The 55467-nt window shown below is 64.1% G+C and carries 58 protein-coding genes, 2 tRNA genes and 1 pseudogene (1 of these 61 only partly in view); 36 read left to right on the forward strand and 25 right to left on the reverse strand.

Annotation, left to right across the window (positions count from 1 at the left end; genetic code table 11):
• The 3 genes from L21_RS07100 to L21_RS14095 form a co-directional block, all read right to left on the reverse strand.
• Window positions 1–204: hypothetical protein (locus L21_RS07100; RefSeq protein ID WP_143727236.1), on the reverse strand; the 204-nt coding region annotated here is incomplete at its 3' end.
• Entirely contained in the window at window positions 201–620 is a 420-nt protein-coding gene (locus L21_RS07105) for a hypothetical protein (protein WP_256712638.1), read from the reverse strand. The genes L21_RS07105 and L21_RS07100, both read right to left, overlap by 4 nt.
• Window positions 621–923: 303 nt before the next feature.
• On the reverse strand, window positions 924–1076 hold the full coding sequence (locus L21_RS14095) for a hypothetical protein (RefSeq protein ID WP_178377695.1): 153 nt from the start codon (window positions 1074–1076) through the stop codon (window positions 924–926).
• 349 nt (window positions 1077–1425) lie between these two features.
• On the opposite strand from L21_RS14095, the gene L21_RS07110 reads away from it, so the two are divergent.
• A complete protein-coding gene (locus L21_RS07110; RefSeq protein ID WP_074369792.1) occupies window positions 1426–2178 on the forward strand; it encodes a TrmB family transcriptional regulator in 753 nt (250 codons plus the stop codon).
• 39 nt (window positions 2179–2217) lie between these two features.
• On the opposite strand, the gene L21_RS07115 is transcribed toward L21_RS07110, so the two are convergent.
• Together L21_RS07115 and L21_RS07120 are read right to left on the reverse strand one after the other, a co-directional pair.
• Window positions 2218–3522: a serpin family protein gene (locus L21_RS07115; RefSeq protein WP_074369793.1), complete on the reverse strand. Its 1305-nt coding sequence runs from the start codon at window positions 3520–3522 to the stop codon at window positions 2218–2220.
• A 150-nt stretch (window positions 3523–3672) separates the two neighbouring features.
• Entirely contained in the window at window positions 3673–5055 is a 1383-nt protein-coding gene (locus L21_RS07120; protein ID WP_074369794.1) for an Nramp family divalent metal transporter, read from the reverse strand.
• A 496-nt stretch (window positions 5056–5551) separates the two neighbouring features.
• On the opposite strand from L21_RS07120, the gene L21_RS07125 reads away from it, so the two are divergent.
• On the forward strand, window positions 5552–5974 hold the full coding sequence (locus L21_RS07125; RefSeq protein ID WP_074369795.1) for a pyridoxamine 5'-phosphate oxidase family protein: 423 nt from the start codon (window positions 5552–5554) through the stop codon (window positions 5972–5974).
• Between the two features lie 269 nt (window positions 5975–6243).
• On the opposite strand, the gene L21_RS07130 is transcribed toward L21_RS07125, so the two are convergent.
• Window positions 6244–6316, reverse strand: a tRNA-His gene (locus L21_RS07130).
• A gap of 338 nt (window positions 6317–6654) precedes the next feature.
• Between L21_RS07130 and infB the strand changes: the two genes are divergently transcribed.
• Together infB and L21_RS07140 are read left to right on the forward strand one after the other, a co-directional pair.
• Entirely contained in the window at window positions 6655–8436 is a 1782-nt protein-coding gene (gene infB, locus L21_RS07135) for a translation initiation factor IF-2 (protein WP_074369796.1), read from the forward strand.
• A 116-nt stretch (window positions 8437–8552) separates the two neighbouring features.
• Window positions 8553–8951: a 30S ribosomal protein S6e gene (locus tag L21_RS07140; protein WP_074369797.1), complete on the forward strand. Its 399-nt coding sequence runs from the start codon at window positions 8553–8555 to the stop codon at window positions 8949–8951.
• 62 nt (window positions 8952–9013) lie between these two features.
• On the opposite strand, the gene L21_RS07145 is transcribed toward L21_RS07140, so the two are convergent.
• The 3 genes from L21_RS07145 to L21_RS07155 form a co-directional block, all read right to left on the reverse strand.
• Window positions 9014–10012, reverse strand: coding sequence for a radical SAM protein (locus tag L21_RS07145; RefSeq protein ID WP_074369798.1), 999 nt, complete (start codon window positions 10010–10012; stop codon window positions 9014–9016).
• 109 nt (window positions 10013–10121) lie between these two features.
• On the reverse strand, window positions 10122–10589 hold the full coding sequence (locus tag L21_RS07150) for a DUF2240 family protein (RefSeq protein ID WP_074369799.1): 468 nt from the start codon (window positions 10587–10589) through the stop codon (window positions 10122–10124).
• Window positions 10586–11008, reverse strand: coding sequence for a hypothetical protein (locus L21_RS07155; protein ID WP_074369800.1), 423 nt, complete (start codon window positions 11006–11008; stop codon window positions 10586–10588). The genes L21_RS07150 and L21_RS07155 overlap by 4 nt, the downstream gene beginning before the upstream one ends.
• Before the next feature lie 89 nt (window positions 11009–11097).
• On the opposite strand from L21_RS07155, the gene L21_RS07160 reads away from it, so the two are divergent.
• A complete protein-coding gene (locus L21_RS07160) occupies window positions 11098–12537 on the forward strand; it encodes a bifunctional metallophosphatase/5'-nucleotidase (protein ID WP_074369801.1) in 1440 nt (479 codons plus the stop codon).
• Window positions 12534–12869 (forward strand): DsrE family protein, encoded by a 336-nt coding sequence (locus L21_RS07165; RefSeq protein WP_074369802.1) that lies wholly within the window; start codon window positions 12534–12536, stop codon window positions 12867–12869. The genes L21_RS07160 and L21_RS07165 overlap by 4 nt, the downstream gene beginning before the upstream one ends.
• Before the next feature lie 10 nt (window positions 12870–12879).
• Here the strand turns inward: L21_RS07165 and L21_RS07170 are convergent, their stop codons facing one another.
• Both L21_RS07170 and hypB read right to left on the reverse strand, forming a co-directional pair.
• On the reverse strand, window positions 12880–13257 hold the full coding sequence (locus tag L21_RS07170; RefSeq protein ID WP_074369803.1) for a 30S ribosomal protein S8e: 378 nt from the start codon (window positions 13255–13257) through the stop codon (window positions 12880–12882).
• A 105-nt stretch (window positions 13258–13362) separates the two neighbouring features.
• The gene (hypB, locus tag L21_RS07175; protein WP_074369848.1) at window positions 13363–14010 is read right to left on the reverse strand and encodes a hydrogenase nickel incorporation protein HypB; all 648 of its coding nucleotides are present in this window, start codon (window positions 14008–14010) and stop codon (window positions 13363–13365) included.
• 53 nt (window positions 14011–14063) lie between these two features.
• Here hypB and L21_RS07180 point away from each other — a divergent pair, with 53 nt between their 5' ends.
• From L21_RS07180 to L21_RS07200, 4 genes are all read left to right on the forward strand, one after another.
• The gene (locus L21_RS07180) at window positions 14064–14336 is read left to right on the forward strand and encodes a signal recognition particle subunit SRP19/SEC65 family protein (protein ID WP_074369804.1); all 273 of its coding nucleotides are present in this window, start codon (window positions 14064–14066) and stop codon (window positions 14334–14336) included.
• Window positions 14337–14341: 5 nt separating this feature from the next.
• Window positions 14342–14986: a histidinol phosphate phosphatase domain-containing protein gene (locus L21_RS07185; RefSeq protein ID WP_074369849.1), complete on the forward strand. Its 645-nt coding sequence runs from the start codon at window positions 14342–14344 to the stop codon at window positions 14984–14986.
• Between the two features lie 338 nt (window positions 14987–15324).
• Entirely contained in the window at window positions 15325–16338 is a 1014-nt protein-coding gene (locus tag L21_RS07195; RefSeq protein WP_074369806.1) for a transcription initiation factor IIB, read from the forward strand.
• A gap of 22 nt (window positions 16339–16360) precedes the next feature.
• A tRNA-Ala gene (locus tag L21_RS07200) sits at window positions 16361–16432 on the forward strand.
• Between the two features lie 537 nt (window positions 16433–16969).
• On the opposite strand, the gene L21_RS07210 is transcribed toward L21_RS07200, so the two are convergent.
• Entirely contained in the window at window positions 16970–18148 is a 1179-nt protein-coding gene (locus L21_RS07210) for a WD40 repeat domain-containing protein (RefSeq protein WP_178377696.1), read from the reverse strand.
• Between the two features lie 230 nt (window positions 18149–18378).
• Between L21_RS07210 and L21_RS07215 the strand changes: the two are divergent.
• Window positions 18379–18744 (forward strand): annotated as a pseudogene (locus L21_RS07215) (C-GCAxxG-C-C family protein); the annotation flags it as partial.
• Here L21_RS07215 and L21_RS07220 read toward each other — a convergent pair.
• Complete coding sequence (locus L21_RS07220; RefSeq protein ID WP_074369809.1) at window positions 18716–19822, reverse strand: acyltransferase family protein; 1107 nt, start codon at window positions 19820–19822, stop codon at window positions 18716–18718. The pseudogene L21_RS07215 and the gene L21_RS07220 sit on opposite strands and share 29 nt — an antisense overlap.
• A 68-nt stretch (window positions 19823–19890) precedes the next feature.
• On the opposite strand from L21_RS07220, the gene L21_RS07225 reads away from it, so the two are divergent.
• Window positions 19891–20676: a YhfC family intramembrane metalloprotease gene (locus L21_RS07225; RefSeq protein WP_074369810.1), complete on the forward strand. Its 786-nt coding sequence runs from the start codon at window positions 19891–19893 to the stop codon at window positions 20674–20676.
• 340 nt (window positions 20677–21016) lie between these two features.
• Here the strand turns inward: L21_RS07225 and thiL are convergent, their stop codons facing one another.
• Genes thiL through L21_RS07240 form a run of 3 tightly spaced genes read right to left on the reverse strand, consistent with a single transcriptional unit; the run spans window position 21017 to window position 24682 of the window.
• Window positions 21017–21883, reverse strand: a complete 867-nt coding sequence (gene thiL / locus L21_RS07230) for a thiamine-phosphate kinase (RefSeq protein ID WP_074369811.1) — start codon at window positions 21881–21883, stop codon at window positions 21017–21019.
• Complete coding sequence (locus L21_RS07235; RefSeq protein ID WP_074369812.1) at window positions 21876–23828, reverse strand: DUF460 domain-containing protein; 1953 nt, start codon at window positions 23826–23828, stop codon at window positions 21876–21878. The genes thiL and L21_RS07235 overlap by 8 nt, the downstream gene beginning before the upstream one ends.
• A complete protein-coding gene (locus L21_RS07240) occupies window positions 23825–24682 on the reverse strand; it encodes a serine/threonine-protein kinase RIO2 (protein WP_074369813.1) in 858 nt (285 codons plus the stop codon). Before L21_RS07240 ends, L21_RS07235 begins: the two co-directional genes overlap by 4 nt.
• Before the next feature lie 49 nt (window positions 24683–24731).
• On the opposite strand from L21_RS07240, the gene L21_RS07245 reads away from it, so the two are divergent.
• Entirely contained in the window at window positions 24732–25622 is an 891-nt protein-coding gene (locus L21_RS07245; protein ID WP_074369814.1) for a TIGR00269 family protein, read from the forward strand.
• A gap of 419 nt (window positions 25623–26041) precedes the next feature.
• Here L21_RS07245 and L21_RS07250 read toward each other — a convergent pair whose 3' ends face one another.
• The 3 genes from L21_RS07250 to L21_RS07260 all read right to left on the reverse strand — a co-directional run bounded on the left by L21_RS07250 (window position 26042) and on the right by L21_RS07260 (window position 29249).
• Window positions 26042–26764 carry a glucose-6-phosphate isomerase family protein gene (locus tag L21_RS07250; RefSeq protein ID WP_074369815.1) on the reverse strand — a complete coding sequence of 241 codons (723 nt, stop codon included), beginning with the start codon at window positions 26762–26764 and terminating at the stop codon, window positions 26042–26044.
• On the reverse strand, window positions 26761–28044 hold the full coding sequence (locus tag L21_RS07255) for a COG1361 S-layer family protein (protein ID WP_074369816.1): 1284 nt from the start codon (window positions 28042–28044) through the stop codon (window positions 26761–26763). The genes L21_RS07250 and L21_RS07255 overlap by 4 nt, the downstream gene beginning before the upstream one ends.
• A gap of 107 nt (window positions 28045–28151) precedes the next feature.
• The gene (locus L21_RS07260) at window positions 28152–29249 is read right to left on the reverse strand and encodes an RNA-guided endonuclease InsQ/TnpB family protein (RefSeq protein ID WP_218600635.1); all 1098 of its coding nucleotides are present in this window, start codon (window positions 29247–29249) and stop codon (window positions 28152–28154) included.
• Between the two features lie 93 nt (window positions 29250–29342).
• Between L21_RS07260 and L21_RS07265 the strand changes: the two genes are divergently transcribed.
• Window positions 29343–30134: a TrmB family transcriptional regulator gene (locus tag L21_RS07265; RefSeq protein WP_074369818.1), complete on the forward strand. Its 792-nt coding sequence runs from the start codon at window positions 29343–29345 to the stop codon at window positions 30132–30134.
• Here L21_RS07265 and L21_RS07270 read toward each other — a convergent pair.
• Window positions 30128–30874 (reverse strand): DUF128 domain-containing protein, encoded by a 747-nt coding sequence (locus L21_RS07270; protein WP_074369850.1) that lies wholly within the window; start codon window positions 30872–30874, stop codon window positions 30128–30130. The genes L21_RS07265 and L21_RS07270 overlap by 7 nt on opposite strands.
• A 201-nt stretch (window positions 30875–31075) precedes the next feature.
• Between L21_RS07270 and L21_RS07275 the strand changes: the two genes are divergently transcribed.
• Complete coding sequence (locus L21_RS07275; protein ID WP_074369819.1) at window positions 31076–32041, forward strand: hypothetical protein; 966 nt, start codon at window positions 31076–31078, stop codon at window positions 32039–32041.
• 9 nt (window positions 32042–32050) lie between these two features.
• Window positions 32051–33370 carry an FAD-dependent oxidoreductase gene (locus L21_RS07280; RefSeq protein ID WP_074369851.1) on the forward strand — a complete coding sequence of 440 codons (1320 nt, stop codon included), beginning with the start codon at window positions 32051–32053 and terminating at the stop codon, window positions 33368–33370.
• Window positions 33371–33384: 14 nt separating this feature from the next.
• On the opposite strand, the gene L21_RS07285 is transcribed toward L21_RS07280, so the two are convergent.
• Window positions 33385–35007, reverse strand: a complete 1623-nt coding sequence (locus L21_RS07285) for a putative manganese-dependent inorganic diphosphatase (RefSeq protein WP_074369820.1) — start codon at window positions 35005–35007, stop codon at window positions 33385–33387.
• Window positions 35008–35137: 130 nt separating this feature from the next.
• On the opposite strand from L21_RS07285, the gene L21_RS07290 reads away from it, so the two are divergent.
• The 12 genes from L21_RS07290 to L21_RS07345 all read left to right on the forward strand — a co-directional run bounded on the left by L21_RS07290 (window position 35138) and on the right by L21_RS07345 (window position 46482).
• On the forward strand, window positions 35138–36268 hold the full coding sequence (locus L21_RS07290) for a COG1361 S-layer family protein (protein WP_074369821.1): 1131 nt from the start codon (window positions 35138–35140) through the stop codon (window positions 36266–36268).
• Entirely contained in the window at window positions 36265–36939 is a 675-nt protein-coding gene (locus tag L21_RS07295; protein ID WP_074369822.1) for an ABC transporter ATP-binding protein, read from the forward strand. Before L21_RS07290 ends, L21_RS07295 begins: the two co-directional genes overlap by 4 nt.
• Window positions 36939–38138: an ABC transporter permease gene (locus tag L21_RS07300; RefSeq protein WP_074369823.1), complete on the forward strand. Its 1200-nt coding sequence runs from the start codon at window positions 36939–36941 to the stop codon at window positions 38136–38138. Before L21_RS07295 ends, L21_RS07300 begins: the two co-directional genes overlap by 1 nt.
• 12 nt (window positions 38139–38150) lie before the next feature.
• On the forward strand, window positions 38151–39344 hold the full coding sequence (locus L21_RS07305) for an ABC transporter permease (protein WP_074369824.1): 1194 nt from the start codon (window positions 38151–38153) through the stop codon (window positions 39342–39344).
• An 81-nt stretch (window positions 39345–39425) separates the two neighbouring features.
• Window positions 39426–39680, forward strand: a complete 255-nt coding sequence (locus tag L21_RS07310) for a DUF3303 domain-containing protein (protein WP_074369852.1) — start codon at window positions 39426–39428, stop codon at window positions 39678–39680.
• Between the two features lie 255 nt (window positions 39681–39935).
• Entirely contained in the window at window positions 39936–41105 is a 1170-nt protein-coding gene (locus L21_RS07315) for a hypothetical protein (RefSeq protein WP_256712659.1), read from the forward strand.
• Window positions 41106–41163: 58 nt separating this feature from the next.
• Entirely contained in the window at window positions 41164–41820 is a 657-nt protein-coding gene (locus tag L21_RS07320) for a MarC family protein (RefSeq protein WP_074369826.1), read from the forward strand.
• Window positions 41817–42782: a phosphatase PAP2 family protein gene (locus tag L21_RS07325; RefSeq protein WP_074369827.1), complete on the forward strand. Its 966-nt coding sequence runs from the start codon at window positions 41817–41819 to the stop codon at window positions 42780–42782. Before L21_RS07320 ends, L21_RS07325 begins: the two co-directional genes overlap by 4 nt.
• 37 nt (window positions 42783–42819) lie before the next feature.
• Window positions 42820–43431, forward strand: coding sequence for a hypothetical protein (locus tag L21_RS07330; RefSeq protein ID WP_074369828.1), 612 nt, complete (start codon window positions 42820–42822; stop codon window positions 43429–43431).
• Between the two features lie 47 nt (window positions 43432–43478).
• A complete protein-coding gene (locus L21_RS07335) occupies window positions 43479–43937 on the forward strand; it encodes an NfeD family protein (protein WP_074369829.1) in 459 nt (152 codons plus the stop codon).
• A gap of 1 nt (window position 43938) precedes the next feature.
• Window positions 43939–45030: an SPFH domain-containing protein gene (locus L21_RS07340; protein ID WP_074369830.1), complete on the forward strand. Its 1092-nt coding sequence runs from the start codon at window positions 43939–43941 to the stop codon at window positions 45028–45030.
• Window positions 45031–45222: 192 nt separating this feature from the next.
• Window positions 45223–46482 carry an ABC transporter substrate-binding protein gene (locus L21_RS07345; RefSeq protein WP_074369831.1) on the forward strand — a complete coding sequence of 420 codons (1260 nt, stop codon included), beginning with the start codon at window positions 45223–45225 and terminating at the stop codon, window positions 46480–46482.
• Between the two features lie 380 nt (window positions 46483–46862).
• On the opposite strand, the gene L21_RS07350 is transcribed toward L21_RS07345, so the two are convergent.
• Window positions 46863–48194 (reverse strand): site-2 protease family protein, encoded by a 1332-nt coding sequence (locus L21_RS07350; protein WP_074369832.1) that lies wholly within the window; start codon window positions 48192–48194, stop codon window positions 46863–46865.
• A 37-nt stretch (window positions 48195–48231) separates the two neighbouring features.
• The gene (rnhB, locus tag L21_RS07355; protein WP_074369833.1) at window positions 48232–48861 is read right to left on the reverse strand and encodes a ribonuclease HII; all 630 of its coding nucleotides are present in this window, start codon (window positions 48859–48861) and stop codon (window positions 48232–48234) included.
• A gap of 53 nt (window positions 48862–48914) precedes the next feature.
• Here rnhB and L21_RS07360 point away from each other — a divergent pair, with 53 nt between their 5' ends.
• The gene (locus tag L21_RS07360) at window positions 48915–49580 is read left to right on the forward strand and encodes a potassium channel family protein (protein ID WP_074369834.1); all 666 of its coding nucleotides are present in this window, start codon (window positions 48915–48917) and stop codon (window positions 49578–49580) included.
• On the opposite strand, the gene L21_RS07365 is transcribed toward L21_RS07360, so the two are convergent.
• The gene (locus L21_RS07365) at window positions 49572–50768 is read right to left on the reverse strand and encodes an NAD(P)/FAD-dependent oxidoreductase (RefSeq protein ID WP_074369835.1); all 1197 of its coding nucleotides are present in this window, start codon (window positions 50766–50768) and stop codon (window positions 49572–49574) included. The genes L21_RS07360 and L21_RS07365 overlap by 9 nt on opposite strands.
• Window positions 50758–50934, reverse strand: coding sequence for a 4Fe-4S binding protein (locus L21_RS07370; RefSeq protein ID WP_048104707.1), 177 nt, complete (start codon window positions 50932–50934; stop codon window positions 50758–50760). Before L21_RS07370 ends, L21_RS07365 begins: the two co-directional genes overlap by 11 nt.
• A gap of 190 nt (window positions 50935–51124) precedes the next feature.
• Here L21_RS07370 and cbiT point away from each other — a divergent pair, with 190 nt between their 5' ends.
• The 7 genes in view from cbiT to L21_RS07405 are tightly spaced (each overlapping or abutting the next) and all read left to right on the forward strand, a layout consistent with a single transcriptional unit that may run on beyond the window.
• Window positions 51125–51655 (forward strand): precorrin-6Y C5,15-methyltransferase (decarboxylating) subunit CbiT, encoded by a 531-nt coding sequence (cbiT, locus tag L21_RS07375; RefSeq protein WP_074369836.1) that lies wholly within the window; start codon window positions 51125–51127, stop codon window positions 51653–51655.
• Window positions 51646–52263, forward strand: a complete 618-nt coding sequence (locus L21_RS07380) for a cobalt-factor II C(20)-methyltransferase (protein WP_074369837.1) — start codon at window positions 51646–51648, stop codon at window positions 52261–52263. Before cbiT ends, L21_RS07380 begins: the two co-directional genes overlap by 10 nt.
• Window positions 52256–52972 (forward strand): cobalt-precorrin-4/precorrin-4 C(11)-methyltransferase, encoded by a 717-nt coding sequence (locus L21_RS07385; RefSeq protein WP_074369838.1) that lies wholly within the window; start codon window positions 52256–52258, stop codon window positions 52970–52972. The genes L21_RS07380 and L21_RS07385 overlap by 8 nt, the downstream gene beginning before the upstream one ends.
• Window positions 52969–53841, forward strand: a complete 873-nt coding sequence (gene cbiG, locus L21_RS07390; RefSeq protein WP_074369839.1) for a cobalt-precorrin 5A hydrolase — start codon at window positions 52969–52971, stop codon at window positions 53839–53841. The genes L21_RS07385 and cbiG overlap by 4 nt, the downstream gene beginning before the upstream one ends.
• Window positions 53810–54604 carry a precorrin-3B C(17)-methyltransferase gene (gene cobJ / locus L21_RS07395; protein ID WP_074369840.1) on the forward strand — a complete coding sequence of 265 codons (795 nt, stop codon included), beginning with the start codon at window positions 53810–53812 and terminating at the stop codon, window positions 54602–54604. Before cbiG ends, cobJ begins: the two co-directional genes overlap by 32 nt.
• Complete coding sequence (locus L21_RS07400; protein ID WP_083608859.1) at window positions 54552–55232, forward strand: precorrin-8X methylmutase; 681 nt, start codon at window positions 54552–54554, stop codon at window positions 55230–55232. Before cobJ ends, L21_RS07400 begins: the two co-directional genes overlap by 53 nt.
• Window positions 55213–55467 carry the start of a cobalt-precorrin-5B (C(1))-methyltransferase gene (locus tag L21_RS07405; protein WP_074369853.1) on the forward strand. It continues 759 nt past the right edge of the window, so the window shows 255 of its 1014 coding nt (coding positions 1–255); its start codon is at window positions 55213–55215; its stop codon lies beyond the right edge, outside the window. The genes L21_RS07400 and L21_RS07405 overlap by 20 nt, the downstream gene beginning before the upstream one ends.

Consider the following 55467-nt stretch of genomic DNA (forward strand, 5'->3'; position numbering starts at 1 on the left):
CGCGTCGGAGCCGTAGGTGTCCTTGTAGTGGTTCAGGAGCGCGCCGCGGGGCGTGCTCTTGTCGATGTAAGTGTCGTCGCCGGTCTCCATCGAGACCATCGAGAGCCCGAATAACGCCAGGATGAAGATGGCGGCGGCAACCCCGGCGACGGTCCAGGTGTGGTTGTTGATGGCGGCGGCGAGCCACTCATAGGGGTTCTTCATGCGTGTTCCTCCGCCACCTTTTCCCCATACTCGCCGATGATCGCCATGGTCACTTCGTGAGCGATCTCGCCATTGCTCCTGTCGCCGTGTTCGATCCCATAGTCTTCTGCCATGCCCCGGAGTCTTGCGGGGTCGAGGATCCGGTAGCCGCGGCCGCCCTCCCCGGATTTAACCGTTATCGTGAGAACGGACGAGAGCAGGGGTGTTGCCGGCTCTTCATCCATGGCGAGACGGTGCAGCAGGGCTACAGCCCGCCGGCAGTCCGGCGGGGGGACGAATCCCGCTTCGATCCAGACCTGGCCGGTCTCCTCAATGTGCGATTCTTTGCAGGATGTTTTGCGATAAATCGGTCTTCTGCACGGAGATACTCTGGAACCCCGGCAGGATCCGGTATTGCAGGTGGTTGCGCAGTTCACGTCTCTCCTCGTAATAAATAGATCTTCTGCTGGAAGTAATGTTTTGAGAGAGAGGATATCAACCTGCTGCAACTCGGGCGAGGACCGGAACCGGACCCCGGTTCCCGGCAGGGTTCCCTGCAGCCGGTCGGCGCCGGAGAACCCGGGAGTTCGAGATTTTCCCGCATATACAGGGTTGTCGTGCAGGAATTATTCACCTGCGGCGAGGTCCGCCATGTCATCATCGAGGAGGCAACCTTTTCCGGGAACGGGCCGCTCTCGGCTCTCACCCGGAGGCAGAGATCTTTTACTCGCGGCAAAGCGCTACGGGTATCCCCGGACGATCACGAACCGGCATCTCGCAGAAAAGTCGGGCACCAGCAAGGCCGCCGCGATGAGCGCCCGTGCCGGGGCGAGGGCCGGCCGCTGCCGGGAGGTGTATCGGGAGGCGGGCGGTCCGGGCGACGGTTCCGTCACGCCCGATCCCCGGCCGTCCGCTACCGCTGGATACGCTCCAGGGCATGCCGATGATGGCTCTCCCGGCTTTCGGAGGGTGGATACATCCGAGCATCTGTTCAGGTGGTATCGCTCTTCTATGCTGCTCCCGTTCGCTCTTGCCGGAACAGCCTTCTTCGAAGTGGGTATGTCCGATCAGGCTCTCCGGCACGTTTTGCAGGGAACCGGCTCACTGACGGTGTGGATCCGGCCTCTGACAGGAGACTGCTCCGGTGAAGGGCAGTCTTGCGAGGAGAGTCGAACCCTCTCTCGCCGATATATCAGTGTCTCGTCGCAAGTCATAAGTTTGTTGCAACCAAATGGAGGTGCAATGACTGCTGAGATCGTTCCCGGGCTCCGGGCTCTCGGGATGAACGAATATGCGGCAAGCGTCTACTCCACGCTTGTCGGGCTGCAGAAAGCGACCGCACGGGACATCCACGAGGTGAGCGGGGTACCCCGGGGACGGATCTACGAGATCTTAAATGATCTGACCCGGCGGGGGTTCATCGCGGTCGAGGAGGGATCCCCCACCTCTTACTACGTGCTCGACATCGACGTGGTCTTCGACCGGCTCAAAGAAGACTACATCCGCACCCTCGACGAGACCCGCGAGACGTTAAAGAGCCTCTCGGTCAAACCGCGTCTTCCTCCCGATTCGTTCTTCATTCTCAGGAGCGGCTGGGCAATCGAGAACCATATCTCCTCGCTCTTTCGCCGGGTAAAGAAGAGCATGGTGATCCTCTGCTACGATCCCGGTTTCCTCCGGAAGCACTATGCGGCCATCAAGCCGCTCGAGCGCAAGATCGACCTCTACGTGGTCGTACGGACGAAGGAAGATTATGCCGACATCAGGCTTCCGATCTACGAGGCCAGAGGAACCGTGCTCGATCTTCTTGAGTCTTCGCCTATGAACGAGTCCGTGATTGGTCTGAGGAAGGATGAGTGTACGATACTGGTCGACGGCCGGGACTTCCTCGTCATCGCCGCTGCAGGCTCCGGGCGGCACGCGGTGATCGGGTCGGATATGCCGATCATCGGGTATCTGCAGAAGACGATCGTCGAGCGGCTCACCAGATCGTGAGACGGCGGCGACCGGCCGCCGTCTCTCCCCGACCGCTCCTTACGCGCTCTCCGGGTTCGCAACCCTTCCTGCAAAGAGGACCGTGCCGGAATCCTCCTCGACGATGAGGAAGACGAACGGGTGGTCCGCCCGGAAGACGGGCGTGGTGTCCCCGCCGGGCGCACTCTTTATGTTCATGACGACTCCGGTCGCCGCCGCGGCCTCGGTGCCCTCCTCGTTCACGTCGACAAACGCCTTGTGGAAGACCTCGCTGATGAAGAGCCTGTCTGTCCCGTCCATCCCCGCGAAGTCGGCATCGCCGGAGAACGCCGTCGGCATCCCCATCGCTGCGAGCACCGGGCTGAGGCTGTACTCCGTCTCAAGCGTGAACTTCGGGAAGATGACCCTGACGCGCCGGTCGGTCATTGAGTCCCGGATCTCGGTGAGCGTCCCGGGGTCGAGAGCCTCCTCCGCCGCCGTCAGGTTGTCCTCCCGCGGGAGGAGGACGAGCATCGAGAGTTCGGTTCCGTCGGCGTGCGCATACGGCATCCTGAGCACCTGGAGGGTCCCGGTCTCGGCGTACCCGTAGATCGCATCCTCGTCCGTGCGGTGCATCATCGGAACCCGGACCGTCTCCCCCGGAGCGACCCGGAACTCCTCCTCCGTCGTCTCGGCGGGGTCGAACTGCTTGACCCAGGTGCCCTTGAAGTAGACTGCGTTCGTGATCACGAGCCGGGTCATGGCGTCGATCGAACCCGCCGGGAGGAGATCGCGGATCTTATCTTCGGTCTTCTCCTCCACCCAGCGGTTGATCGTCTGCCGCGACGCTTCAGCGTCGTTGGCGAAGTCGAGGTTCGTGACGTTTGCCGAGTACCACCGTGCGGCCGTATCGACGTAATCCGGGCGGAACGAGTAGGTCTCTTCCGCCCAGAGGGCGTTTGCGGTGCGGAGAGTGTAGTTCTCGTCCCCGTTGTTCAGGACGGCATCGAGCCCGGCAAACCCGGCTCTCCGAAGGGTCTCGTTCTGTGGGAGGTGGAGCACCGACCCGATCTCGTCGCCGGTCGCGCCCCGGGCGCCCTCGTAGGCGATCGCGAGGGCCGAGGAGATGCTGTAGGGCGAGAAGAAGATGTTTTTACCCGCAGATCCCGGGTCGCCTGCAATCTGCCGGTAGAGGTCGAACGCGAACCGGTTGTTCCCCGCCGAGACGTTGCCGACGCCTTCGCTGTCCTGGGCAGGCGTCTCCTGCCCGGCGGGGGGATCCGCCTGCCCGGACGTCGTTTGCGGCATATCGGTGCATCCCGCGGCGATGCAGCCGATCGTGATGAGGCCTGCGAGGAGCAGCAGGCCGATGATCTTTCTGTTCATGGAATGCGATATGGTGCACCGGATAGTTATACCTGGCGTTAACGACGATTCTTTTCGAATCCTTCCCCTCTCAGTGCAGCACCTGTTCGATGCGTCTCCTCTCGAGTGCCGCCCGGTTCCTGGAATCGGGGTCCGGAAGCCTGCCGCCGTTCAGGAGAGGAATTCGGTCGCGATGTAGTAGACCGCAAAGGCCGCAAAGAAAACGCCCACGGATAACGTCAGGACGGTGACGAGGAGTGACGGCCGGAACTCGATTGGGAGCATCCGCCTGTTCAGGTAGACCGTCATGAAGGCGACCACCGGGATCTGGATCGCCTCGATGATCCCCGCTATGGCAAGAGCAGTCACCGGTTCGAGCCGCACAAGGATGAAGACGAGCGGCAGGACGCCCATCAGCCCGATCAGGTAGACGTAACGGTAGAACCGCATCGAGACCCACCGCCTGGCCGCCCGCGCCTGCCGGGCGATGAAGATCGACCCCTGTCCGAGCATCCTGGTCCAGCCGTCGAGGTTGGCGATGAGGGTGCTCCAGAAAGCGAAGAACGCGGCAAGGATCATCAGCCAGACTCCCGGCGCTCCCCAGATGCCCCCGAGGAGCACCGAGAGGACCGCGGTCACCTCCGGCCCCTGAGGGAGAAGCCCCTCCGGCCGGAGGAGTTCGGTGCCCAGGATGAGGAGCGCGACGAGCAGGAGGAGGACGATGCCTGCGGCGACGGTCGTTGATATGGTCATGAGCCGGAGCCAGCCCCGCATGTGATCCTTCTCGCCCCGGGAGAGATGCGCAATATCCGGCAGATCTTCCTCCTCGATGACCTTCTCTTCCCCGCCCCGCCGGTGCACCGAGTAGTAGGCGGAGCCGTACCCCCGGGCCGTGAGCCAATAGGAATACCAGACGAGGCCCGCAGCCCCGGACATCACGAACCCGAGCCAGGGGAGGATCTCGGAGAAGACGACGTCGGGCGGGAGGGCCGGTGCGAGGCCGGCGGCGAGCGGCACGAGCCCGGGGAAGACGATGCCTGCGCTGGTCACCAGGGCGACGATGATGAGGAGGGCCATCACGATGGATGCCCGCTCCACGCCCTGGTACCTGCCAAAGAAGACGAGGGCAAGCGAGATCAGGAGGATGATGGCCGCCCATGCCGTGAACCCCCCGGGAAGGACGAGGATGATGGCGGAACTCGCGGAACCCGCCATCCCGGTGATGGTCGCGACCGCGACGATGACCTGGGGGAGGACGATTGCCCAGACGCCCCAGTTCGCCGGTCCGGGGAGATCCCGGATCCCCTGGAGGAGCGAGCCTCCCGTCACGACCGCGTATCGCCCGATCTCGATGGAGAGCACTGTCTTGAAGAATATCGCAAGGATCAGCATCCAGAGGACGGAGTATCCGTAGAGCGAGGCGATCCGTGGCGTGAAAAGGAGTTCACCGGTCGCGATGGCGGAGATCATCCATATGATCGAGGGCCCCATCCATGCGAGGACCTCCCGCCCGCGAGGGGCCGGGGGGACGACGGTCAGGTCTTCGTCTGCCATGGGTGTTCACGCCCTGCACGGTTCGGATATACATAAGTCTTGCCGCCGACGGTCTTCCGGCGGTATTCGGGCTCCATCCGGGGTTAAACGGCTCTTCAAGCGCCGGATGAAAAAACGGGGTCTCTGCCCCAGGCAGCGGTCGCGGGCTGCCTGCCGGGGGTGCTATCGGAGAGTCGCCTGATAAAGAAGATTGCAAATTTCGGAATGCGTGCAGCATCTCTCCGTTTCACCAGCGGAACCGGGAAACGTTCGAGGATGTTCTGTCCGGAGAGATCTGAATGGCCTCCTGACTGCGATTACCGGGTGAAGCAGGCGTGGGTCCGGTGAAATTCATAAATGCGGTCCGGGCCACAGTGCTTCGACCCCGGGGATGATCTCCTCAGAACGTTAGCGAGGTGCTGCACCGGAATATCTATAGGCATGCCCGGGGAATCGTCCCGGGCCTGCACATAGTCCTGACATCGTCAGGACGCAGTCGTTTCCGATGTGATAATCCATGGTAGTAATGCCCGATGCCCTCATTGCGCTCCTGAAAGACTGGCATTCCGTCCCCGTCGCGACCACCGGAGCCGATGGGATGCCCAATGTTGCAGCCAAATCGGTCATGGTCAGGGATCCCGAGACTATCGTCTGGGGCGAACTCTATTTCATGCAAACCTACGAGAACCTCACGCGGCATCCTGTTGCGTCGCTCTGCGTCTGGGAATGGACCCCACCGTTTATCGCGTACAAGGTGAAGGGTCGGGTCGTGATCCACAGGCATGATGAAGTGACAGCGGCGCTTGACAGGAGCGTCTGGGCCGGGCACACTGAGGAGTTCGCGGCTCGCATAGAAGGGATGGCCGCGGTCGTCCTCACGGTCGAAGAGATTTACGACCAGACTCCCCGGCTCGAGGCAGCAGGAAAGCGAATTGCGTAGGTCTTATGGATGAGCAGTCCCGCGCTCTCGGACGAGGATGGGTCAATCTTCAATCTTCGGGTTCTGGTTTCCTGCCGATATACCCGGATGTGTGCGGTAGCATCTTTGGTAAGCTGTTTCTCGGCGATCCTGCTGGATCGGTGCGCCGACGCACCTCCTGTCCGGCGAGGTGCAGCGACCGCGATCCCCGGGTTGGTGGCGCGGACGCCTCTCCCGTGCAGACGAGGTTATGTAACGAGATAGATAGAGAATCGGAACAGAAATAGGAAGGCCAGGGCCGAGATTCGAACCCGGGTCGAGGGATCCACAGTCCCTTAGGATAACCGACTACCCCACCCTGGCAAGGTACTCACAATAATTGGCAGTCGGATTTGATTAAGGTATCTCTCCGGTGTGCCGCAGGCGCACATCCGCCCGGGGCTCGTGTGCGGTGTCGCGACGGCACCCGGGAATCCGGCCGCCGTACCGCCCCATCCGGCCGCCTCCGCCTGCGGGAATAAGCAGCGGGGCGAATTATTAATAGAGGCCATGTTCAATAACGTACCAGCGTTCCGGGCGCCGAGCGACGCCCTGGGGATAGGGGAATCGCCCTGACTCTGGCGTGATTCGGAAAAAAGCGGTCAATATCTCAGGATTTTTCGGATCTATTCGTCCATACCGATATACCGAAAGTGATTATCATGGCAAAGCAATCAACGATCAGGACCCCCATCGTCTGCGTGATGGGCCACGTCGACCACGGCAAGACATCGCTCCTGGACCGGATCCGGGGCTCTTCCGTGGTCTCGACCGAGGAAGGCGCAATTACGCAGCATATCGGTGCCACGCTTGTTCCCATCGACGCAATCACCCGCATGGGCGGGGCCCTGAGCAAGGTCAGCGTCAACGTCCCGGGCCTCCTCTTCATCGACACCCCCGGCCACCACGCCTTCACCACGCTGCGTGCGCGCGGCGGTGCACTTGCCGACATGGCGATCGTCGTGGTGGACATCAACGAGGGTTTCCGCCCCCAGACGATCGAGGCGCTCCAGATCCTGCGCAACTACAAGACGCCGTTCGTCATCGCGGCAAACAAGATCGACCGCATCCCCGGCTGGCGCGTCCAGGAGAACCAGCCGTTCTTAAAGACATTCGCACAGCAGAACGAACGCGTCCAGGGTATGCTCGAGACGAAGGTCTACGAACTCGTCGGCAAGCTCTCCGACCTCGGGTTCAACTCCGAGCGGTTCGACCGGGTCTCGGACTTCGCGCGGAACATCTGCATCGTCCCGACGAGCGCCCTCACCGGGGAAGGTCTTCCCGACATCCTGATGGTGCTGATCGGGCTTGCCCAGCGTTACATGACCGAGAGCCTCAAGGTCAGCGCCGAGGGTCCCGGCGCCGGAACCGTGCTCGAGGTGAAGGAGGAGCGGGGGCTCGGGATGACGCTAGACGTGATCCTCTACGACGGCAATCTCAAGGTCGGGGATGAGATCGTGGTCGCCGGAAACGACCAGATCATCGAGACGAAAGTGCGCTCCCTCTTAAAGCCCCGTCCGATGAGCGAGATCCTGATCGAGGAGCGGTTCGAGCGGGTCAAGTCCGTCACCGCCGCTGCGGGTATCAAGGTCGCCGCCCCGAAACTCGACGGGGTCATCGCGGGCTCCCCCCTCCAGGCCGTCCGCGGCGGCAACCGGGACGAGATGATCGAGCGCGTCCGCCACGAGGTCCAGGACATCGAGGTGAACCTCTCCGATGTCGGCGTCATCATCCGGGCGGACACCATCGGTGCCCTCGAAGCGCTCTCGAAGGAACTCGAGGGCCACCAGATCCAGGTGATGCGGGCGACCGTGGGGCCGGTCACCCGCCACGACGTCATCGAGGCGGGGACGATCAAGGACCCCCTCTACAGCGCGATCATCGCCTTCAACACCCCTGTCCTGCCGGACGCCATCGACGCCCTCGTGGATACGGCGATGTCCCATGTCAGCATATTCGAGGGTGGGGTCATCTACCAGCTCATTGACGACTACGTCGAGTGGCGCGACGAGAAGAAGCAGGAACTCGAACGGCAGAAGTTCGAGAAATTGATCATGCCCGCCAAGATCCGGATCCTCCCGAACTGCGTCTTCCGGCAGAGCAACCCGGCGGTGGTCGGTGTTCGGATCCTCGGGGGGAAACTCCAGAGCGGGGTCGACCTCGCCCTCCCGAGCGGCAAGAAGGTCGGCCGCATCAAGCAGATCCAGGCGAAGAACGAGTCGGTCCAGGAAGCGGAGGCGGGCAAGGAGGTGGCGATCTCGATCGAGGGGCCGACGGTCGGCCGCCAGATCAACGTCGACGACGACCTCTACGTGGATATCCCGGAGCGGCACGTGAAGGTGATCGAGCGGGAGATGATCGATCACTTAAGCCCGAGCCTGCGCGAGACCCTGGAGGAGTTCACCACCCTCAAGCGCCGGGAGGACCCGTTCTGGGGGAAGTGACTCGTTCGCGGAACAGGGCCTCCTCTCCCGGCCGCCGCTCCCCTCCAACCCTGCAGAGGTAGTCTTTTAATACCATATTCTCAAATTGTATAGGTACTTTCGAAGGAGTCGTCAACATGGCAGATTTCAAAATCATTCTATCAGACCCGGAGACCGGGCGTTCATATAAGATCGATGCAACCGGCCCCACCGCCGGAGCGTTCATCGGCAAGCGCATCGGCGACGAGATCGACGGAGACGTCCTCGGCTTTGCGGGCTACACGATCCGGATCACCGGCGCCACGGACAAGACCGGCATTCCCTCACGCCGCGACCTTCCCGGCCCGTCCCGGAGAAGGCTCCTCCTCTCCAGGGGTGTCGGGTTCCACCCGGTCATGGACGGAGAACGCCGCAGGAAGTCGGTGCGCGGCAACGAGATCAGTGCCGATGTCGTTCAGATCAACGCCGCCGTGAAAGAGAGCGGTGCGAAACCCCTGGCAGAATACTTCAGCCAGCCCGAGGCGGCGGCTGAATAAATCAGCCCCCAATCTTTTCTACAGCGTTATTTCCCCGGGTCGATCCGCCGTATTTTGCTATTCTACCGGCCGCGCCAGGGCTCCCTGAGCGTCGCCGGGCAGCGGTCGCGGAGAGGGCACGCCCCGCAGTCGCGGGGGTGGGTCGGGCACCCGCACGCCGCGGCGTACGCGGCGGTGAGTCCTGCCGCGCTCTCGCCCCCATATACAGCGGTGAGCCGTGCCGCCCTTGCAGCAACCTCGTCCGGCACCGTTTCGGGGTAGTAGCCGCTCCAGGCGACGTTCTCGAGCCCGGCCTCGCGGCAGACCGCACAGAGATGCTCCATCTGCTCTCTCGGCGGTCCCGGGTGGTAGTAGAGGACGTTGTTCGGCCGAAACCCGATGAGCCGGTAGGGCACGGTCGGATCGAGCGCGGCGATGAACGCCGCAATCCTGCCCACCTCCCTATCGGTCATGCCGGGGATCACCACCGTCCGAAAGACCCTGATCCGGTCCCTTCCCTCGTGGACGAGGTACTCCGCGTTCCTGAGCACCGGGCCCACCGGCGCTCCCGTGAGGGCGCGGTGGACCGGATCCGACCACGCCTTGATCTCGAGGGTGATCGTCCGGCAGAGGGCGACGATCCGCTCCATCGTTGCCTCCGTCGCAAAGCCGCCGGTCGATATCCCGATCCCGAGATCGAGGCCCTGGCGCTTCACCTCGCCCGCCACCTCTTCGATGTAGGGGAGGTGGATGATCGGGTCGCCGCCCGTAAACCCGAGCGTCCGAATACGGGGCCCCCTGTATGCGGTAATCCGCTCCCGGGCGCCGGCAACCAGTGCCGCCGCAGGCACGTATCCGGCGTAGTGCCAGCCGGGATCGGGATACTGCGAGATCCGGTAGGCGTTGCAGTGGAGGCAGCGGTAACAGCACCCGAGCAGGGTGACGATGTAACTCGCGAGCGAGCCCGAACAGATCGTCGCCGCCACCTCCGCCCGGCCGACGCGGCACACCCCCCGCTCTCCCCGGAGCCGGTCGGCACCGCACCTCCACTCGCAGAGCCGGCAGGAGTCGAGATCTTCCATGCCATCCCTGGTGTATGCATGCACGATAGCCTTCACGAATCTGACACAGTGGGGGTGGACGTGCGCCAGGTTTGAATCTTTTCTGAAGGAAGGAGAAAAAAAGGATGTTCTAACGCTTTTTCGCGACCGATCTCTCCAGGGCGGGGAGTTTGTCGTCGAACGCCACCCCGTACATCTTCGCGAGGATGACCACCGCCGCCTCCACCCGGATGTTGCCGTCGAAGTTGTCGGCGACGATCCGGTGGAGCTCCGCGACGACCTCCTGGGGCGGCTTCCCCGTCGCTGCGACGATCCGTCCGATCAACTCCTCGTAGGGGCTCTCCGCCGTTGCGAGGACGTCGGAGGTGGGCTTGAACCCGAGCGGTATCGAGACGTCTGCGAGATTGAAGAGCGGCCGGATGGCTCCTCCGTCCACCTCGATGAGCCCCTCCGCCTTCGCCCGCTCCAGGAGCTGGTTTACCTGCTCCTTGTTCATCCACTTCCGGTCGATGGCGATGTAGAAGACGAACTCGCTCTTCTGCAGGCGATCTTTCCGCATGTGCTTGAACGGCGCGGCGACCGCTATCCTGACACTCACTCGCAGGCACCCTTGAGCATCGTTCGCAGGTCCATCGCGTCCAGGTCCCCGAGCCGCCCCTCCTTCGCGACGTAGCACTCCGTCACCGCGCCTTTATCGACGATCCGGAGGAAGAAGATGTTCTCCGAGACCGGGAGCCTCTTTTCGGGGGTAAGCAGCGTCCTCTGCAGATCGACCCGGAAGTCCGCCACCTCCGTGACATTCTCGGCGAGCGGCGCGAGATCGTTCAGGTCGACGAACTGTACCCGCCCGTCCGCGACCTGGACGAGCATCCGCTCCTTGACGAGCCCGTCGGCACCCCGTGTGGTGGTATGGGAGTCGTGCAGCCGGGCTATACAGGCAAGGACGTCCCGGAACGGCCGGCTGAGTTCAAAGTCGAGGTCGACGGATTGAGGGAAACGATGGTATATCCTGCGCATCACTAGAATTGAGGTCTGCGGAACGTAAAAAGAATGTGATCCCGCGGGAGGCGCAAATGTTTTCTGCACATCGCTCCCTCCCTGCACCCATGACCGACCTCCTCACGCTCCTGCAGATGAACGACTCGCACGGGTACCTGGAACCGCACCAGGAACTCTTCTACGCCGGCGGGCCGCCGGTGTACCGGACGGCAGGCGGGTATGCCCGGATTGCCGCGCTCCTCGAGGATACCCGCGACGAGCGGCCGGGCCGGGTGCTCGCGTTCGACTGCGGCGACACCATCCATGGGACCTACCCCGCCGTCCAATCAGAGGGCGAAGCGCTCGTCCCGGTCCTGAACGCTCTCGCCTTCGATGCCATGACCGCCCACTGGGAGTTTGCCTACGGCCCGGAGCAGTTCCGGAACGTGGCCGGGAAACTCGACTACCCCGTCCTCGCCGACAACTGCTACGACGACGCGACCGGCGACCTGGTCTTCCCCCCGTACACCGTCTGCGAGACCGACGACCTTGCGGTAGGCGTCATCGGCATCGCCGCCACGATCGTCGACAAGGTAATGCCGGACTCATTCTCGAAGGGGATCCACTTCTCGCTCGGCAACGCCGAAATCCCCGGCCATATCGCCCGTCTCCGCGAAGAGGAGGGGGTGGATCTCGTCGTGGTGATATCGCACCTCGGGTTTCCGCAGGAGGTGAGACTCGCCCGCGAGACGGACGGGATCGACGTCCTCCTCTCGGGGCACACCCACAACCGCCTCTTCGAACCGGCGGTCGTGAACGATACCGTCATCATCCAGTCGGGCTGCCACGGCTCTTTCCTCGGGCGGCTCGATCTCGTCGTCGAGAACCGGCGGGTGAAGGGGTTCGACCACGAACTGATCGTCGTCGGCGAGGATATCCGGCCTCATCCTGAGGTCGAGGAGATGGTCGAGGCGGCCATGGAGCCCCACCGCGAGTACCTCTCCCGGGTCGTCGGGGAGACCCGGACGGGTCTCAACCGGAACACCGTTCTCGAGGCCACGATGGACAACCTTCTCCTGCAGGCGCTCATCGACGCCACGGGCGCGGAGATGGCCTTCTCGAACGGGTGGCGTTACGGCGCCCCGGTGCCGCCCGGCCCGGTCACGATGAACGATCTCTGGGACGTCATCCCGGTGAACCCCCCGGTCTCGACGGTCGAGATCACCGGCCGGGAACTTAAGGAGATGATGGAGGAGAACCTGGAGCGGACCTTTTCGCGCGACCCCTACCAGCAGATGGGCGGCTACGTGAAGCGGTGTATGGGGGTCAACCTCTACTGCAAGATAGAGAATCCGGCAGGGCTCCGGATCCAGGAGTTCTTTGCGGCCGGCAGAAGGCTCGACCCGGATGCCGTCTACCGCGCGGCGTTCGTCACCGGCCAGGGCGTACCGCCGAAGTACGGAAAGAACCGGGAGAACCTGAACGTCCACGCCATCGAGGCGCTCGAACGCTACCTCTCGAAGGGTCCCGTGAGCGCCGAACTCCGCGGGAGCGTGACGGCGATATGACGCCGCCGAAGGTCGTCGTCCACCTGGACGAGCGCGAGAAGGTGCCTCTCGTCTTAAAGAACGTGAAGAACCTCATCGACGAACTCGAAGGCGTCGAGGTCGAGGTGGTCGCCCATGCCGGCGGGGTGGAGGGGCTCCGCACCGGCACCTCTCACGCGGCGCTCGTGGAAGAGCTCGCGGACCGGGGGGTCCGGCTCATCGTCTGCGAGAACACTCTCCGCTCCCGGGGCATCCCGCGCGGCGATTTTCCCGGGTATATCGGGACCGTCCCGTCCGCGATCGTGGAACTGGTTGTCAGGCAGGCCGAAGGCTGGTGTTACCTGAGGCCGTGAAAAAAGAGTATTATGCGAGCAGAACGGCGTTGACGACGCCGTCCTGGCTCGGTCTGCTGACAATCCGCGCGAGCCCCATCTCGGTCTTGATGATGGCGCCCTTTGTGAGGAGTTTCCGCCGGACGTAGTTCGGGTCGGCGCTGTTTGCCTCGACCGTCTCGATCTTCGCCTTTTTGGTCTCGCCGGTTGCGGGGTTTGAGACCGTCGCGTACTCCACCCGGAGTGCCCGGACCTTCTGGTTGCCGCCGAAGGTGCGGATGATTCTCCTGCGTTCTTCACCGATATGCGTCTCTGCCGGAGCTCTTCCGATCTCCGTTCTCTTCTTGCCCTGGGAGGTGTGGTAGCGTCCGCCCGACGGCTTCCGTACTGATCTTCCTTGCCACTGCATGTGACCACCGAAATACTCTGCTGAGGACGCAATACCCATCAGGGGATAGCAATCTCTCGTTAAAGTGCTATAACTATTCGAGACCGGGATATTTAACTCTGCTGATCACGCGAGGATCGCGTCCAGCAGCGCCTCAAGCCCTTCCCCGGTCTTCATGTTCGTCCTGAAGATCTTCATCTCCGGGTTGTAGCGGCGCATATCCGCCTCCATCCGGTCGAGGTCGGCGCCGACGAACCCGGCGAGGTCGACTTTGTTGATGACGCCGATGTTGCTGCTTCTAAACATCATCGGGTGCTTGTTCACCACGTCGTCCCCTTCCGTCGAGCTGATGACGACGATCCTCTTCTCGGCGCCCAGCCGGAAGTCGGTCGGGCAGACCATGTTGCCGACGTTCTCGATGAAGAGGATGTCGATCTCATCGAGCGGGAGGTGCTCGATGGCGTGCTCGACGAGGTGGGCGTCGAGGTGGCACTCCTTCCCGGTGTTCGCGTTGTAGGCCGGGACGTTGAGGGCGACGATCCGCTTGAAGTCGTCGTCGCCGTAGACGTCCCCGGCGATGGCACCGGCGCGGAGGCCCCGCTTCCGGATAAGCGGCACGAGCCGCTCGATCGTGGCGGTCTTCCCCGACCCGATGGCGCCGAGAAGGTCGAACGCCCGGATGCCGTGGTCTTTGAGGTGGGCTGCGTTGGCATCTGCCAGGCGGTTGTTAACATCGTAGATGTCCTTCTCCACGTGGACGTCGATGTGATGCATGGTATGTACTGTGATCATGATCTGTTTATAGATTAACCACCAGATCATACACTATGAGCGCTGAACGCATCCTGTACCCCTGTTACTTCGACGCCACGCTCGAGCGGCGGGAGGGGCGTCGCGTTGCTAAAAATTTCGGCGTGAAGTCCCCCGAACTCCCCGCCATCGAGGCGATCCTGCGGAAGATGAAGGTTCCGCACCGGGTGGAGGAGCACCATCACCCCGCCCGGTGGGCGGAGCACGAAGGCCGGATCGTGGTGGAATGGGAGGGGAGCAAGGAAGACCTGATCCGGAAGGTTGCGAGCGGTCTTGCCGGCCGGAAGTGACCGCGATGTACGATCTGCACACCCATACCCTCCTCTCCGACGGCGAACTTCTCCCGACCGAGCTGGTTCGCCGGGCCGCCGTGCTCGGCTACGAGACGCTCGCGATCACCGACCACGCGGACGCCTCGAACCTCCGGCACCTGGTGGAGGCGGCGGAGAGCATCCGGGAATCGGCGCGGTGCTACGGCGTGAACCTGCTCGTCGGGGTGGAGCTCACCCACGTTCCGCCGTCCCTGATCCCGGCGTTCGCACGCGACGCAAAGCGGTTCGGCGCCGATATCGTCGTGGTCCACGGCGAGACGGTGGTGGAGCCGGTCGCCCCGGGAACCAACCGCGCCGCCTGCACGTGTGAGTACGTGGACGTGCTCGGTCACCCTGGACTTATCGCGGTCGAGGATGCGCGCGCAGCCGCGGAGCACGGGGTGGCGCTCGAGATCACCTCGCGCGGGGGGCATAACCGCACCAACGGCCACGTAGCGCGGGTGGCGCGGGAGGCCGGGTGCCGGCTTGTGATCGATTCCGATACGCACGCTCCGTCCGATCTGATCTCAAAGGAGGCACGGCGGGCGGTCGCGCTCGGCGCGGGGCTGACGGAGGCGGAATCGCGGGAGGCTCTCTCACAGGATATTAATCGGCTTCTTCAGAAGTGAGATGTGGTATTTATAATTTAGCAAAAGGTTTTTATACTCAAGCAGACAATATATATACGTTACTAAATACGCCCGGATATAGTGTCCCCTAGAGGTTGCAGTTTGCGGTTAATCGGTCGTTCTGTAAGTGTTTGCGGCAATCGCTTGTTAATCTTGCGATGTGATGCTGCACAGTTGCCCCGCCTCTACGGTGAGGCAGTGGATCGCCGGTTAAAACCCGTAGGGAAGGTAGTCGACATATTTGGGAATATATCATCGCCTTATGCCGTAGTCCTCTGCTACAACGGCTGCGCCGTGCAGGTTGGCGAGAAGATCTTTGCGAGATAGGTGTATAATCGATGGCTGAAGTAGAAAAATTAAAACAGCTGCAGTTGCAGCGCGAGGCCCTGAAGAAGAGGGGTGAGCAGAAGGTCAAGGAGACGGAGAAGAAGCGCACCGAAGAGAGCGTTCAGTCCGTCTGCCCCGAGTGCGGCAGCCGCCAGCTCGTCCACGACTACGAGCGTGCCGAGCTCGTATGCCAGAGCTGCGGTCTTGTCCTCGACGAGGAGTTCATCGACCGCGGTCCCGAGTGGCGTGCATTCGACCACGACCAGCGCATGAAGCGCTCCCGTGTCGGCGCACCGATGACGTTCACGATCCACGACAAGGGTCTCTCGACGATGATCGACTGGCGGAACCGTGACTCCTACGGCCGCGCGATCTCGAGCAAGAACCGCGCCCAGCTCTACCGTCTCCGGAAGTGGCAGCGGCGTATCCGTGTCTCGAACGCGACCGAGCGGAACCTGGCGTTCGCGCTCTCGGAACTGGACCGGATGGCCTCCGCGCTCGGCCTGCCCCGGAACGTGCGCGAGACCGCCGCGGTCGTCTACCGCGACGCGGTGGACAAGAACCTGATCCGCGGCCGGAGTATCGAGGGGGTTGCCGCGGCCGCGCTGTATGCGGCGTGCCGGCAGTGCAGCGTTCCCCGGACGCTCGACGAGATTGCCGAGGTGTCCCGTGTATCCCGTAAGGAGATCGGCCGCACCTACCGGTTCATCTCGCGCGAGCTCGGGTTAAAGCTCCTGCCGACGTCCCCGATCGACTACGTACCGCGCTTCTGCTCGGGCCTGAACCTGAAGGGCGAGGTCCAGAGCCGTGCGGTCGAGATCCTCCGGCAGGCCGGAGAGCGCGAACTTACGAGCGGCAGAGGCCCGACGGGCGTCGCTGCGGCCGCCATTTACATCTCGTCGATCCTCGGCGGAGAGCGGCGCACCCAGCGCGAAGTCGCCGAGGTTGCGGGCGTGACCGAGGTCACGATCAGGAACAGATATAAGGAACTGGCAGAAAAATTAGATATCGAGATCATACTCTGATCTCATATCATTTCACCCCCTTGGGCTCGTAGATCAGGGGTAGATCGCTACGTTCGCAACGTAGAAGCCGCGGGTTCAAATCCCGCCGAGTCCATTTTTCTGTTTTGTGACTTTACCTTTTCATGAGTATTTCATAGGTTCCTGGGCGCGCGCAGGTCATCGGGGGTTTCAAAAGGGGCGCAGTTCCTCCGGTTGGGACAGGGTGCTGTGAGTTCAGATCCCGGCGGGTCTATCATCTGTTTCTTTCAAAACTTGTTCTTACGAAATTCACCGTGCTCGGGCGACATCACTCGTCGTCCTCCACCTGCTGCCGTGCAATCCGCTCCTCGCCCTTCTTCGAGATCTCGTGCTCTGCCCGCGGGGTCGGGGTCTCGGGTGCCCCGGGCGGGCGTCCCTTCTCACGGCCCTCGTCGCCGAGTTCGGATGGGACCGGGCTGTAGTCGATGTCGCCCCCTTCTCCTCGAACGGGATCTCCTCGGCCGGCCGGTCGTCCCTCCGCCTCTTCGGACTCTCTGCCGGCAGTCTCGCTCCCCGGACGGCCCCGCGGTCATGCCTTCGGGACCGCCCCGCAGGGCTCAGGGTCGAAGACGTAGAAGCCTGACGGTGGTGGGTTTGCTCCCCACCCACCGGGTCACCGCCGCCGGAGACGGCTTACAGCACCGGCGGCAGCACCGGCGAGGAGCCCGACGAGCGCGCCCGCCCCGCCGGCCTGGGTCGGTGCCGTCGTGGCGTTCTCCGTCTCTTCCGCCGCCGCCGTCACCGGCTCGTCGGCCGTCCGGAAGATGAAGGCCCGCTCGCCCGCACCTGCTGCGAGGTAATCGCCGTTCTCCGAGAGGGCGACCGCGCTAACGGCTGCATCGGCATCGAACGACCAGCGCACGTCACCGTTGCTGTTCCAGAGATACACGGTTCCGCCCGCGTTCCCGGCCGCGACGGCCTCGCCCCGCCGGGAGACGTCCACGGCGGGAACGTTGCTTTCCGTCCGGTTCTTCCAGATCAAGGCGTCGTTCGGCCGGTAGCACTCCACGTCGCCGCCCTCCTTGCCGACGACCACGAACCGCCCGTCACCCGAGAGAGCGAGCGCGAGGATCGGCGCTCCGGTGGGAAGCGCCCAGGGGAGGCCCCCCGCCCGGCCGTAAACCTGGAGGGCGCGATCCCGGCCCCCGGCGGCGACGACCGATCCGTCACGGGAGGCGTCAACCGCGGTGACGGCCCCCCGGGCGAGCCCCTCCCAGATCAGGTTTCCCGCCCGGTTCATGAAGAGGATGGCGCCGTTGCTGCTCCCGGCGGCGATGAATTTGCCGTCGCTGGTGAACGCGACGGACGTGACGTGCGGCGGGGTCTCTCCGGAGCGTGTGCCCGTCTGCACGGCCCGGGTCCACTCCTCCTTCCCGAGGTTGGTGAAGAGGACGATGCGATCGCCCGCCACCGCGAGCGACCGGCCGTCACCCGCGAAAGCAAGGTCGCGAACGGATCCCGCGACGCTCTTCGTCCAGTAGCGGCCGCCAACTCCGTCGAAGAGGAGCACGTCGCCCCCCACGGTTCCGGCGGCGACGTAGTCCCCGGAACCGGCGACGGCAACCGCGGTCACCGTACCCGGCGCGCTCACGTTCCATGCGACGGTGCCGTCCCGGTGCAGGCAGACGATCTCCCCCCCGCCCGTCCCCGCGACCATATACCTCCCGTCGGCGGTTATCGCAACGTCGTTGACGACGCCTCCCGTCGATACGCCGTGGTAGGAGGCCTCCGCCCCGGCCGCCGCCGGAACCAGGGCGGCGATCAGGGCGATGATCAATAGAGTTCTCTTCATGGTTAACCCTGCCCGGGAGAGCATCCCCCGAATACGTCTACTTTCTCGGGCGGGTTCTTAAACCATTCCAGCACCGGGCCCTGCCGCGGAAGTTTGAAGACCCACGGTGCGTAATCTCCGAATCATATGGAAAATAGGGCGGACGAGGCGGTCTCCCGCTTCATGCGGGCTACAACTGTGCACAGGCGGTCAGTTCGGTCTTTGCGGACGATGTCGGGGTACCCGAAGAGGTCATCCTCTGTGCGGCCACCGGGTTCGGCGGCGGAGTGGGGCACACCGGCGGCACGTGCGGAGCGGTCTCGGGCACCGTTCTCGCCCTCGGGCTCCTGTTCGGGAGCACCGGTCCCGGCGAGAAAGCGGCGAAAGACCTGACCTACGGCCTCACCCGGGAGTTCGTCACCCGTTTTGTGGAGAAAAACGGCACCGTCTCCTGCACCGAACTCCTCGGGTGCGACCTCTCGACCGGCGAAGGGCTTGCCCGGGCGCGCGAGGAGAACCTCACCCGGACGCTCTGCCCCTGCTACGTCAAAGATGCAGTCGAGATCCTCGAAGAGGTTCTCGCGCCCGTCACTTCCGGGCAACACACCACGCGGTGAGGGACTCCGGAAGGGGCGGGAGCCTGAGTCTCCGCCGCAGGTCGTCGGCGCCGAGGCTCTTTGCCGCAAGAGCCCGCTTCTCGACGAAGTGCCACGAGAGGAACGCGAGAGCAAACGTCACCGCAAACGAGAGCCCGAAGAGCGCCGGAAGAAGGAGCGTGTTTGCCGTAACCTGGATCAGCGCCTGCTGGACCGGGTAGTGGTAGATGTAGATGCCGTAGGAGAAGTCCCCCGCTCTCCCGAAGGTGCTCACGTATGGGATCGGGAGGTGTGCGACGTAGATGGTGAGGTAGGGGATGGCGATCACCCCGGCGACGGTCAGGTAAGGCGTCATAGCCGAGAACCCGAGCAGCAGGAGCAGCGCCCCGGCGATGACCGGCCGGTAGGCGATGCGGTGGCGGTGGAGGTAGAGGAAAGCCCCGACGAGGAAGTAGAGGGTGAACCGGACCTTCGCCATCCGGGGGTCATCGAACCAGTACATCCAGGCCAGGATGTTTACGGCGGCGAGGACGGCGATGGCGCCCAACCGGTGCAGGAGCCCGGCGATCCCGATGGCCGCGATGACCCCGTACATCATGACCTCGACGGGTATCGTCCAGAGCGACCCGTTGACGTAGGACCACGGATTGCCCTGGAAGAGACCTATCACTGATCCGTCTTCAAAGTAGGGAGCAGTAAAGAGTGCTGCCGGAGATAAGAGGGCGGCGAGGTAATCCCCCGGGGAAAGCGACGTCAGCAACGGACCGATGACGAAGAGCGTGACGAAGATCGCGACGACGAGGGCCGGAACCACCCGGAGGAGCCGTTTCCAGGCGAACCGGAGCGGCGATGCGGTCGACTCCCAGCTCATCGCAATCAGGTAGCCGCTGGTGACGAGGAGGGCGGCGAGTCCTGCCTGCGCCACAAGTATGACCGGGTCGTACATCCCTATCCCGACGTAGCCGAGCCTGAGGGCGTAGGCATGCGCGAAGACGATCATCGCCGCCGCCGCGAACCGCATGAAGTCGAAGTTGTTCGAGAACCGGCCCCCCGGAATGCTCCCGCCTTCGGTGACCGCCCCCGGGCGCTCTGTTTTCATGGCTATCGGGATCCTTTCCTCTCTGTACAGTGACAATCGTTATATATTTAGTCAAAATATTCTCTCCGATGGATCCTCTCGTTGTCGCCACGTTCGCCGTCGTTATCCTTCTCGAAATCGCCGTTCCGCTCGCGCTCGGCTACTGGATCGTCAAAAGGTTCGGCCTCTCATGGCGTGTCTTCGGGCTCGGCGCCCTCTTCTTCATCGTCGTGCAGGTCGTCCACGCGCCGCTCGTCATCTTGACGCAGACTCCGCTCTACCTCGCCGTCCTCCCGTTCGGCACGACGGCGGCCCTCGCGGTCCTCGCCGTCTACCTCGGCCTCATGGCCGGCCTCTTCGAGGAGCTTGGCCGCTACCTTGTCTACCGCTACCTCTTCCGGCGGCAGGAGATTCCCCTCACCCGGGAGAACGGCCTCCTCTTCGGGACCGGGTGGGGCGGTGTCGAGAGCATGATCGTCGCGCTCCTGATGCTCTCGAGCATGGCCTCCTACATCCTTCTCACCGGTGACGGGGGAGCGATCCCCCTCCCCGACGATCCCGCCGTCCAGGTGCAGGTCGACGCTCTCCGTGCCCTCACGCCGCTCGATATCCTCCCCGGGCTTGCCGAACGGATGATGACGATCACCCTGCACATCGCCTGGTCGCTCCTCGTGCTCGCCGCCGTCGTTTACGGGAGAAAAGCGCTCCTCGCCCTTGCCGTCCTCTGGCACGCTGGCGTGGACGCCGCCGCCGTCTACCTCGTCCAGTTGCACGGGGTTCTGGTGACCGAGGGGGTCATATTCCTCTTTGCGGTGCTCGCCCTCGCGTATATACTGTGGGAGTGGCGGCGGATGGGGGTAAGGGCGGCGGCCTGACTTCACTCCCCCCTTCGCGTTCTTCGCGGCTTCGCGTGAGACCTCGCTATCGTCTTCCAATCTGCTCACGCGAAGAGCGCGAAGCCGCGAAGTGTGACGGTTCGGAGCGCGATGGTGCGTAAGAACCGGAGGATGAGAAGACCGACTTTCCCGAAGGGAAAGGAGTTCGAGCACCGTCAGGTGCGAAGGGGAGCGGTCACCTATAACGTGCGCTGAATTTCGTGTTTTTCGCGAGTCGCGCCTTCGACGCTCCAACCCTGTTCCGTAGGAGCATCGTCCCTTGAAACCCATGGCTTCTCATGGGCTCAGCCGTTGGCCTGGAGATTGGATTCCGCGGGCACTACCCGCACCACTCGTGCAGGTATCCCCGGCGTTCGAGCGGCTTTCCGTCCGCGAGGACCGTCCGTTCCGCTATGACCTCCCCGATGACGTGCGCAGTAACCCCCGGAACCGGAAGGATACCGGCAGGAGCGGTAAAGAGGAGTTCGAAGTCTCCCCCGCCGTAGAGCGCGAGTTCCCGCCCCTCCGCTTCCGGGACGCTGGCCGGGAGCGGGAGGCGAGCGGTATCGATAGAGAACCCGCAGTCGTTCACCGCGAGAAGATCGTAGAGCGAGAGTGCAAGGCCGTCGGAGATGTCCATCATCGCCGAGACACCGGCACGGCCGAGCGCCTGTCCCTCCCGGACCCGGGGTTGCGGTTCGAGGAGTTCCTTTATGTGCCGGTCATGGCCGTTCAGGGCTGCCTGCGCCTCCCCGAGCGGCCCGGTGACCGCAATGACGTCGCCCGGTCGCGCACCCCGCCTCCGGACGAGATGCTCCGGGGCGACGAGCCCGAGCCCCGTGCTCACGATCGTCAGTTCCCGGTGGGCGTCGAGGTCGCCGCCGACGAGTTCGGCGCCGAACGCGGTGCAGCAGTCCCGGGCGCCCTCCATGATCCCGCGGAGCCGTTCGGGACGGTCGAGGCCGACCGCGAGGAGCACCTGCCCCGGCGCCGCGCCCATGCTCGCGATATCCGAGAGCGTGACCGCCGTCGACATCCAGCCCGCCTGCCAGTCGGTCATCCCGGCCGGAAAATCGGTCGTCTCATGGAGCATATCGGTGCTCGCGACCAGGAGACGGTCGCCGCAGGGGATGACGGCGCAGTCGTCCGCGAGCCGCTCCGGGTCGATGATCGTCCCGATCAGCTGGTGCAGGCCCCGTTCATCCACCGCGGCGCACCTCCTTCTCCCGCTCGCTCCGGTACTCCTTGAAGAGATACTCGACTCGTTCGGCCTCCTGTTCGCGCCGGAACTCCTTCTGCTCCTCCTCCCATTCCGCGATCGCCCCTTCGAGGGCACCGGTCAGCGCCGCCCCGGTCCTGCCGCGGATATCCGGCCGGACGGCCTCTTCCCGGAGGAGGGGAAGATCGGCCTCCCGTGCGATCCGGATCAGGTGCGGGTCGGGAGGTTCTCCGCCGACGACCAGCGCCCGCACCCCCGTTCCCGCGAGATCCTTCACCACACCGCGGCCCCAGCCGTGCGTCCGCGGGACGTAGAGGACGTCTCCTTCGACGATGCCGATCTCCTCCTGGAGGGCCCGGACCGCTTCGCGGGTGAGGGAGTCGAGCACCTTGAGCGGGGTGTAGTCCTCCGAGACCTCGAGTTTCGCGACCTTCTGCATCCGCTCCAGGCGTTTCTTCAGCCGCCGGGACCGCCGCCGCTCGCCCCGGAGCTGTTCGCGCAGGCTCTCGATGGTCGCGTCCTTCGCCGCCAGCTCCGCGTCCCGGCGGATCTTGCGCTCGGTCGCGGAGCGTGCCCGGCGCACATCCTGCCGCAACCGCTCCAGATCGCGGTCGCGCTCCCGGAGTTCCTCCTGCAGTTCCTGGACGTAACTGCGGAGCCTTTTCACCATCCCGTCGAGCGCCATCACCCGCTCGTCCTCGACCGTCCGCTCCGGCTCGGCCTCCGCCGCCGGTGCCTCCTCCTTCTTCGCCGCCGGAACTCCTTTCAGGTCTGCAAGGACGGTGTCGAGCGGCTGGCCACGGAGCACCCGCGCCCGCACCTCGTCGAGGTCGTAGCCCGGCCCCACTCTCTTCGCGATGTTCCTGAACTTATTCTGGAGGCTCCGGTAGGCGTCCAGCGCCGCCGAGAGGGAGTCGCGCTCGTGGTCGTTCGTGTAGGAGAACGGCGCGGTCAGGTCGTACTTCGCCTCCACCGAGAGCGACTGCTTCGGGGTGTACGGGATGGCGTTGAACGCCCGCCGGATCTTCTCGACCGAGTAAGGCATCTCGCGGACGTCGGAGGCGACGATGAGCGGTTTTCCCGCACGGTAGAGCTCCTCGACGATATCGGACATCGTCATCTGCCGCGAGCTCGACAGGAGAACCAGGTTCCCGTCGAGGTCCACGGCGGCAATCCCGGTGGTCGTCCCGGGATCGAGGCCGACGATCAGGTAGCGAGGGCGGCCGGCGAGGGGTTCGAACCGTATCCGGTCGAGCTGTCGCCCCGTCACCCGCACCTGGACGTCGGCACCCCGGGAGGAGTGGACCGGAACCATCTCCCGGGGGGCCTTGACCCGGAAGGCGACCCTTGAGTAGCCGCCGAAGGCCTTCGTCTCCTTCTTCTCGTAGTCGAGGCCGGCGCCCCGGAGCCGCCCCTCGATCTCCCGGGCCTTCTGCAGCACGCCGCCGTGGATCTTCCGGGCGTAACGGTTCTGGCTCCACCCGCCCCGGCCCGGCGAACGGTGCCTGCTCACCGTGATGTCGGTGGTGTTCTCGAACGCGATCACCTCGACGCCCGCCCCGAGCGCGGCCACCCGGGCGGTGGTCCGTGCCTCGGCGTAGGGGTCGAATTTGTTGAAACTGATGTTGTAGCGGGCGGCGACCTTTCCGAGGCTCTCTGTGCGCTCGCCGCCGGTCACCTGGACGAGTTTCGTCGTGGGCGGGAGCGACTGGAGGAATGCGTAGAGTTCGCGCTGGTCGGCGGCGATCTCCTGGAGGCTGTCCACCGCGAGGATATCGGGCTGTTCAGCGGCGAGGAGGCGCTGGAGCCGGAACCCGGTCACTTCCTCGACGCCCTGGACATCGCCGTCCTCCACCCGGGCGAGGGCATAGACCGGTCGCCGGGTACGGGAACGAACCGAACCTTTGATGATGTCGATCCCGAAGACCTTCACCCGACCACCCTTGCCAGTGCTTCGTCGAAGGCGTATTCAAGGCCATATTTCCGTTTGAAGTACTGGAGGATGTTCTCGATGTCGCGGTTGAGGATCTCGCCGGCGTTCGGGTGGGCGGTCTCCACCCACTGCGGCCAGTCGATCAGCCAGCACTGCTCATCGTCGACCATGACGTTGAACTCGCTCAGGTCGCCGTGGACGATCCCGAGGCGGTAGGCCTCCCCGATGTTCTCGAGGATCTCGTCGAGGATCGGCCGGGGCTCTTCGAGGTCGGCCCGCGAGAGGTTGACGCCGGGGACGAACGACATCGCCACGACGTGCCGATTCTGGTCGATCGGGAGCGGAACCGAGACGGCGGGATGGAGAGTTTTCAGGGCGTCGTACTCCATCTTCGCCGAGTTGCTGGAGGCGAAGATCCAGGGGCAATGCCCGGTCTCCGGCATGTAGCCGCGCTTCACGCGGGCGGACTGGAACGACCGCTGCCCGACCCGATGGAACTTCAGCACGACGACTCCGAGACCCATCGCCTCGTAGACCTCCGACTCCTTCCCGACCCCGATCAGCGTCCCGAGCGCCTGGACGGTGCCCCGGCGGGTGAGGGTGTGGAGGGCCAGGGTGTCGTAGCCGTTGAAGACGAGCGCGTAACCCTCGTAGGGGGTCTTCTCGTACCTGACCATATCCATGGCCATCAGCCTGCCCAGGCGGTAGGAGAGCTCGGACTCCGAGAACCTTGTGGACGACTTGAGCACCTCGAGCGGCACCCACCGGTACCGGCGCATGAGACGTTCGAGGGCGAGCAGGATCCGGAGTTCGTAGGTGTGCAGGGATCGCACGTATTCTGCAGGAACGGGCATCTTCTACACCATTTATGTAGCGCGGTGATAAAAGGATGATCGAGAAAGCATGAAGTGCAGCAAGTGCCGCCGCGACGCGATTCTTTTCCAGCGATACTCCGGGCTGCACCTCTGCGAGCAGCACTTCAACCGGGATTTCGAGGCGAAGGCGAAGCGGGCGATCCGGGAGCACCGCTGGATCAGGCCCGGAGATACGGTGGCGGTGGCGCTCTCGGGGGGCAAGGATTCGAGCGCCGTCCTCTTCTTCCTCCACCGGCTCCTCGGCGAGCGCCGTGACGTCCGGCTGATGGCGATCACGGTGGATGAGGGGATATCCGGCTACCGCGACCCGGGCCAGGCCCGGGCGATCGCCGAGAACATGGGTGTCCCCTGGGTGACGGCAACGTTTCGCGACGAATACGGGATCACGCTCGATGAGATCGTGGGCCGGAAGGGGACGGGTCTCTCCTGCTCCTACTGCGGTGTGCTCCGCCGGGCGCTGATGAACCGGATCGCTCGCGAGCATGGGGTCACGAAGTTCGCCTACGGGTTCAACCTGGACGACGAGGCGCAGTCGGTCCTGATGAACGCTCTCCGGGGGGATGCCGACCGGCTCACCCGTCCCATGCGGGAGGCGGAGGGGATGGTGCCCCGGATCAAGCCGTTCATGTACGTCCCGGAGCGGGAGGTGGCGCTGTATGCCTTCCTCCACGTCGAGGGATTCGACCTTGCGGGATGTCCCTACGCGGGCGACGCTCTCCGGGGCGACGTCCGGGGCATCCTCGACGACTACACCTACCGCCACCCGGCGACGAAGTACTCGCTCGTGAACCTCGGCGAAGCCCTCCGGGAACCGGAGAGGGTTACCGGAGAAGGGCTCCGGGTCTGCGAGCGGTGCGGGGAGCCATGCGGGAGGATCTGCCGGACGTGCCAGGTGCTGGATGAGGTCCGGCGTTCCTGAGTGGAAGAGCCTGATGGCGGATGGGTGTATCTCCACTGAGGGATAACCCGAGAGTCATAGAACTTCGGGCGATGAAGGGCGAAACGATCGGATAACGATGGAAAGCCCGTACACTGGACCGTGAGGGCTATCGCCACGCACTGCCCCCGCCCCGAGGGGCGGGGGAGGAGGCCGAAGGCCGGGTGGGGTGGGGGTTGTAAGTCCCAATGGATATGGCATAGACAGGGGAGGGGGGCGAGCCCCCCTCCCCGTCAGCCCCTCCCCCAATGGCGATACCCACTGGAAATCCGTTGATGAGTCTCCTGCAGATTACGAAACCGGATCTTGAGGCCAGATGGTAGACTCTGATCATCAGGAGTTCAAAATGGAAAACAAGTCCGACCGGATGGCATCCGGCCACATCTAGAAGCCTCGCCTCTCTACCGCATCGCGAGACACCCGCCGGTCACGTCGGCGAAGATCTCCATGAACTGCTCGGGGTGGTTTAAGAACGCCACCGATCGCGGCCGCCCGACCAGGTCGTAGAGTCCGACCTCTTTCTCGATCCCGATTTCCGGGACCTCCACCGGGTTGCAGTAGCGCACCGGCGGGGCGTCGGGGTAGCGCGGGTTCTTCACCAGCGCCCCGCCCTCCATCTCGTAATAGGCGGCTCCTTTCAGGTCTGCGTAGGGGCCGTAGTTGCTTGAGAACTCCGACGAGACGAGGTTCGCCATCACGAGATCCTCTCTTCCGGGGTTGATCGTCACGTGACCGTATCCCGGCGGGATCAGGATCTTGTCGCCGGCGGTGCCCTCGATCATCACCACGTCGCCGGCATTTCGGGTCTGGAGGAGGTAGTGCCCCGTCCCCTCGAGCACCTCGTAGATCTCCGGGTAGAGTTCTCCTGCCGGGTTCTCGGTGTGGTAGTGGCCCTTCGTCTTGACGTACTCCCCACAGAGCGTCCGGGCGGGAATGACGGTGATATCGTAGCGAACGCGGTTCTGCCGGAGCCATTCCCGGTCGCTCTCGCTCTTCGCGAGATCCCGGTACATAAAATAGAGGGGCTGATCGGAGGTGCAACCGGGATCTGCGAGAACCTCTCGCATCTCCTCGATTGTCCTTACCTGCGGCTCCGCTTTGGGGCCGTCCCAGTACCCGTTCATCTCTGTTTCTTACGGTACACGAATATATAATACCCTGCTCCGATGATGACGGCCAGAACGGCGATGAGGAAGACCGGATTGGTGAAGAGCGTGCCCTGCCTCTGTTCGAGTGCGACCCGCACTTTCATGGTGTCCGATATCTTGCTGTTGTCCAGGTCATCGCGGTAGCGGATCTCGGAGTCGATCCCGTACTCCTTCGCGGTGCCGGCACCGTCGACATTCACCTCGAACCGTGCCGTCGCGGTCTCGCCCGGGGCGAGGTCGCCGAGGAAGGCGGTGTCGTCGCTGCTGGTGAAGGGGTCGACGGCGCTGATCCGTGCCTGAGCATTGTAGACCGTTGCCGCTCCTGAGTTCTTATACACGACTTCAAGGATGCTCTTCTGGCCCAGGTAGAGCGTCGACGGGGGTGAGACGACCTCGAAGGCGATCTTGCCGCCTACGGGAAGGCCGATCGTCGCCGGCCGGGAGGTCGCCGTCTTGCCCTCGTAGTCCTCGTAGGTGACCGCGACGTCCAGCGGGTAGGACTGGGGCTCTGCGGTGTTGGCAACCGAGACCTTGAACTTCACGTCCACCGTCTCGCCCGGTTCGAACGTCCCGATGTATGCGTTGCCGTCTGTGGGGATGAGCGGGCTCGCGCCGCTTCTCGTGACCATCGCGATTGCCTTCTCTGCCGTGTCGTGGCCGACGTTCTTCAAGGTCATGTAGACGTAGCCTTCCGTGCCGACGTTCAGCGACTCGGAACGGATGTCAAGGACCTCGACCTGGAGATCGGGCGTGACCCGCACGGTGAGCGGCAGGGTCAGGGTCTTCTTCTGGTAATTGTAGCGGAGAACGTCGCCGTAATCTTCAGCATCCGCGAGGTAGGTGTAGGTCACCTCGAGCGGCAGCACGTAGGTACCCGGCTCGGCGGAATCCGCCACCTTCACGTTGAAGACAGCGGTCGCGGCGCCGCCGCCCGCGATGTCGCTCACGAACTGGGGGTCCGTCTTGACGGTGAACGGCGCGTCGCTGCTCTTGAGCGCCACGGTGACCAGTTTTGCGGTGTTCGGCTGGTCGTCGGGAGTGACGATGGTCGAACCGACCATCTTGTGGGTATTCAGGCCGCTGTTGGATATGATGACCCCGAGCTGGGTCTCGGCACCCGGTGCGAACTGGTTGGTGCCGGAAATTGTTGCCGACAGATCGGGGCTTCCATAGAGGTACTTGACGCCCTGCGCCGCCCCCGGCGCAGCCAGGAGTGCCAGCAGGAGCATCAGTACGGGTAAGTATTGCCAACGCATCTCTTCACCTTGTTGTTATAGTAGCAACAACATTTATTGCTAAACAGTATATATACATGATGGAGCCAACTACCCCGCCCTAAAGGACGGGGCTTGTACCTGCACCCTTACGAGTGCGCTACATTCGGCTGGTTGACAGACAGCCTACTCAGGCAGGATATACCTGCTTGAGCAATGTTTCGAGCAGCATTGAGGTCGGCATGGAGTTGAAACCCGCATTTCCGGCACCGGAACGACGAGCCTTCCCGGTTTCCTTTATAGGCATGCCCACACACCGAGCACTTCTGCGAGGTGTACCGCGCATCAACAAGGACAACCTGCTTTCCCAGATCCTCGGCCTTGTACCGGAGGAACTGTTCCAGTTCATAGAACGACCAGTTGTTCAGTTTCCGGTTGAACTCTACACCTCTCCGCTTCTGAACCCGGATCTTCGAGAGGTCTTCGAGAGCGAAGACCGTATACTCGGATTCAACAATCTGCTTCGAGATACAGTGGTTGGTATCAGTCACAAACCGTCTTTCCCGTCCAGCCATCCTGCGGAGTTTCCGCTTAGCCGACCGGGTGCCTTTGGACTGCAACTCCCGACGGAGATGGGCGTACTTCGACCGAACGCGCTTCACCTGCTTGGAGTTGAAAAAAGTGTTGTCGGAGCAGACCGCGACATTCACGATCCCTCGGTCAATCCCGAGCACCTTGACCTCTTGTACCGGCTCCACATCGGGATGTTCCATCGAGATATGGAGGTAGAACACCTTCTTTCGCTTATCAAAGGAGATGGTCGAAGTTGTGACCGTCCAGGAGAGATACTGGCGGTGATACTCAGAGATTGGGAATGTTGCCTTGATCCGTCCCCTCACCGATGCAATGGTGGCGATACCGTGGATCAGATTTACCGTAATGACCCGCTGGTTGTACCGCATAGCGGCGAGCGGTTTCCGTTCTGGCGGAGACGCGCACTTACCAGCTTTCAGGGCTTCGCAGGCACAGTCTCGCGCACCCTGCACCAGAGAGGACGGGAGATCAGGAACAGATTCACGAACAGCCTTGTAGGTCGCCTTGTGGTTCTCCACCTTATTCCACGTATGGTTCTCAAATCCCCACTGTGCAGAGGCAGAGAACGCAGTGGAATAGGCTCTCATCGTATCGAGGAGAGCAGAGGAGCCGCCATCGGGCAACTGAAGGTTGAACGTGATTGTTCTAATCACATTCATATATTGAGTATGATACCAGAAAACTGTATTGGAGGTGACGGGCAATTCCTCCCTGGCCTGAAGGCCGGGGTCTCCTTGCCCATTTAGATGAAGGCTCCTCGGGATGTTCCAACCTCCCTCCTCGAATCTCTCAAATCACTGGGACTTACCAAGTACGAGGCCCTCGTATATATCGGGCTTCTCAGAACGGCGGGCGCGACCGCAACGGAAGTTCACGAGATCTCCGGCGTGCCGCGCGCATCCGTCTACCCGGTTCTCGACCGGCTCGTCCAGAAGGAACTCGTTAGCGTCTCGCACACGACACCCAAACGCTTCGCCGCGGTTCCCCCCGACCAGGGCGTCGAGAACCTGATGCGCCGGATCGAGAGCGACGCAGAGAGCGCCCGGGCGGGCCTCGACGCCTTTTACCGGGAGAAGGAACTGGAAGGCCGGGGCGACCAGGAACTGGTCTGGACGATCTACGGCGAAGAGAATATCAGAACCCGCCTTGCAGGAATGTTTAAGAGTGCGGAACGGAGCGTTGAGTTGCTCGCGACGGGAGACCTTCTCCAGCGGAGCGTTCTCCCGCTGCTCGATCCCGTTCCCGGCTCCGTGCCGGTCGAGATCGTCACCGAGCGCTGGGCAGGCGAGCAGCCTTCCCGATTCCGTCTCCATGTCCTCCCGCTCGCCGCTCTCTGCAAAACCCCTATTCTCGCGGAGAAACTGCTGCCGTACGAGAGATCCGGCGTCTTTCTGGTTGACGATACCCGGGCGCTGCTCTGGATGGGAGGAGCCGACGGCCAGCCCTCCGCCCTCTATTCGGAGTCCGCGGGGCTCGCGCTCTTTGTGCGGCGGCATATCGCCACCGTCATGGAATGGACGAAGGATGCGGTTCAGTAATCGTCCAGGTAGCCCATCTCCCGGATATCAATCAGCCCTTTGAGCGCCCGGGTCACGACCGGCCGCCCGGTCTCTCCGAAGGCCGCCATCGCGTTCGTGCCCCCGACCATCGCCACGCCCACGTACTGCGGGCTCACCGGGACCCCGAGCAGGGGAACGTTCGGGGCGCCGACGTCGAGGATGCCGGAGAACCCTATGCCCGTAAGTTCGTCGAGCACCGCGCCCAGGAGATGTTCGGCCTCCATGTGGCACTCCCTGATGTTGGCGAGGATGTTGCCCTTTCCGTGGTTCATAACGTCGAGGATCGACGTGGCCTCCTGGGAGATGAGAACCTCGAGGGGATCGAGCGTGGTGTCGCGGTAGAGGATCAAGCTCGTGAACCGTTGCGCAACCCTCCCGTCGACCTCGACGATCCCGCCCCCGATTGGACTCTCCGGGATGCCGCGCTGGAGAAGAAGCGCGTCGAGCGTGATACTGCACATCGTGCAGATGGCGTGCCGGCCGTCCGGCACGGTGTAGCCGCCGACCTGTTCCCCCGGCCCGGCGACCAGAAGCCGGTCGCTGATGGTGATGCCCCGTTTGTGCGCCTCTTTCATGATGGAGAGCGCGAACTCGAGGTCGGGGCTCTCGATGAGCGAGAGGTTGTAGATGATCTTCCCCGTGTCGTCCTCCGGGCGGTAGGTCACCTTGAGCGCGTACTCCTCGATGCGGTGGTTGGTGAACTTCAGGGGAGCATGCATCATTAGATTTCTTGCCCTGCAGGAGAAAAAAGTGTTGTCTTCCGGATTCGACGGATTCGGCCGACAGAAGCGCGGTGCGGCACCGGCCTTTCGCCGTCCTGCGCATCCCGTCGTCATGCTTTTTTGCCCGCCCCGTTACCATTCACTGCCTCCCTCTCGAAGGGAAAACTTGTTCTATCTCCCTGTGATAGTGTAAGATGAATGGAGAGTGGGACTCGGGAAAAAGCCCGGAACGTGCTGAAGCGGATCCTTGCCGCGGCCTCCTACGACGTCGAAGAGGTCGGCGACCCGCTGGATCTCTCCGCGATCGGGAGCGAGGATGCCCTGGTGGTGCTCTGCTCGGACGATCCGGAGACGATTGGGAGTTTCGATTCGATGATCTACCGCCTGCGCACCGGTGAGGACGACTGGGTCTGCAGGAAACTGCTCTTCACCCTCGATCCGGAGGTGCAGACGGAGGACTGCATCCGGTGGGGACCCGATGAGTTCGTCTGCTACGCAGGCAGGGCCGCGCTTGCGGAGGTGCTCGGGCAGAACCTGATCCTGGATCTCCCCCTGCCGACCCGGACGGTTCGGCGGGGGCGGATCGAGGCTTCTCCTGCGCCGACGAAGGAAGAGTTGCAGGATGGGCCGGAGTTGCCCCACCTCCCGGTGAAGATCTCCGAGAAGCGTGCCTGCGGCATCGCCGGGCTGCAGGGGACGGCGAAGTGCCGGTTCATCCCCTACTGGAACTACCGCTACGTGAGCACCGGCGAGCGCGAGGTGAAAGACCGGCTGGTCTCCTTCGACGCCGAGGGTGCCGGGGCAATCAACGCCATCAACGGCCTGAAGATGGAGATCAATCCCGACGAGATCGAGCGGGGCCCGGTTCCGTTCGGTTCCGAGATCGTCTCCACCCGGCTCGTGCGGGAGGACGTTGAGGAGCAGCTCGTGCGGGACGTCGTCGACCGGCTCACCCAGCGGATCCGGTTCCGCTACGAGAAGGGTGACGCCATCTTCTACGAGGAGAAGACCCTCAAGCCCGATCGGAGCAACATCACCGTCGATCTCGAGACTGTCTACGTGCCGGTCTGGCAGGTGCGGGGCGGGAGCAAGATCGTCGAGGTCAACGGGTTCACCGGCGAAATACTCTCGATGCCGATGGATGAAGGCGTCGAACTGCTGTAGGTGCACATCATGATCGTCGTCATCGGCGGCGGGCCCGCGGGGAGGCTCGGTGCGATCCACCTCGCGCAGGCGGGAAAGGATGTCCGTCTCGTCGAGCAGCGCAGCATCGGGGGGCAGTGCCTCCACGAACGGTGCATGACGATCTGTGCCTTGAACGACGTTGCACGGCTCATCGAGGCCGCCGGAACCCAGAAAGACCTCGGGATCCTCGACTCGGTGCCGACCGTCTCCTATCCGGCGATCCGGCAACGGATCTGCGAGGTTCAGGAGAAACTCTCCTCGGTTCTCGATGCGGAGACCCGCCGGGCGAGTGTCGAGATCGTCTACGGAGCCGAAGGCCGGCTGGAAGGCAACCGGGTCTTCATCGACGACGAGGATGTCCGTGCCGACGCGGTCCTCGCGGCCACCGGGTCGCGGCCGGCAATCCCCGATATCCCCGGCACCGATCTTACCGGTGTCTATACCTACCGGACGCTCCCCGGCATGCCCGATCTCCCCCGCCGCATGGCCGTCATCGGCGGCGGAGTGGTGGCGGCGGAGTTCGCCCATATCTTCCACGCTTTCGGGGTCGAGGTCGAGATGATCGCCCGGCACGGGCTGCTCCGGGATCTCGACGAGAAGATGCGCGCCGCCGCGCTGCGCGACCTTGCCGGGGTCGGCATCCGCGAAGGGACCCCCGTTGCGAGCATCGAAGGCTGCGGAAGGGTCCGCTCGGTCCTTCTCGCCGGCGGCGAGGAGATCGAGGCCGATGCCGTGCTGCTCGCAACCGGTCTCGTCCCCAACTCGGAGATGCTCCAGGGGCTTGAGAAGCGTCCGGACGGCGCCGTCGTCGTCGACCGGCGGATGCGCACGAGTGTTCCGGGCGTCTACGCCGCCGGCGACGTCATCGGTCCGCCCTACCTCACCCCTGCGGCCCGGAGGGAGGGCGTGGTGGCGGCCGAGAACATCCTCGGCCGCGAGACCGTCATGGACTACGAGGGCATTCCGCAGGCGATGAGCCTCCGCTACGATTACGCCTTCGCCGGGACCGCCGACGGGGGTATCACCCTCTCGGCTCCCGCGCCCGCGGGCCCCGGTTCGTTCTGGGACGTGGCGGGCGGCTGGGCGGGGCTTGCCCAGGTCCGGGTCGATCCCGCAAGCGGCCGGCTGATCGGGGCGGCCGCCGCCGTACCCGGGGCGTCGCTCCTCCTCTCCTACATCGGCTACCTGATGAAGCGGGGCATCACCGTCGACGATTTCGACGAGATCGTCGAGGTCCACCCCTCGACCGACGGCGTCTACGGGCTCGCCCGCTACGCTGCCGGGATGCTCAAGAAGAAGAACGAGTGAGTGAGTTCCGGCGGCTAGAGCTGCCGGAACATCTGCCCGAACTTCGGGATGAAATCTTTTTTGCGGGACATGACGCCTTCGAGCCGGACGGGCTGGTCGCGGAGATCCAGCTTGGCGATGCAGGCCTCGTCCCCGGCGGCGAAGAGGTCGCTTGCGTTCGCGAAGACGTTCGTAAAGAGGGCGAAGAAGCAGTCGACCCCCATTGTTGTCCGGAGGTGCTCGATCTCCTTGCGGATCTCGTCGCCGTGGGTCTCTGCGAACTCAAACGACGACGTCATCACCTGCGAGACCATGATGCTCTTCCCGAAGAGGTTATACCGTTTCATGTCCCGGGTGAGGAGTTCATCCTTCGGGAGCGCATCGAGGTCCATGCCCTTCCGGATCAGTTCCGGCCCATACTCGGCGGGATCGACCCCGGCGATCCCCGCGAGGTAGTCGGCCGCCCGGATATCTGCCGGGGTGGTCGTCGAGAGTTTCATCACCATCGTATCCGAGAGGATTCCCGAGAGAAGGAGCCCGGCGGTCGACGGCGTGGGCTCCACGCAGGCCTCGATGAACTTGTTCGCCACGATCGTCGAGGTCGACCCCACGGGGTCGTTGAGGAACCTCACCGGCTTTAAGGTGGAGATCGCGCCGAGACGGTGGTGGTCGATGATCTCGAGGATGTCCGCCTGCTCGATCCCGTCCACGGCCTGCGAGTACTCGTTGTGGTCGAGGAGGATCACCGACTTCTGAACGTCCTGCATCAGCGTCGTCCGGGAAACGAGCCCGATGTGCTGCCCTGCGTCGCCGACGACACAGGCCGTCCTGAACTTGGAGTTCGAGACGACCCCTTTCGCATACTCGAGCGAGTCTTCCAGCCGTACCGTGGGGATGTCGGTCTCCATGATCATGCTCGCGGGGAGAGAGAGGCTGATCATCTTCCCGACGCTGAAGGCGTCGAGCGTCGTCGCGAGCACCGAGGCGCCCCTTGTCCGCGCGGCATCGATCACCCGCTCGCCCACCGGCGCCCCTTCGGCGATGATGAGTGCGGCGACCCCCGCCGATATCAGCGCGAGCTGGGCGGGTTCGTTGTCCCCGACGATCGCGATGTCGTCGGGCGTCATCCGGGATAGGGTGACGTGCAGGGCGTCGATGACGGTATAGACCCGGCCTTCCCCGAGCGCCTCGCGCGACGGGACGACGATCCGGGCATCCAGGATGCGGGCGAGGGTCTCGAGCGGCATCGGGATGAGCGAGAGCTGTTCCCGGGGATTCTTCCGCACATAGGCCCGGGCGAGGCCGTATTCGCTCACGAGGCCGACCAGGGTCTCGTCTCCGTCCGTGATCGGCATATTCCGCATGTCGTAGGTGTCCATCAGGGCGGCGACGTCGACCGTCGGGACGTCCTGGCGAACGCTCCGGGTATCGAGCGGCATGTCCGATACGGTGGGTTCGACGCTCGCTACGTAGACCGGAGCCTCGGCGTTGAACGTCTCGAGCGCAAACCGTGTCTCCGGGCTCACCTCCCCGCACCGGGCGGGGATGTACTTCCCGGGCTCGGCGCGGTTCAGGAGCTCGGCGTAGCCGATGACGCTGCAGATGCTGTCGGTGTCGGGCTGTTTGTGGCCGATGATATAGATCTTGTTCAGTCCCATGCTCTCCTCGGAACCCCGGTGGGGTGAAGGTTGTTCCAAGAGGTATCGCCCTCTGCCGTCAAAGGTTTTATGCCGGCCCCCGGATGGTGCGGGGATAACGTTGAAGTAGAGGCTCTCTCCATTCTCCCGTGTGGCATCTGGTCGTCCCCTCCCCATCCTGTTCGTCCTGGTATGCCTTCTCGTCTCCCCGGTCGCGGGGGGGCAAGGCAACGTGACGGTGACGTCCGTTGCGGTCGAGCCGGAGATCCTGATGCCGGGCGATACGGGCTTCGTGACGGTTGCCGTGCAGAACACCGGCTCTTCCACCCTCCCGCTCGGCGGCGCCCGCCTCTACGAGGACGGCGTCGTCCCGACCTCCGAACCCTACCCCTCGGTCGGGGCTCTCGGGGCCGGTCTCAACCGGACGTTCACCTTCGCCGTCCGGGCGGACGCCTCGAACGGGACGTATTACCCGCGGTTCTCCCTCGATCTCCGGGAGAACGGAACCCTCACCCACCCGGTTCCGGTCAGGGTCGACGGCACCCCGCTTGGGGTGTCGGTCTTCGAGAGGCCCGAGACCTTCTCCGGGTCCCGGACAGCCGGCATCACGGTTCTGGTGGCGAACCCGAGATCGAACGCCGCCTCCGGTGTCCAGGTGGTCCCGCAGGGGAGCGGTTTTACCGTCACACCGGGCAGCGCATTCATCGGCACTCTCGAACCCGATGCGTCCGGAACCGTTGTGTTCAACCTGACCCCGGCGGCGGAGACGAACGTCACGTTCCAGGTGGTCTGGCGCAACGGGATCAACACCCATACTGCGGATCTCGTGCTGCCGGTCACGTTCGGTGAGGACAAGAAGCAGGCCGATCCCGTCATCACCAACGTCGAAGTCGTCATGGAGGGAGATATCTACCGGGCGACGGGCGATGTTATGAACGCGGGGCTCGAACCCGCCCGATCGGTCGTCATCTCCCCGGGCGCCCCCGCGACGCCCACCGACCCCTACCGGGTCTACGTCGTCGGGACGCTCGATCCCGACGACATCTCGGCGTTCGAGGTGACGTTCCGCGCCGGTGCCGGCGTGGAGGAGATCCCGCTCGTCGTCGAGTACCGGGACGACGACGGCAACCCCTACACCGCTGCACGGCCGATCTCGCTTGAGAACCGCACCGCCGAGGAGGCCGCCGATGCCGGGCTACCCGCTCCGGCCGTTGCCGCCGTGGCCCTGCTCGTCATCGCCGCCGGCCTGGCGGCCCTCTGGTACGTCCGGAGGCGGCGGTGAGCGGCGAGCCCATCCTCCGGTTCGCGGAGGTCAGCAAGATCTATCCCCTTCCTGCAGGCGACGTCGTGGCGCTCGACCGCGTCACCCTCACCGTCGATCCGGGTGAGTTCATCGCCGTGATGGGGCCTTCCGGCTCCGGGAAATCGACGCTCCTGAACCTGATGGGCTGCCTCGACGTCCCGACCAGCGGTGAGATCTACCTCTCCGGCCAGGAGATCTCTCAGATGAGCGACGACGACCTCACCCGGCTCCGGCGCGACCGCATCGGGTTCGTCTTCCAGCAGTTCAACCTGATCCCCCTCCTCTCGGCGGTCGAGAACGTTGAGTTTCCCCTCGTACTCACCGCCGGCCGGGAGGAGAGCCGGCTTCGGGCGATCGAGGTCATGCGGGCGGTGCACCTCAACGACGCCCTCTTCACCCACAGGCCGGCCGAACTCTCGGGCGGCGAGCAGCAGCGGGTCGCGATCGCCCGGGCGCTCGTCAACGACCCCGACCTCCTTCTCTGCGACGAGCCGACCGGCAACCTTGACTCGAAGACCGGGTCGGCGATCATGGAGATTCTCGCGGCAGAGAACCGGGAGGGCAAGACCGTCGTCATGGTCACCCACGATCCAGGGGTCGCCGCATACGCGCGGCGCACGATCCGGATCGTCGACGGGAGGGTGGCTTAGTGTTCTTCTCGTTCGCGACGAGAAACCTCCGGCGGCACTGGATACGCTCAGCCCTCTCGATCATCGGGATCGTCATCGGTGTCGTCGCCATCGCCTCCCTCGGCGTCATGGGCAACAGCATCAACCTCCTCGCCGCGAACATCATCACCGACGTCGGGGACACCGTCGTGGTCACGCCGCACACCGCGATCGGCGGGACCTTCGCCGGAGACCCGCGGACGACCGTGGACGCCGCCATCCCCGCCCGCGAGGTCGAGGAGATCCGGCGGGCGGCAAACCCGCACCGGACGATCCCGGTGCTCCAGGGGGCGGACGAGGTCGAGTTCGGCCGCGGCGAGAGCGGGTATGCCCGGATCATCGGGCTCGAACCGGGGGATATCCCCGTCCTGCTGGATATCGCAGACGGGCAGCATCTCCGGCAGAACCAGGCGGGCGCGCTCGTCGGCATCCACCTCGCCCGGGAGTACGGCATAAGCCCCGGTTCGAGGATCGCGATCGGGGGTGAGGACGTCCGGGTGGCGGGCGTACTTGCGGAGCGGGGAATGGGGTTCGATATTAACCCGGATTACGCGATCGTCGTCTCCGACGGCTGGTACGAGAGCCACTTCGGGGCGAAGGCCTCCTACCCGATGGTCATCGTCCGGGTCGGCGATCCCGATGCGATAGACGCCGTAAAGGATGCTATCGAGAGCCGGATCAACCGGCGCGAGGATCTGGTCGACGTATCCGACTCGCGCGAGATGCTCGGGCAGTACGAGGAGATCTACGATCAGATCACGTTGTTTCTCCTCGGCATCGGTGGAATTGCTCTCGTCGTCGCCGCCGTCAACATCTTAAACGTCATGTACATCTCGGTGACCGAGCGCATCAGAGAGATCGGCGTCATGCGGAGCATCGGGGCGTTGCGCCGGGAGATCCTCCGGATGTTCCTCTACGAGGCAGTGATCCTCGGGGTCATCGGAAGCGTCGTCGGCGGTCTTCTGAGCACCGCCTTCGGTTACCTGATCAGCGTCGCCGCGATCGAGGTCGCCACGGCCGGGACGACCTTCGGCGAGAACTTCACGGTCTTCGACCAGAGCGCGGTCGGGTTCATTGTCTTCGGGATGGCGTTCGGCATCGGGACGAGTATCGTCGCCGGGTTCTACCCCGCGTGGCGAGCCTCGCACCTCGCCCCGGTCGATGCGATGAGGCAGAAATAGGGGTGGCAGGGCATGATCTTCATCGATCTCGCGGTGCGCAACCTCAGGCGGCACAAAGTCCGTTCGATCCTCGCAACGGTCGGCATCGTCATCGGTGTCGTCGCCATCGCCTCTCTCGGCATCATGGGCAGCAGCCTCTCGACGCTTGTCGGGGGTATGGTCTCGGACGTGAGCGACACCGTGCTCGTCACCCCCCACCTCGCGGCATCGAGCGGCGATCCGTTCGATCCCCGAAGCGCCCTTGCGGCGAGCATCTCCACGAAGAACGTGGGGCTGATTGAGAAGGCGGCGGGAGAACACCGTGCCGTCCCCATGTTCGTCGCTTCAGCTCGGTTGCGGGTGCGGGATACGAGCGGTTACGCGACGATATACGCCGTGCCCGCAGCCGATATCCCGTTCCTGATCGAGCGGGAGGCGGGTCTTTACCCGCAGGGGAGGTCTTCGGGGGTGATGGTGGGCTCGCTCCTTGCCGACGAATTCGACCTCCACCCCGGGAGCCGCATCGAGGTCGGGGGTGAGAGCGTCCGTGTTCTGGGGATCGCGTCAGAACGGGGGATGGGCATCGACATCAACCCCGACTACGCCATCATCGTCACGGAGGACTGGTACACGGAGCGGCACGGACCGCAGGACTACAGCCGGGTCATCGTAAAGGTCAGCGATCTCTCCGCAATCGAGGACGTTAAGGCCGCCATCGATCAGCAGATCAACCGCAGGAGCGAGGTCGTGGACATCCTGGACTCACGCGAGATCCTGGAGCTCTACTACGAGACCATCGACGCCATCAACATCTTCCTCCTCGGTATCGGCGGGGTGTCGCTCCTCGTCGCGAGCGTGAGCATCTTGAACGTCATGATCATATCGGTCACGGAGCGGACGGCGGAGATCGGGCTGATGCGGAGCATCGGGGCGCGAAAACGGGAGGTTCTCCGGATGTTTCTCTACGAGAGCCTGATCCTCGGGGTCGTCGGGAGCGTCGTCGGCGGCATCATCAGTGCGGTGGTCGCCTACTACGCCTCTGCCTCCATAGGAGACCTCTTCGCCGATTTCTCCGTCTCGGGAGAGGCGGGGATTCCCCTCTCCGTGGTGATCGGCTACGTCGCTTTTGCGATGGCGTTCGGCATCGGAACAAGTGTCGTCGCCGGATTCTACCCCGCGTGGAAGGCGGCGCAGTTGAACCCCATCGAAGCGCTCCGCTACGAGTGACGGCTCACCGGGGAGGGCGGGGAGCCGCCCCCGGTGCAGGATTTTTATACCAGGGGCGATATGGGGGAGCCGGTGAAGACGATGTTGTTTGTCCTGTGGTACCAGTTCGAACCGGAGCATGCCCATCAAGTCCTGGAACTCTGGAAGCACTTCAAGTTCCCCTCGGATGTGAATGTCCTCCAGCGCTACCTCATCATTGGGAGGCACATGTCGGTTGCCATCTTCGAGGCGCCGGACGAGCGCTCTATCCTGAAGATCACCGCGCCGTTCAGTTCGTACGGGGTTGCCCACGTTGCGCCGGCAATGCCGCTCGAAGAAGCGATCAAGGCGGTCTGATCCAGGGCTGCACGGCACCGAAACCCCCCTCTTTTTCCTTCCCCGGTCGGGCCACCCCCTCCTAGAGTCCGCTGCAAGGCCGGGCGCGGGGAAGCCCCTCGCGGGGGTGGGACCATGCGTAATTTCATAGCCATGGAGACCGGAAACTCTATGAGCACTTGCAGGATGATAGACTTCCCTGTCTGGAAGTGCTCTGACCCTCATCCGGTCCCCAATACGATAACAATACCCGGCTGTGTGAAACGAATGTTACAGATGACTACGTGGCTCGACAAGAACTTCAGCTCGCTCCAGCCGACGCGGGCGATCATCATGAGAGCGCTGCGCCACCTGCGCCCCGCGGATCGAAAAAAGCTCTTCTCAGAAGACATCCCCGAGATGCGAACCGCCGAAGGGCGGTGGTTCGAGGCGATCGTCTACGAGATGATCCTCGACCTCTCGCTGCAGACCGACCTCATCCTCTCCGTCGTGGCCCGGGGGGCCGACGGGCCCGCGAAGGTACGGCGTGCGCAGCTCGGTCAGAACGGGCTCTTCTACTCGAACATCGGGGATATCAAGGTCCGGGGAAACGGCCAGGATCTCGCCGAAGTCGATCTCGTGCTCGTCGACCATACCGGAGCGCTGACGTTCGGCGAGATCATCACGTCTCCTGCCGACTTGAAAGAGTTCGAGGCGGAGATCCGCTACAAAAAACAGCTCTTCGGCTATCTCTACGGTCAACCGACCGTGCCGTTCCTCCTCATCTCCTCGGTCGATATCTCCCGGACGGCCGTCGTCCGCCGCCTCCTCAAGGAGCCCGACAACGTCCTCCTCACCACCCCGACCTGCGAGGACCTGAAGGGCCTTATCCGGCAGCGGGACCTGAAGCGAAGTCCTACCCGGCGGATAAAACACGAAAAACTGATATCCATCAAGGACATCCCGCCCCGCCGGCCGTTCGACTACAAAAAACTGCATGACGAACGGATGCAGAGCATCATCTCCACCGTCACCTCGAAGAAAGGCGCCGGGGAACTCGGCACCCCGGACGAGATCCCGCCGATCGTGAAGAAGATCCTCTTCGGGGGGCTCTACCCCTCCGCTATCCGGATGCTCGATGCCCGATACCCCATCCGCATCAAGGGGAAGACCTACGACCCGGATACGGTCCAGAAACAGTTCTCGAAGGTCGTCCTCGCCGTGAACATTCCGGAGTACCGGCCGATCATCTATCTGCGGACCCGGAACAAGAAGGAGTACCTCAAGATGGTGCCGAGCAAGACGGGCGGGTTCAAGTTCGAGAGCCGGCGGACGCCCCATATGGCGGGGTTCTTCCTCTGGCTCGAATCCGTCCAGCCGTCGCTCGGGGCCGAGCTGACGCGTGAACTCCTCGACGCGTTCCCCGCGATCCATGCTCCCGCAGTTGCAGCGACCGGAGAACCGTAAGATACGTATGAGACCCGGGCGCATACATTCCCATGACGCGGGGGTGTGATCTTCAGAGATGGACCTGATTGCAGAGATTTTCGGGTTTGCGGGGTTCAGCCTGGTTGCGATCGCGTCGATCATCGCTGTGATGAACCCGGCCTCCACGATCGCCGTCTACACGGCGGTCACCAAAGGGATGAGCAGGAGCGAAGCAAGGAAGGTCATCGATACCTCGATGAAGATAGCCTTCATCGTGCTCGCCTTCTTCGCCCTCACCGGGCAGTTGATCTTCTCGATCTTCAACATCACCATCCCGGCGTTCCAGATCGCCGGCGGTATCCTTCTCATCAGCGTGGCGACCGGGATGCTCAGCACGCGGGACGAGGCCTACACGGCCGCTGATCTCGAGAACATCGCCATCGTCCCGCTGGCCTTCCCGCTCTCGTGCGGCCCGGGAACGATCACGACGGTGATCCTGCTCGCCTCGGGCCCGGAGGGTATCGTGGGCCTCGTCGCCGTATTTACGGGGATCGTCGTGGCGCTCGCCATCTCCTATGTTGGAATGCTGTACGGGCCGCGTATCTTCTCCCTCATTGGAGAGGCCGGGCTCCGGGTCGTCCCGAAGTTGATGGCGGTCATCGTCCTTGCCATCGCCATCCAGTTCATCATCAACGGGATTGCAGCGGCCATGCCGCAGTTGCTCGCAGACCTTGACCTCTCCGGGGTGATATGACCGATATCCAGATCGCTCTCATCCAGGCGCTTCAGGTCCATGCGTCGTGGCTCGAAGCGCCGATGCTCTTCTTCTCGTTCCTCGGGGACGCGGAGTTCTACCTGCTCGTCATCGCGATCCTCTACTGGTGCTGGGACACGCGCCTCGGGCTCCGCCTGGCCCTCCTCATGGGAATAACCGGCGGGCTCAACCAGGCCCTCAAGGTTGCGTTCCACCTCCCCCGCCCCTACTGGGTCAGCCCGGAGGTCAGGGCGCTCGGGAGCAACCCCTCGTTCGGGCTGCCGTCGGCGCACGCGCAGGGGTCGGCGGCGCTCTGGGGACTGATCGCCGCCGATGCCCGGAGCAGGTGGATCTGGGCGTTCACGTCCGGGATGATCGTTCTCATCGGCATATCGAGGGTCTTCCTCGGGGTTCACTTCCCGACCGACGTCCTTGCGGGCTGGGCACTCGGCGCTGCCGTCCTCCTCGGGTTCCTTGTTCTCGAGGAACCGGTGGGCCGCCGGATCGCCGCCCTTCCCCTCTCAGGGCAGGTGCTTGCCGCATTCGCAGGCTCGCTTGCCCTGGCCGTAGCCTCGTTTGCCGCTCTCGCGACCCTCGGGGACTGGGAGGTTCCCGCCTCCTGGGCGGCGGGGGCGCTTGAACGGTCCGGGGAGGCGATCCACCCGCTTGACCTCCTGGACGCGGTCACGGCCTCGGGCCTCTTCTTCGGGTTCGCAGCCGGTGCAGCGGCAGACCGTCAGCCCGGGAGCATGTGCGCCACAGGGAAGGGATCCGTCCGGCTGTTCCGCTACGCCTTCGGGATCGCCGTGACCGGGGCGATCTGGTATGGGCTCGGGTTTTTTGCCCCGCAGGATGCTGTTCCCGCCGCCTATCTCTTCCAGTACCTCCGGGCCGCCGTCGCCGGGGCCTGGGTCTCGTTCGGTGCTCCGGCGTTCTTTGCCCGGTACGGCCCGGGCGCGTAACGCAGGAGTATATATCCCCTGCAGGCGAGGATCCAGTATGGATTCGGCGGACGGCGGTCTCACGGTGCTCGAAGGAGCGATCCTCTGCATCGTGGCGGTTCTCCTTGCCGTGCTTGCGGCCCACGCCCTGAACGCTCCCCCCGGCCATCCGGGTGGCCTCGTCTACTCTGCCCTCCAGGAGACCGGGGAATGCCTGATGGTCTCCGGAGATGTCTACGGCTACGCGCTCGCCGAAAGATCCGTCGACGGCGTCGCCCTCGTCTGCGACCGGCCCGACCCGGCACGGATGGGATCGGTCTCCTGCAGCGTCCGCCTCTTCGTCGGCGATATGGGAAGCGTCGATATCGGCTGCGCCGTGGTCGAGGTCGCCACCTCCGGAGGAACCGAGCGCCTCGATAGAACTGCCGGAGCGCCGATATGGCCCGGGAACTGGACGATCGTCAGGGTGGGGCACACGATCCCGTTTCTGCAGGCTGACGACGATACGCTCCTTGAACCCGGGGAGCGGTTCGACCTGGTCGTCTATCCCTCCCGGCCGCTTACGTCCGGCGAGAAGTTCCTGATCCGCATCGTCCCGCCCGGCGGCGTCCCGCTCACGGTGGAGCGGGTCGTGCCGCCCCGGATCACGCCGGTGATGGATCTCGGCTGAAAACACCCTTCAGCAGACTTTTATAGCCGAAAGCCGACTCATTCCCTATGCTTGCAGAGGGGATCGCTCTCGGCTGGATTCTGATCGTGCTCGGGGCGGTACTGCTCCTGGTGGAGGTCTACCAGCCCGGGTATTTCATCGCCGTCCCTGCGACGGTCCTGATCATCCTCGGCGTCCTCCTCCTCCTCGGCGTCGACATCCTCACGTCCCCCTGGGGCCTCGTTGTCGGGGTTCTCGCGGCGATCGTCGCGGCCTCGGTCACCGTATGGCTCTATGGCCGTCTCACGCCCGGCCATGAACCGCCGAGGACGCTCTCCCGGGACTCGCTCGTCGGTCTCGAGGGGACGGTGGTCGCCCCGGTCGATCCGGAGACGCTCGCGGGGAAGGTGCTGCTCGGGAGCATGGAGTGGAGCGCCCGATCTGAATCGGGAGAGATCCCGGTCGGGAGAAAAGTTATCGTCGTTCGCTCCGAAGGGGTGCACGTCGTCGTAAAGGAGGTAGTTTAGAATGCTTTTAACCGGAGAATTCCCATGGACCGGGCTTATCACGGTCTTTCTCATCATCGTCATCATCATCATCTTCGCTCGTGGCGTGGTGATCGTCCAGCCGTACGAACAGGGGCTCCAGATCCGTCTGGGCCGGTACATCGGGAGGATGAACCCCGGTTTCCGGTGGGTGGTCCCGTTGATCACGGTGGTCAAGAAACTCGACCTCCGGACCGAGGTGATGGACGTCCCGCGGCAGGAGGTGATCACGAAGGACAACTCCCCGACGAACGTCGACGCCATCGTCTACGTTCGGGTGATCGATCCCGAGAAGGCCTACTTCGAGGTGATGAACTACCGGTCGGCGACGGTGGCGCTGGCGCAGACGAGTCTCCGGGGGATCATCGGCGACATGGAGCTCGACGAGGTCCTCTACAACCGGGACGTCATCAACGCCCGCCTCCGGGATATCCTGGACCGGGAGACCGATGCCTGGGGCGTGAAGGTCGAGCGGGTGGAGATCAAGGAGGTCGACCCGGTGGGCGCGGTCAAGCAGGCGATGACCGAGCAGACCGCGGCCGAGCGTGAGCGGCGTGCGGCGATCCTCCGTGCGGACGGCGAGAAGCGGGCGGCGATCCTGCGGGCGGAGGGGAACCGGCAGAGCATCATCCTGGAAGCCGAGGGCGAGCGGCAGAGCAAGATCCTGCGGGCCGAGGGTGAACGGTTATCAAGGATCCTGCAGGCGCAGGGCGAGGCGCAGGGACTGCGCATCCTCTCGGTCGGCGCCCGGCCGCTTGATAAGCGGGCGATCACGGTCCTCTCGCTCGACGCTCTAAAGCAGATGGCCGGGGGTCAGGCGACGAAGATCATATTCCCGTTCGAACTCTCGAGCGTCGTCAAGCAGGCCGCGGAGTACCTCGGCGCCACCGCCGAGGCCGCAGAGGTTCCGGAAGGGACGGAACTGCCGTCGGAGGATATTCTCGGGGAGATCCCGGGCCCGGAGGCGCTCCGGGCCGCGGAAGAGGCGGCAAAGAGCATCGAGACCGACATCGACGTAGAGATACAGAAGAAGTCGACCGACCTGATGCGACAGGGTGGGGACGAGGGGCTGTAGGCCCGTCTCTCCCTGTTTCCGGACACGGCCATATCCCGGTACAACCTGCGCCGGCGGGGGCACGCGCCCGGCGTGAGCGGTCTTCGATACCTCGAGTGAAATGTTTCCACTAGTGCTATTTTTTGCTTTAATCTATCGTGCTTCCCCGGTTCAAAACGAAATGGTTATTCTTCATCTCATAAAGTAAATCCTATGCGAAACGTTTCAGCAGCATTCGTACTTCTTCTCCTTGCAGCGGCAGTCCTTGCCTGCGGGTGTATGGGGCCGGATACGCCCCCCGCAGGGCCGGAGGCCGTTCAGGATATCGTCGTCGGCGCCCTCCTGCCGCGTTCCGGCGAGTACGCCGGGGGCGGGGAGGCGAGCCGGGTCGCCCTCGAGGTGGCTGCCGCGGATATCAACGACTACTTTGCCTCGATCGACTCGGACCAGCGTGTCGGGATCATCATCGAGGACACAAAGGCCGATCCCGCCATAGCGCTCGCGAAACTCCAGGCGCTTGAAGAGCAGGACGTCCGGATCGTCATCGGGCCCGGCACCAGCGCCGAGCTTGAGGCGGTCAGGACGTATGCAGACGAGCACGGGATCATCCTGATCAGCACCATGAGCACGGCGCCGTCGCTTGCGATCGCGGGCGACAACGTCTACCGGTTCGTGCCGCCGGATACCTACCAGGCCGACGTCATGGCATACTACCTGAGAAAGCAGGGGGTTACGGCAATCGTACCGGTCTGGCGCGGTGACGTCTGGGGCGACGAACTGGAGAAGCTGACGGCTGCGGCGTTTGCAAGGAGAGGGGGCAACGTCCTCGACGGCGTCCGGTACACACCGGGTCAGGAGTACGGCGCGATAGCGGCGGATCTCGATGCCCGGGTGGCCCGGGCGATCGCGGCGCCCGGGAGAGAGAAGGTCGCCGTCTACCTGGTCAGCCTCGACGAGGCGGACAGGATCATGGAGGCGGCTATAGCGACAGAGAACCTGCCGAAGGTCCGGTGGTACGGGTGCGACGGCAGCGTCCTCCTCGATTCGCTCGCGACAGGCGAGCCCGCCCGCTTTGCGGAGCAGACGAAGTTCACCTGCCCGGCGCTCTGGAACCAGGAGAGTGTCGCGTCGAACACGGCCACCATCCAGAAGATGCGGGAACTCCTCGGGCGGCATCCCGACGGTTACGGCCTCGCGACCTATGATGCGCTCTGGATCGTCGCCATGGCGCGGACAGAGACCGATACTGCGGACGTCGCCATGCTGAAGACCGCACTTGAGAGAACCGCAGAGGAGTCCGGAGGACCCCTCTTCGGGCCGGCGCACCTGAACAGTGCCGGCGACCTGTCGAGCGCGCACTACACCTTCTGGACGGTGAGTGCCGACGGCATCGCCTACCGGTGGGTGCCGGTCGTCCAGTACGGCGTCGCGTCGGCAGGCGCCACCCCGGAACTCGAGTGGGTCGGCGCCTGAGTGCCGATACCACCCCTGATTTTTTTTCTTTGATGCAACGATCCCGTCTTCAGTTTCTGCCGAACAGGATGCTGCCGAGCGATATGGCAACGTAAATGAGCGCAATGCTCATGAGAAAATTGAATCCGCCTATTAATGGCGATGGGTCTGCAACACCGGTAGTATGGATCGCTATGGCATCGGTAGCGTGGGTGACGATGGCCTGCAGGTATCGGTTGTGTCGGCGGTTTGAAGAACCTCATCGGCCGGCATCAAAGTATGTTGAAGCCCGCGGTGCGCCGGGATTGGGGATCATAGCATCGCCTGATGGCGATCTTCGCTCTTGAAATACTTAATGGCCTCTCCTGCGCTGCCCTGACGGGTAGGGGGCAAAAAAAGGGTTACCCCATCGTCATCACGAACCGCAACGCCGCGACGATCATCGGCATCGTGATGAGGAGGATCAGCATCACCGTCACGAACCCGCTGATCGAGGCGATGACCCGCTGCGCGTATTGAGACCAGCCCCGCCGCTCGAAGAACCGTTCCACGCCTTCCTTCATCATGTAGCCGCCGTCGAGCGGGACGATCGGTATGGCGTTGAACATCCCGACCAGCAGGTTGAACCACCCCGTCCAGAAGAGGAGGTGAACCGTGCCCCAGAAGAGAGGGAACGGCTCCTCCCAGGCGATCTGCTCGGGGGTGTCGGTGAGCAGGATCGCGAGCTGCTGGGAGTTGCTCTGGATGAAGGCGTCGATCGGGGCTATCGTCAGGTAGAGGGGCGCGAGAAGCCCGAGATCCGCGATATTCCCGATATGCTCCTTCACCGCGGGAGCATTGTAGTAGTAGACCCCCATGAACCCGGAGTCCCGGTCGCCGTCGAGCGCTTCCGGCCATTCATCCAGGGTAAGGGTGTAGGTGCTCTCAACCCCGTCCTTTGCGGCCGTCAGCGTGACCGTCTCCCCCGGGCGCGTCCCGTCCATGATCGCCGCCACCTCTTCCTGGCCTGCCACGGGAACCCCGTTTATGCTCGTGATGACCGAGTAGCCGGGAAGCCCCGCGTCGGCCGCGGGGTAGTCCTGGTAGACCCCCTGGACGAGCGGAACCGCAAGAGGCGTCGCCATCCCCACGAGGAGGAACATCGCCGCAAAGCACGCGAGCCCGAAGACGATGTTGTTCGTGATCCCGGCGCCGAACATCCGGATCTTCGGCATCCCCTTCGCCGCTTCCACATCCTCCTCTTCGGGCTCGACGAACGCCCCTATCGGGACGACGGCGATGAGGAGACCCATGCTCTTCACTCGCATATCCTCGACCCGGGCGAGGATGGCGTGGCCGAACTCGTGGATGACGATCGTGAGGAGGAGGCCGAGGACGACGGCCGCGGTGATCGGGATCGCCTGGTTGACGCCCGGTATCGCGAGGAGGTTTCTCGGGTCGTAGATCCCGGTCGGCTCCGGGGTGTGCACCAGATACTGGGGAACGGCGACGAGCAGGGCGAGGGTCATGAAGGCCGAGACCACGACGACCAGCAGGACCCCGAGCGTCGCGTAGGCCCGGAGCGGGCGCCGGAACTTCCGGAACCAGTCGAAGAAGCCGACCCGCTCGGTCTTGATGGCAAGGATCGGGCCAAAGAACATGACGTGATCCTTGAACAGTCCTCGTTCACGGATGTAGTAGGCTATCAGGAGGTATGCCGCGACGAGGAGAAGGAGTATCTGGAGCCAGTTCATCACTCACGGTTAGGGCGCGTGAGGCATAAAATCTTGGTCAGGCAAAATCCTGCATCGTTGTCTGACAGAGGTTCGTGACCGTCTTCCAGCTCCGGCGGGCGCAGGGCGGTGGGCTCCCGTGATCCCGGATGTAGCCCCGGAGGAACTCGATGGTCACGGTGTCGGAGGGGTAACCGCTCCCGATCGTTCCGTACTGCTGCTCGAGTTCCCGGATCGCCCGGTCACGGGTGACTTTCGCGACGACGCTCGCAGCGCCGACGATCTTGTGCCGGGCGTCGGCGCGGTGTTCGGCGACGATCCTGCAGGGGAAGTCGAGAAGCCCCGCGACCGTCTGCCCGTAGCGTTCCGCGTTCACGTCGCAGGCGTCCACGTAGGCGTACTCCGGCTGGAGCCCCCTGATCGCCTCGGCGTGAAGTTCGGCGACGCAGGTGTTCATGCTCATCCTGCTCCGGGCATCGTCGATTCCGGAGGCGTCGATGGTGACGATCGCTATCGAAAAATCGCGGAAGAGAATCTCGTAGAGCGCCTCGCGCTGTCTCGGCCGGAGCACCTTCGAGTCGCGGATGGGAAGATCCGCAAGATCCTCGATCTCGCGGCACCCGACGGCGGCGACGACCATCGGGCCGAGAACCGAGCCTTTCCCCGCTTCGTCCACCCCGCAGATCACATAAGGTGGTTTATTCGCAAGGTATTTCAATGCTGGCGGTTGAATCCAGATGGATGTACACCATCATCGTCGGCCTTGGCGGAATCGGCCGGAATCTGACTGCGATCGCCGTGAACGCCGGCGACTCCGTGGTGGTGATCGACCAGGACGAGGAACGTGCGAGCGATATCCTGGAGCACTACGACGTTCTCGCCATCACCGGGAACGCGACCGACAAATCGGTGCTCGAGGACGCGGGGATCGACCGGGCCGATGCCCTGGTCGCCACGACGAGTGACGATGCGGTGAACCTGATGACCTGCTGGCTCGCGAAACGTTACGACGTCGGCAACGTCGTCTCGATCGTCAACCAGAAAGAGCACTCCGATCTCTTCAACGAGGTCGGCGTCCGGATCAGCGAGAATCCCGACGAGCTGGTGGCGACCCGTCTCTATTACTGGACGAAGAGCCCGAACCTCCAGCAGGTCGCCTCGATCCCCGGCGGCACCATCTTCGAGATCGTCGCCGACGAGGGTGCACCGATCGTCGATCACGAGATCCGCGAACTCGAGGTCCGGGATTTTGTCTTCATCGCCATCCGGCGTGCGGGAGGCGACCTGATCATCCCTAGCGGCACCGTCCGTATTCGGCCGGGCGACGTCATCACGGTCTTCACGAAAAAAGAAGCGGAAGCGGAGACCTTAAAGACCCTCAACAAGCAGCTGATACGCTCAGGATAGCGCATCTTTCAGTGCTTTGAGTTCGAGGAGCAGTTTCGGGTTCCGCGTGATCAGTTCCATGATGAGAGCCCGGACCGAGAACTCTTTGAGGCTGATATTGGCGATCGATTCCGCGAGGGTGTTGAGTTTTGCATCGTCGAGGGTGACGAAGTACTCCTTGACCTTGTAGTTCCGCTCGATGCCTGCGCCCATCTTTGATGCCCGCCACTCCGCATCGTAAGGCATCAGCGCCTCCTTCGAGCAGTTGCCCGCTTCGATGCATCTTGAGGCAACCTGGGCGGCGAGCCGTCCGGTATACATGGCGTTCCCTATCCCGCCGCCGGTGATGGGATCGACGACCCTCGCCGCGTCCCCGGCGACCATGAGCCCATCGGCGACCGTGCAGGCGAGCGGCCGGCAGACCGGGACACCGCCCGCGATCGCCTCGATCGTCTTCCCCTCGGGGAAGTTCTTTGCGACAAACCGATCCAGATAGTCCTTTGCCCGGGACCCGTCCCGGCTCTTGCGGCCGGAGATGCCGATCCCGACGTTTGCCGTCCGGTCGCCCTTCGGGAAGACCCAGAGGTAGCCTTCGGGCGCAATATCGTTGCCCAGGTAGAAATCCGTCGAGCCTGCGTCGATATCGATATCGGTCATCAGGTACTGGGCGCAGCTCATCATCTCCCGGAGGGGGACGACGGTATCGAGCCCGGCCCGGCGGGCGAACTGCGCTTCCGTGCCGTCGGCGGCGATGACCACCTCGGCCCGGATATCGGCGGGCGTGCCTGCCGAGAGCACCTTCGCGCCCCTGACCGCCCCGTTCTCCATGATCGGCTCGGTCGCACGGGTCTTGACGATCACGTCCGCCCCGGCCTCGGCCGCCTGCCAGACGAGTTCCCGGTCGAAGACCTTCCTGTCGAGGACGTAGCCAACCTCGTTTCCCGCCTTATCCTGTTCGAGGCTGATGGTGGTGCCGTTCGGCGCAATGAGTCGTGCCCGCTCGATATCGGCGGATATCCAGCGCGGGTCGGGCTTGACGAACTCTTTTAAGAGTTCTTTGCCGATTCCCTCCGCGCACCGGACGGGCGTGCCGATGGCGGAGCGCTTTTCGATGATGCAGACCGAGTTTCCGGCTTCTGCTGCCGTCTTTGCTGCAAGGGCGCCGGCGGGCCCGCCCCCGATGACGAGGATATCGTAGTTATTCTTCATGGACGACCTCCAGTGCTCCGAGCGGGCACGCCCGTGCGCAGATACCGCAGGCGATGCACTCCCGCTCAAGGCTGAGGTACGCGTCGATCAGCTCGAGCGCATCCTCGGGACAGACTGCGACGCAGGTGCCGCAGTATCCACACTTGTCTCGGTTTATCCTGAGCATTGTACTCATATTGTCGTCTGTCCCGCAAAAACCTTTATGCTCCTCGTACAAGTTGCAGTACCTGAATCTCTGCTCCTGATGCCGGATCGGCGCCCCGTCGTCCCGGCCTGCCCCGGGCCCGGGCGGTGCGACGGCCCACTGCTCCATTAAATAGGAGTTAGCACAAATTTATCTGGTTAATGGGGATGCTATGGAACTGAAGGGTGGGCCGACACAGGACGAGGTCATGGCCGTCTCGCTCGCAAAACTCGGCATCCTCCCGGGCGACCGGGTGGCCGATATCGGGTGCGGGACGGGAAAGATCGCCGTCGCTCTATCGGAGACGGCGGAGCGGGTCTACGCGATCGACCGCCGATCGGAGGCGGTCGCGTATGCCCGGGAGGCGGCGACTCGCGCCGGCAGAGGTAACATCGAGTTCTTCGAGGGCGACGCGGTGGACGTGCTTGCCGACATCGGCCGTCTCGACGCCGCCTTCGTCGGGGGGTCCCGCCGCCTGCCGGAGGTTCTCGATCTCCTCGCCGATCAGGTTCGGGGGAGGATTGTCGTGAATGCGGTGATGGTCGGGACGCTTCAATCGGCGATAGCAAGCATGCAGCGCCTCGGGATCTTCGTCGAGGCCGTCCACCTCCAGGTCTCGCGGTCGGCCGGGATCGCCGGCGGAGTGATGTTCAAACCGATCAATCCCGTCTACATCGTCGTCGGAGGTGCCGGATGCTCGTAGGCGTGGGGCTCGGCCCCGGCGACCCGGAACTCCTGACGCTCCGGGCGGTCAGGCTTCTAGGCGAATCCGCAGCGGTCTTTGTCCCCGGAAACCTTGCCTACGACCTGGTAAAACCCTACCGGCCCGATGCCGTCGTCCTCAACTTCCCGATGACAAACGACGAGGACTACATCCGAACGTGCATGGAAGAGAACGCCGACCGGATTGCGCCGCACGCAGAGGACGGTCTTACCGTATTCGGGATCATCGGCGACCCGAACTTCTACTCGACCTTTTCACGGCTCTGCGAGGTGATTGCAACGCGATATCCCGAGATCACGTTCGCAACCGAGCCCGGGATCAGCTCCATCACCGCGTTTGCGTCGGTCGCAAACGTCCCGGTGGCCGGCGGGTTTCTTGTCTCTGACGGGAACGGGCCGGAGTCGCGGATCTTCATGAAAGTCAGGAAGCCGGCGGCGCTTGCGGCCTCCCTCTCGGAAGAGGGCTACTCGGAGTTCGTCCTCGTCGAGCGGATGTTCATGCCGGAGCAGCGGGTCTACCGGGGGGGCGAACTCCCCGAGAAGAGCGACTACTTCTCGATCCTTTTTGCGAGGCGGCCGCATGCATAAGGTCTACATCGTCGGCGCGGGGCCGGGGGCGCCCGATCTCATCACCGTCCGGGGGATGGAACTCCTCCGGCGGGCGGACGTCCTCATCTACGCGGGTTCGCTCGTGAACCCGGCGCTTGTTGCGGAGTCGGGCGCGGGGGTGAAACTCGACAGCTGGGGGATGACGCTTGCCGAGATCGTGGACGCCGTCGAGGAGCACGTCCGGGCCGGAAAACTCGTCGTCCGGCTCCACTCCGGCGACCCGGCGCTTTACGGCGCGATCGTCGAGCAGATGGCGGAACTCGAGCGGCGCGGGATCGAGGCCGAGGTCGTCCCGGGAGTCTCGTCGCTCTTCGCGGCCGCTGCAGCCTTAAAGACCCAGTTCACCCTCCGCGACGTCTCCGAGAGCCTGGTCGTCACCCGCCCGGCGGGGGCGACGCTTGAGACCGACCTGATCCCCGAGTTCTCCCGGCTCGGGCAGACGATGGTGGTCTTCCTCGGCACCGAGCGGATGGAGGAGATCCTCGCCCGGGTGGAGTCTCCGCCCGATACTCCGGCGGCGGTCGTCTACCACGCTTCCTGGCCCGACCAGAAGGTCGTCCGGGGCACGGTGGCCGACATCGCGGCAAAGGCCCGGGCGGCCGGGATCGAGCGGACGGCGCTGATCGTCATCGGGAAGGCCGTCGAGGGGGCAACGTCCGGGTTCGGGAGGTCGGTCCTCTACTCATGACCGGGACTGTCGTGATCGCGCTCGAGCGGTTCCTCCCCGACGCCCGCCGGATCGCGGATGCTCTCGGTGCCGACGTCCTGCTCTACGGGCCGGATGCCTTCCGGGCGGCGTTTGCCGGCTACGGCCGGATCGTCGCCGTGATGTCGGCCGGGATCGCCGTCCGGGGGATCGCGCCCCTCCTCACCGACAAGTGGCGCGACCCGGCGGTGGTGGTGGTCGGGCCGGACCTGCGGTATGCCGTCCCGGTCATCGGCGGGCACCATGGCGGGAACGACCTTGCCCGGGAACTTGCCGCCCTCGGGATCACACCGGTGATCACGACCGCGACCGAGACCCGGGGTCGGGAGTCGGTCGAGGGGATCGCCGCCCGCACAGGCTGCGATGTCGTGAACCGCGACTCTACCCGGGCGGTGAACGCCGCGATGCTTGACGCCGACGTGCCCCTCTACGCCGTCACCGGCCCCGGGCTCGTCGTCGCGGGCCCGGCCGTCTCCCTCCTCGTCCGGAAGGGCGAGTACGTCGTCGGCGTCGGGTGCCGGAAGGGCATCGGCGCGGCCGAGGTGACGGCTGCCGTCCGGCAGGCGCTCGGAGTTGCGGGGATCGCGCCCGTTGAGGTGCTCGTCTACGCGACGACCGCAAAGAAGCGCAGCGAGACGGGGCTCATCGATGCCGTCGCGGAACTCGGCGGCAATCTTGTCTTCTTAGATGACGGGACGTTGAACGGGGAGGAGGCACCGTCGCCCTCGCGTGCCTCCCTCATAGGGCTCGCCGGGGTCGCGGAACCTGCGGCTCTCGCGATCTCGAAGCGAAAAGAACTGGTTCTTGTCAAACAGACGTATGGTGGTGTCACGGTTGCAATCGCGCGATAACGGAGGAAGACTCTACATCGTCGGCACCGGCCCCGGCGACCTGCTGCAGATGACGCCCCGAGCCTTAAAGGCCCTCGGCGAGGCAGACTGCGTCATCGGCAACGGGTTCTACCTTGACCTCGTCGAGCCGATGCTCGCCGGAAAAGAGGTCGTCCGGAGCAGCATGGGCAAGGAGGTCGACCGGGCTTCACGCGCGCTCGACCTCGCACGCGACCGGGTCGTCGCGATGGTGAGCGGCGGGGACGCCGGGGTCTACGGGATGGCGAGCATCGTGCTCGAGGTAGCCGAACGGTCGGGCTCGACGGTCGCAGTCGAGGTCGTCCCCGGGATCACGGCCGCGGTCTCGGCGGCGGCACGGCTCGGTTCGCCGCTCTCGGGCGATTACGTCACGATGAGTCTCTCGGATCTCCTGACCCCCTGGGAGGAGATCGAGCGGAGGCTCGACCTCGCGTTCCGGATGCAGGTGCCGGTCGTCCTCTACAACCCCCGTTCAAGAGGAAGGCCGCACAACCTTGATGCGGCGGTCGCGATCGCCCGGCGCCACCTCCCGGAGGCGACGCCGGTCGGGGTGATCAAAAACGCCTACCGGAAGGGAGAGGAACGGTTGATCACGACGCTCGGGGAGTTTGACGACCACTTCGCCTTCGTGGACATGCATTCGATCGTTTTTATCGGCGGAGAAGAGACAAGGATCTGGAGGGATGAGCATGGTGCGAGAGGAATCATCACGCCCCGGGGATATCACCGGAAGTACGTATACTGACCTTGCGGCGGTCACGCCGGAGGCCTACGCGATAGCGAGCGCGAGCCGGAACCTGGCCCGGGAACGGGTGGGGAACGTCACCCTCGAAGACCGGATACGGCAGAGGTGCTCGGTCGCGGTCGGCGACTTTGCGATGGCCGATCTCATGCGCTTTGCCGGCGATCCGGTCGAGGCCGGGGTTGCCGCGCTTGCCCGCCGGGCACCGATTGTCGTCGATATCCGGATGGTGCAGGCGGGCATCCTGAAGCGCGGGCACGCAAGCGAGATCGTCTGCGCCCTCGACTACGGCGAGGATATCGCCCGCGAGCGCGGGATCACCCGGACGTCGGCGGGTTTCCTCGCCCTGCGCGACCGGCTGGAAGGGGCGATCGTGGTGATCGGGAACGCTCCTTCAGCGCTTCTCGTCGTCTGCGAGATGATCCGGGAAGGAGTCCGGCCGGCGCTGGTCGTCGGGACCCCGGTGGGGTTCGTGAACGCCGCGGAGTCGAAGGAGGAGCTGCGCACCCTTGACGTGCCGTCGGTCTCGAACGCCGGTACCCGGGGCGGGACGCCGGTCGCGGTGGCGGCGATAAACGAGATCATCACGATTCATGCCGAGCGTGGAGGTCATGCGGGACCCGGTTACTGACTTCGAATACCCCGCGGCATGGGTGGCGGCCTGCCGCTCCCCGGACCTTCTCGACGACGTCCGGCGGGGCGTTGCGGTCCTGACCGCGTCCGGATCGGTTCTCCGTCGGGGGTTCACGACCGGGACGACGGCAGCCGCGGCCTGCAAGGCTGCAATCCTCTCGCTCGCCTGCGAGACCGTTCGGGAGGTGGACGTCACCCTCCCCTGCGGCATCGCGGTCCGGCTCCCGGTCGAC

Source organism: Methanoculleus chikugoensis (genome assembly GCF_900095385.1).
Taxonomy (GTDB): domain Archaea; phylum Halobacteriota; class Methanomicrobia; order Methanomicrobiales; family Methanoculleaceae; genus Methanoculleus; species Methanoculleus chikugoensis_A.

What these genes read in the sequence shown, in the direction of transcription:
- L21_RS07350 (WP_074369832.1), bottom strand. Translation starts at nt 48,194, where the DNA reads ATGAACTGGCTCCAGATACTCCTTCTCCTCGTCGCGGCATACCTCCTG.
- L21_RS07380 (WP_074369837.1), top strand. Translation starts at nt 51,646, where the DNA reads ATGCTCGTAGGCGTGGGGCTCGGCCCCGGCGACCCGGAACTCCTGACG.
- L21_RS07120 (WP_074369794.1), bottom strand. Translation starts at nt 5,055, where the DNA reads ATGGCAGACGAAGACCTGACCGTCGTCCCCCCGGCCCCTCGCGGGCGG.
- L21_RS07225 (WP_074369810.1), top strand. Translation starts at nt 19,891, where the DNA reads ATGGATCCTCTCGTTGTCGCCACGTTCGCCGTCGTTATCCTTCTCGAA.
- L21_RS07320 (WP_074369826.1), top strand. Translation starts at nt 41,164, where the DNA reads ATGGACCTGATTGCAGAGATTTTCGGGTTTGCGGGGTTCAGCCTGGTT.
- hypB (WP_074369848.1), bottom strand. Translation starts at nt 14,010, where the DNA reads ATGCATCACATCGACGTCCACGTGGAGAAGGACATCTACGATGTTAAC.
- cobJ (WP_074369840.1), top strand. Translation starts at nt 53,810, where the DNA reads ATGGTGGTGTCACGGTTGCAATCGCGCGATAACGGAGGAAGACTCTAC.
- L21_RS07160 (WP_074369801.1), top strand. Translation starts at nt 11,098, where the DNA reads ATGACCGACCTCCTCACGCTCCTGCAGATGAACGACTCGCACGGGTAC.
- L21_RS07270 (WP_074369850.1), bottom strand. Translation starts at nt 30,874, where the DNA reads ATGCATGCTCCCCTGAAGTTCACCAACCACCGCATCGAGGAGTACGCG.
- L21_RS07275 (WP_074369819.1), top strand. Translation starts at nt 31,076, where the DNA reads ATGGAGAGTGGGACTCGGGAAAAAGCCCGGAACGTGCTGAAGCGGATC.
- L21_RS07345 (WP_074369831.1), top strand. Translation starts at nt 45,223, where the DNA reads ATGCGAAACGTTTCAGCAGCATTCGTACTTCTTCTCCTTGCAGCGGCA.
- L21_RS07110 (WP_074369792.1), top strand. Translation starts at nt 1,426, where the DNA reads ATGACTGCTGAGATCGTTCCCGGGCTCCGGGCTCTCGGGATGAACGAA.
- L21_RS07325 (WP_074369827.1), top strand. Translation starts at nt 41,817, where the DNA reads ATGACCGATATCCAGATCGCTCTCATCCAGGCGCTTCAGGTCCATGCG.
- L21_RS07335 (WP_074369829.1), top strand. Translation starts at nt 43,479, where the DNA reads ATGCTTGCAGAGGGGATCGCTCTCGGCTGGATTCTGATCGTGCTCGGG.
- L21_RS07155 (WP_074369800.1), bottom strand. Translation starts at nt 11,008, where the DNA reads ATGCGCAGGATATACCATCGTTTCCCTCAATCCGTCGACCTCGACTTT.
- cbiG (WP_074369839.1), top strand. Translation starts at nt 52,969, where the DNA reads ATGACCGGGACTGTCGTGATCGCGCTCGAGCGGTTCCTCCCCGACGCC.
- L21_RS07180 (WP_074369804.1), top strand. Translation starts at nt 14,064, where the DNA reads ATGAGCGCTGAACGCATCCTGTACCCCTGTTACTTCGACGCCACGCTC.
- L21_RS07370 (WP_048104707.1), bottom strand. Translation starts at nt 50,934, where the DNA reads ATGCTCAGGATAAACCGAGACAAGTGTGGATACTGCGGCACCTGCGTC.
- L21_RS07385 (WP_074369838.1), top strand. Translation starts at nt 52,256, where the DNA reads ATGCATAAGGTCTACATCGTCGGCGCGGGGCCGGGGGCGCCCGATCTC.
- infB (WP_074369796.1), top strand. Translation starts at nt 6,655, where the DNA reads ATGGCAAAGCAATCAACGATCAGGACCCCCATCGTCTGCGTGATGGGC.
- L21_RS07240 (WP_074369813.1), bottom strand. Translation starts at nt 24,682, where the DNA reads ATGCCCGTTCCTGCAGAATACGTGCGATCCCTGCACACCTACGAACTC.
- L21_RS07285 (WP_074369820.1), bottom strand. Translation starts at nt 35,007, where the DNA reads ATGGGACTGAACAAGATCTATATCATCGGCCACAAACAGCCCGACACC.
- L21_RS07265 (WP_074369818.1), top strand. Translation starts at nt 29,343, where the DNA reads ATGAAGGCTCCTCGGGATGTTCCAACCTCCCTCCTCGAATCTCTCAAA.
- L21_RS07165 (WP_074369802.1), top strand. Translation starts at nt 12,534, where the DNA reads ATGACGCCGCCGAAGGTCGTCGTCCACCTGGACGAGCGCGAGAAGGTG.
- L21_RS07315 (WP_256712659.1), top strand. Translation starts at nt 39,936, where the DNA reads ATGACTACGTGGCTCGACAAGAACTTCAGCTCGCTCCAGCCGACGCGG.
- L21_RS07305 (WP_074369824.1), top strand. Translation starts at nt 38,151, where the DNA reads ATGATCTTCATCGATCTCGCGGTGCGCAACCTCAGGCGGCACAAAGTC.
- L21_RS07185 (WP_074369849.1), top strand. Translation starts at nt 14,342, where the DNA reads ATGTACGATCTGCACACCCATACCCTCCTCTCCGACGGCGAACTTCTC.
- L21_RS07360 (WP_074369834.1), top strand. Translation starts at nt 48,915, where the DNA reads ATGTACACCATCATCGTCGGCCTTGGCGGAATCGGCCGGAATCTGACT.
- L21_RS07210 (WP_178377696.1), bottom strand. Translation starts at nt 18,148, where the DNA reads ATGAAGAGAACTCTATTGATCATCGCCCTGATCGCCGCCCTGGTTCCG.
- L21_RS07330 (WP_074369828.1), top strand. Translation starts at nt 42,820, where the DNA reads ATGGATTCGGCGGACGGCGGTCTCACGGTGCTCGAAGGAGCGATCCTC.
- L21_RS07365 (WP_074369835.1), bottom strand. Translation starts at nt 50,768, where the DNA reads ATGAAGAATAACTACGATATCCTCGTCATCGGGGGCGGGCCCGCCGGC.
- cbiT (WP_074369836.1), top strand. Translation starts at nt 51,125, where the DNA reads ATGGAACTGAAGGGTGGGCCGACACAGGACGAGGTCATGGCCGTCTCG.
- L21_RS07170 (WP_074369803.1), bottom strand. Translation starts at nt 13,257, where the DNA reads ATGCAGTGGCAAGGAAGATCAGTACGGAAGCCGTCGGGCGGACGCTAC.
- L21_RS07310 (WP_074369852.1), top strand. Translation starts at nt 39,426, where the DNA reads ATGTTGTTTGTCCTGTGGTACCAGTTCGAACCGGAGCATGCCCATCAA.
- L21_RS07280 (WP_074369851.1), top strand. Translation starts at nt 32,051, where the DNA reads ATGATCGTCGTCATCGGCGGCGGGCCCGCGGGGAGGCTCGGTGCGATC.
- L21_RS07340 (WP_074369830.1), top strand. Translation starts at nt 43,939, where the DNA reads ATGCTTTTAACCGGAGAATTCCCATGGACCGGGCTTATCACGGTCTTT.
- L21_RS07245 (WP_074369814.1), top strand. Translation starts at nt 24,732, where the DNA reads ATGAAGTGCAGCAAGTGCCGCCGCGACGCGATTCTTTTCCAGCGATAC.
- L21_RS07115 (WP_074369793.1), bottom strand. Translation starts at nt 3,522, where the DNA reads ATGAACAGAAAGATCATCGGCCTGCTGCTCCTCGCAGGCCTCATCACG.
- L21_RS07250 (WP_074369815.1), bottom strand. Translation starts at nt 26,764, where the DNA reads ATGAACGGGTACTGGGACGGCCCCAAAGCGGAGCCGCAGGTAAGGACA.
- L21_RS07140 (WP_074369797.1), top strand. Translation starts at nt 8,553, where the DNA reads ATGGCAGATTTCAAAATCATTCTATCAGACCCGGAGACCGGGCGTTCA.
- L21_RS07195 (WP_074369806.1), top strand. Translation starts at nt 15,325, where the DNA reads ATGGCTGAAGTAGAAAAATTAAAACAGCTGCAGTTGCAGCGCGAGGCC.
- L21_RS07255 (WP_074369816.1), bottom strand. Translation starts at nt 28,044, where the DNA reads ATGCGTTGGCAATACTTACCCGTACTGATGCTCCTGCTGGCACTCCTG.
- L21_RS07125 (WP_074369795.1), top strand. Translation starts at nt 5,552, where the DNA reads ATGGTAGTAATGCCCGATGCCCTCATTGCGCTCCTGAAAGACTGGCAT.
- L21_RS07145 (WP_074369798.1), bottom strand. Translation starts at nt 10,012, where the DNA reads ATGGAAGATCTCGACTCCTGCCGGCTCTGCGAGTGGAGGTGCGGTGCC.
- L21_RS07220 (WP_074369809.1), bottom strand. Translation starts at nt 19,822, where the DNA reads ATGAAAACAGAGCGCCCGGGGGCGGTCACCGAAGGCGGGAGCATTCCG.